The organism is Deltaproteobacteria bacterium, from assembly GCA_016874775.1.
GTDB lineage: Bacteria > Desulfobacterota > Binatia > Bin18 > Bin18 > VGTJ01.
The window spans coordinates 1-45,818 of sequence record VGTJ01000019.1 but is presented as its reverse complement, the minus strand read 5'-3'; the positions used below and the strand labels follow the sequence as shown (position 1 = coordinate 45,818).

Below are 45,818 nucleotides of genomic sequence, written 5' to 3'. Positions count from 1 at the left end.
AGCGCTCAATATCAAACCCGGTAAGTTTCATGGCGATTGGAACTATACGCTTCTTCCTCGCTCTTAATCGGTAACTTAATTCTTGCCCATGCCTAACCAATGGCGCTAGTTTGAGTGGACCTTGAAAAAGGTCATGCGATGACTCCAAGCTGCAGGTTGCGACACCTTTGCAGGGAAGGGAGTACAGCGCATGACCACGGAAGATTTTATCAGCGAGTTGTTCTATCGGGGAGATGAAATGATGAGCGACGTCCCCAAGCATCCCTTGTCCCACTTGTGGCCGAGTGAACTTGTCACCGTAGGGATGCTGTTTGCGCTTAAAGGAGTGGGCACGCGGGCGTTTTATCGGTGGTTGACCCGAGATTGGCGCCGATTGTTTCCGGCTTTGCCCGAGCGAACCCGCTTGTTTCGCCTCTTGGCTGGGCACCGGAACTGGACCGACGAGTTTCTGGCGATGCCGTCGGTGTTGGGGGTGGTAGATAGCTATGGCGTCGAGTTGCTCCATCCGATGCGCGAAGGACGCAGTCACAAGCAAATCGGGCGGAAAGGGAAATCCAACCATCGCTGGATTGTCGGCGGCAATCTCTGTCTGTTGCTCAATCAATGGGGGGTGGTGGTCGGCTGGGATTGTGCGGGCGCGAATGCCGCCGATACCGCATTCCATCCATTGATTGCTACGTATGAAGAGGAGATGATCGTGCTCAGCGACTCGGCCTTCCATGCTAAAGAAGGAGATCCCCTTAATCTTAAACTATGTGATAGGGGCTTGTGGAATACGCGGATGCTGGTAGAAACCGTGCTCTCGATGCTTCATGGCGTCTGTCATCTGAAGAAAGTGGCCCATCGCACCTGGGCGGCGTTCCAAATGCGGCTGGCTTTTACCCTGGCCACCTTTAATCTTCCCGTCCAATGGCATGGTTTTCACCCCGATCAACACGGCTTTATCCATCTCTCGTTAGCTGAGTTTAGTTTGTGACCAACTAGCACCAATCGTTAGTAGAACGGCGCACACCGCCAAATACCGTGAACGTGGAAATCTCACCTGTTTCATTGGTCCCCTCCTTTTGCCTTTCTCCTCGATGAATGGGCAAACATCAGCTCAATCGAACCATTGAAGTCAAGACCCGAACGACCTCGCTGGACAAAAAAAGCCGGGCTGCCTCTGTGATCAACACGGTAATCACTTCCGGCAACCCGGCCAACTTCAGTACCTCTGTTTTCCCGCCACTACCTCTCTCCACCTCCCCTGCCGACTCCGGTGTCAGCGTAGTGGATGAAGTCCCGTCGGCTTGCCGTCCCCAAGTCACTCTGGGTTTGGCCTACTCACTGGGTGACTTTTGACACACAAAAAAAGGTGTCAAGGGTTTAGATAGAGAGAGAGCGCACAGTGTATAGCGGAAAGCAAAGAAAGGCGCATGCCTGCGAAGACCTGTACGCTCGTGGAGTGGCTGCAGATAATTCCTGCCCCGCGACGGCGGCGTGCGAATTGCAAACCGCGGCTGGTTGATGCCGTTCTACTGCGGTTTTGTGGGGTACTGGTGGGGTAAAACCGCTGATGGTAGGTGGGTCGACTGGCGTGCCAAGAGCAGGGACGGCAAACGCCGTGCTGCAGGTCGCAGACTCGCTCGGAATCGAGACACTGATCAGTCTCGTGGTCGCCCCCGTAGGGACAATCACAACAAGTCTGGCCGCCGTGGCCGAGGTTACCGTCGAAGGTCCCCGTATTCTGACTCAGCGTCGTGCTGTTGCCCGTGCCGACCAGTGTTACGCTCATTCCGACCGGGCCACCTTTTGGGTGTGACCTTCAAAATCGAAACGGCTCTGGCCGGTTGGCGGAGAATATCGAGCAGGTTGCCAACTGCCTCATACTGGTAGATTACGGTCTCACCACTCGTTTGGTCAACGACACCGATCAGCCGCCCGAGGTCATTGTAGACGTAGCGAACATCATCGGCATAAATTCACTTAGAGTGAAGAATGAATGAGGTGCGCTATGCAGGAGGACGGTCAAGAGGAAGAGCAAAGTTAGGTGCCGCAGCCAGCTTGCTGCTTGTACAGTCCTCCCAGTGGCACCCTAACTCCATGATTACCGATATTTCTTAGCAGATTTCATAAGTAACGAAGCAATCTAGGATCTCGCCGATTTTCCGTGAAGATTGCTTCGTCGCGGAACGTGTCCTAAGCGTCACGTAGTGCAGTCAAACGGCTCCTCGCAATGACTGCCATTCCCTAGTGTAACGCCATTGCCAACAAAGGATATATATGAAGAACAATTAGTTAGATCTTCTTCTTCGAAAAGTACCAATCTGTCTGATTGACTTCGCCCTTTTTGCCCATCTCTAATCGCTCACGCAACGCGGTCTCGTTGGCTGGTGGCGGAACGATGACTTCCTCACCGGGTTTCCAATTCACCGGCGTGGCGATACCGTGCTTGTCCGCAGCTTGCGCAGCGTCGATCGCACGTAACAGTTCTTGTGAGTTGCGGCCCATGCTCAGCGGATAGTAAATCAGGAATCGCACTTTCCCATTCGGATCAATCAAAAAGACCGCACGAATGGTTGCGGTATCGCTTGCCCCTGGATGGATCAAACCAAACAGCGCCGCGACCGCCATGTTCCGATCCGCAATCACGGGAAAAGGAATTTTCTGGCCAAAGTTCTTTTCAATATTCTGCTCCCAACCAAGGTGAGCGAAAATGCTGTCAACCGAGAGACCGATCAGTTGCACGTTGCGTTTCTCAAATTCCGGAGTCAGACGCGCAAATTCAATGAATTCAGTTGTACATACTGGGGTAAAATCGGCTGGATGCGAAAACAACATCACCCATTTCCCGGCTTTGGTATATTGCGACAGGGTAATTTCTCCGTGGGTGCTCACTGCCTTGAAGTCCGGCGCTGGGTCGCCGATACGCGGAATTGGTTGTCTCTCCTGTGTCTCCATACAGGGCTCTCCTTTCCTGAAACTCTGCAATTTTCTTTTAAATTGTCAGTACGGGTAAGATGTAAATCGCCTCTTATATAACCACTTGCCCTGAGTAGGGAAAGTAGGGTTTCTCCACTACCCGTCCACGACAGATCCGTTAAGGTATGGTACGTCTTGGCCGATCTTTTGGGACAGGTGGGATCAGTTCTCGACCAGGAGGATGTTGTTCATGGAGTTGACTATGTCATCGCTCCCCGTCCGTATTCAGCGTTTATACGAACTTGCCCATAACTTATGGTGGAGTTGGCATAAGGAAGCCGATGCCCTTTTTGCTACTATCGACCCGACGCTCTGGGCGATCACGCAACATAATCCGGTAAAATTATTGCGTGAAGTGAAACCTGAGCGGCTGACAGTCCTCGCCCAGGATCCAGCGTTCTTGCGTCGTTATGATGCAGTGATGGTCGCGTTTGATGCCGACATCACTAATCGTGACATCTGGGTCGCACGCTCCGCGACCCCGTTACTCAACACGACGGTCGCCTACTTCTCGGCTGAATTTGGGATCCATAATTCATTGCCTATCTATGGCGGCGGGCTTGGCATCTTGGCAGGAGATCATTGTAAAGAAGCCAGTGACCTCGGCCTTCCCTTTGTCGGGGTCGGGTTCATGTACCCATTGGGCTATTTTCATCAGCGCCTTTCCGTTGATGGACGTCAAGAAGCGGTGTACGAACATCTCGATCGGGCGGAAGCACCTCTCGTTGAAGCACGTACTCCTGACGGGCAGCGCTGTTTAGTCGCGGTCCCGATCGGTGACCGACAGATTTACGTCACCGTCTGGCACGTCAAAGTCGGACGCTCAGTATTGTATTTGATGGATACGGATGTTGAAGAGAACGCCCCATGGGATCGCGAACTCTCCGCACGTTTGTATGGTGGTGACCAAGAAACCCGTGTACTCCAAGAAATCGTCTTAGGCATGGGTGGCATCCGGGTCCTTCGTGCCCTCGGCATCACCCCCAGCGTCTGGCATCTCAACGAAGGCCATGCCGCTTTCGTGACGATCGAACGCGTGAGAGAACTCGTCGCCAGTGGCAAAACTTTTGACGAGGCAGTGGCCGAAGTCCGACGTACCACAGTTTTTACCACTCATACCCCGGTCCCTGCCGGCCACGATGCCTTTCCGTTCCACCTGGTCGAGAAATATTTGTCCAATTATTGGGATCAGATCGGTTTGGATCGAGACCGCTTTCTCGCCCTCGGTGCGCATCGTGAACCATGGGGGGAAGTCTTTCATATGACCGTGTTGGCATTAGGCATGGCCGGCAAGTGCAACGGCGTGAGTAAAACTCATGGTGAGGTATCACGCCGGATGTGGCAGCGACTGTGGCCAGACACGCCAGTCGAGCGCGTTCCGATCTCATCCATTACCAACGGTGTCCATACACCCACATGGCTCGCCCCCGAACTTGATCGTTTGTATGATAAATATCTGGGGCCCGACTGGATCAAGCGTCACGATTCACCTGCCCTGTGGTTGCGGGTTCACGAGATTCCAGATGGAGAGTTATGGTGGACACGGCTGCGGTTGAAATACAAACTCATGCATTTCGTGCGTGAACAAGCCCGCGCGTTATGGCGTGAAGAACATCGAGACCCTGTACAGGTCCTGGCCAGTGGAGCACTCCTCGACCCAGAAGCGTTGACGATTGGCTTTGCGCGTCGTTTTGCGACCTACAAACGAGCGACCCTCCTGTTGCAAGATTTGGCGCGATTACAAACGATTCTTCAAGATCGTTGGAAGCCTGTGCAGATTGTCTTCGCCGGGAAAGCACATCCTGCTGATGAGCCAGGAAAACACTTGATCCATCAAGTCTACGCACTCGCCAAAGAGTACGGTCTCGGTGGGCAGATTGCTTTTGTTGAAGACTATGACATTCGCGTAGCGAAGTTTCTTGTGCAAGGCGTCGATGTCTGGCTCAACAACCCAGTTCCGCCATTGGAAGCGAGTGGCACGAGCGGACAAAAAGCGTCCCTCAACGGAGTTCCCAATCTGAGCATTGCTGATGGGTGGTGGTGTGAAGCGTATAACGGCGGTAACGGCTGGACGATTGGGCCGACAAACCCTCTGGCTGAGATTGAGAACCGAGACACTCATGATGCAAGCGCATTGTATCAGTTGCTTGAAAGCGAAATCGTGCCGTTGTTCTATCAGCGCGACTCAGACGGAGTGCCGCGGGGTTGGGTACGTGTGGTCAAGGAAGCGATCGCTTCCGTTGCACCGCTATTTTCTGCGCGGCGTATGGTGAAAGAATATATTGAGCGATTTTATCTCCCCGCCGCAGGTGACCCTCCGAAGATTGCGATGACGGTCAACGGGAACGAACATTCAGCTGCACATGAAATTGATTGATCTGAGCTACGATTTTTTCTTGAATAACGCTTCAAGTCGTGCACGCGCATCCGCAGCCGGCGTTGGGCGTTGTCCTTGGTGGTCGCTGGGGGCAAAGAAGTCACAAAAATTGCCGGCTTCTTTGTCTACAACCGGCTCAGCTTGCGGCTCACGACAGGCGCTGGCGTAACTTGTGTCATAGAACATGCAGTTCCGGCAGCAACGGAGATTCGCACCGCACTTGATGCATGTTTCACCGCGCCCAATGCGGTCCTTGGTGTTCACCTCTTGTTGACAGTGATAGCAGTGCATCATGCGCCTCCTGACGTATCGCATGTCATCGTGGTAGCGGCATGTTGCCATACAACCCGACAGCACACACACGTCGGTTGTGAAGAGGCTGGCAGGAGCATCGCTTTTCCTTTTGCGATGGCTTTTCTTGCCTGAGTCCTCTTGGTATCATGCCGAGACGGTTACCCAATCATGACTACCACAGAGTTGCACCTTTTGCTTGATCGCTTTGCCACATTCTTGCGAGTGGAAAAAAGCATGTCGCCTCATACCTTACGAAATTACATGAGCGACTTAGCCCAATTCTTCGCTTTTGTCGAACAACCGCACGAACGAGCCGAGCGACGACAGGTGGTCGTCTCCCAGATCGATCACCATTTGATTCATGCGTATCTCTCTCTCCTCCACCGCCGGAATAAGAAGAGTTCAATCGCCCGTAAACTCTCAACCTTAAAAAGTTTCTTTCGCCTCCTGTTACGCGAAGGAGAAATTGAGCGGGACCCGACCGTCCTCATCTCCTCACCTAAGCAAGATCAACCGCTGCCGACCCATCTTGTTGTCGATGACATGTTTCGCCTTCTTGAAACACCGGCGCATGACACGCCAGCCGGGCTGCGTGATCGCGCGATGCTGGAAGTGCTCTACTCATGCGGCTTGCGTGTGAGCGAACTGATCGGGCTGAACTGGGGCGATATCGATGGGAACGTCGAAGTCGTCCGTGTGAAAGGAAAAGGCAATAAAGAGCGGATCGTGCCTATTGGTCGGAAAGCACTTGATGCGCTTGAGCAGTATCGCATACAAATCCCCGAATTAGTTGCACCGAAGCGGCGAAATCGCTTACCCTCGGCAACTTCACTGGCAACATCACCGGTATTTTTGAATACCAGAGGAAGTCGACTGACAACGCGCAGTGTTGGCCGCTTTGTCAACGCCTACGCGCGAGCGTGTGGGATCGCTCTCAAAACTAGTCCACATGCGTTGCGCCATACCTTTGCCACGCATCTGCTTGATGCCGGCGCAGATCTCCGAGCGATTCAGGAACTTTTGGGCCATTCGAGCTTATCAACGACACAGAAATACACGCATGTGAATCTTGATCATTTGATGCATGTGTACGATAAAGCTCACCCACGCGCGTGACGAATGCAAAAAATTAAAAATTCAAAATTAGGAATGATGAACAAAATACATCTCACAGCTGAAGATTATTGGAGTCCACCATTTTGCATTTTGCATTTTGCATTCAGGGTCGGAGGTTCTCATGGAAGGGCTAGTCATGCACGGCACGACCATCCTCTGTCTACGCCATAAAGGGAAAGTCGTTATGGCAGGTGACGGACAGGTGAGCCTGGGCAATACTGTCGTTAAACATACAGCCAAGAAATTACGCCGTTTGGCCCAAGGACGTGTCCTTGCCGGCTTTGCCGGGAGTACCGCTGACGGACTGACCCTCTGTGAGAAGCTTGAGAAAAAACTCGATGAGTACAATAACAACCTTCGTCGTGCTGCAGTTGAACTGGCACGTGACTGGCGGGCGGACCGGGTGCTGCGTCGACTCGAAGCACTGATGGCGGTCGCGGATCGAGACTCGCTCCTGTTGCTTTCCGGTAATGGCGATGTCATAGAGCCTGACGATGGTCTTGTCGCAATTGGCTCAGGAGGAAATTTCGCCCTGGCTGCTGCTCGCGTTTTGATGAAACATTCAGATTTGGACGCGCGCACGATCGCACAAGAAGCATTACGTACGGCAGCAGACATTTGCGTATTTACCAACGACCAAATTGTGATCGAGGAGATCTAACGTGCCCAACACTGCAGAACGGGAACTTGTCCTGACTGAAGAAACGCGCTTGCATGTGATGACGCCAAGAGAGATCGTCTCCGAACTCGACCGCTACATTATTGGCCAGCAGAAAGCCAAACGTGCCGTTGCCATTGCCCTCCGCAATCGCTGGCGGCGTCAACAAGTTCCTGAAGATCTGCGTGACGACATCGTTCCGAAAAACATTCTGATGATTGGTCCAACCGGCGTTGGAAAAACAGAGATTGCTCGGCGCCTGGCTCGTCTCGCCCAGGCCCCGTTTATCAAAGTGGAAGCCTCTAAATTTACTGAGGTTGGTTACGTTGGTCGCGATGTCGAGTCGATGATTCGTGACCTCACCGAACTCTCGGTCAACATGGTGCGGCAGGAAGCGAAGGAGCGGATCCAAGTCAAGGCGAGGGACCTCGCCGAAGAACGGTTACTCGATTTACTGCTCCCGCCCACCACGCGAACTGGGTTCAGTGCTGAGAGTGAACTCGCCACTGGCCAAGGGACACGAGAGAAGATGCGCCGCATGCTCAATGCTGGCAAACTCGATGATCGAGAAGTCGAAATCGAAATCACACGACCTGCAGCACCATTCGTTGAAGTGATGGCGCCACAAGGCATGGAAGAAATGGAGCAACACCTAAAAGAGATGTTCTCCAACATGATGCCGAAGAAGAGCAAAAAGCAGCGCATGAAAGTGCCCGAGGCGCTAGAGATTCTCACCCAAGAAGAAGCCGATAAACTCGTCGATGCCGATGCGGTTGTCCGTGAGGCAGTAGGTCGGGTTGAACAGAGTGGGATTGTGTTTATCGACGAGATTGACAAGATCGCGAGCCGTGATGGGGCACACGGTCCAGATGTATCTCGACAAGGGGTGCAACGCGACCTCTTGCCGCTAGTAGAAGGGTCCACGGTCAACACCAAATATGGGATGATACGAACAGATCACATTCTGTTTATTGCTTCCGGAGCCTTTCACATTGCCAAACCATCGGATCTGATTCCCGAGTTTCAGGGACGTTTTCCCATTCGTGTTGAGTTGTCACCACTCACGCAAGAGGATTTTGTCCGCATCCTCAAGGAACCCAAGAATGCGTTGCTTGCCCAATATGAAGCCCTCTTGGCAACAGAAAAGGTGAAGCTGGCGTTTCTGCCAGAAGCGGCGGAAGAAATTGCGCGGATCGCTGCCACCGTCAACGAGCGGACGGAAAATATCGGCGCCCGACGGCTACATACCGTTGTCGAACGCTTACTGGAAGAGCTTTCTTTTGACGGTCCGGAACTCGGCGGACGGAAAGTGACAATCGACGCACAGTATGTGAAAGACAAACTTGACGCGATTGTCAAAGATGAAGATCTCGCGCGCTATATTCTCTAGAAGCTCCAATCTCGGAGAATTCGTTCACGCAAACGTTCGATCTCGCCTTTCTTCTGTGTATCGAGTTGAGATTGCGAGTCGAGGACTTGCTCGTTGGTACGAAGGAGGCGCCCCGCCAAGAGCTTGAGGAGCGCGGTGGTAAACTTGTACGCCCCTGTCGAGTTTTGCTGAACTTGCAGAGTCAAGGCTCTACCATCAAGCCGAATCACAGCAGTGTCTTGTTTCGCTTGGACAGTCGCAGTGTATGAAGCTCCGGTAATCCACGACAGTTCACCAAGGAGCGTGCCATCACCGAGCAGAGTAATGACACGGGGAGTGCCCTCTTTGTCTTTCTTGCTCACTTCTACTTGGCCACGCACGACAAAATAGAGTGCGCCTCCAGGTTCGCCTTCTCGACAAATGAAGGCTCCGGCGGCAAGCTCTTGTTCTCTGGCCGTCGCCAATAGGTCGCGCAACTCAGCGTTGGTAAAATCCTGAAGAAGCGGAAATTGTTGTAGTCCCTGAAAGTCCATGACCCTTGTCTCCCCTCCATTGATACCGTTCAGGCTTCGATCCTTCGCCCTGGCTCAGGACTCAGCGCGAACGACAGTCGAGCTGCGTGCGAAATTTTTACTGTTGCCCTGAGCGTGCCGACGGGCTCGCTACTGAATGCCACGCATGACCGTCGCCTTGGCTACGCGTCCTAAGGCTAATACATAGGCAGCAGTTCGTTGTGGCACGTTGTGATTCTTCGCGAGTTGACTCACATCTTGATAGGCTCTGGTCATCAACGAGCGCAGTTCACCGTTGATACGTTCAATATCCCAGTGAAACTGTTGGATATTTTGCACCCATTCAAAATAGGACACAGTCACACCACCGGCATTGGCAAGGATGTCTGGCACCACTGGAATCTGGCGACGAGCAAGAATGGCATCCCCTTCCGGTGTGGTAGGCGCATTCGCCGCCTCAATAACGACACCAGCGGGAAGTGCGGCTGCACGGTCGGCCGTCAGAACCCCACCGAGTGCTGCTGGTATGAAGACATCACAAGGGGTGGTAAATACTGCATCTCCACTGATCGCTTCTGCTCCCGGAAATCCCGTAATACTTCCCTTGTTCGATTTGGCGTAATCAAACAACGCTGGAATCGGTAGTCCTTCAGTACGCCGCAAACCGCCAGAGACATCACTCACCGCAATCACTTTAGCCCCAGCCTGATGAAGAAGAAGCGCAGCAAACGACCCCACATTGCCAAATCCCTGAATAACAACCCGTGCACCTTGCAGCGGACGTCCAAGCTCTGCCATGAGATCAGCCGTAACAAACGCGACCCCTCGTCCGGTCGCTTCCTCACGCCCCACTGATCCATGCAAATCGATCGGTTTCCCTGTGACAACAGCTGGCGAGAATCCGTAGAAGCGCGAGTATTCATCCATCACCCACGCCATCGTTTGCGCGTTCGTATTCACATCCGGTGCGGGAATATCGACGTTAGGACCAATAATCTCGCGAATGTTGGCGATAAATTTTCGTGTTACCCGTTCGAGCTCACGTTGAGTCAGCTTTGCTGGATCACAGTTAATTCCGCCTTTCGCTCCACCATAGGGGATGTTCACGACTGCGGTCTTCCACGTCATCAGAGACGCAAGTGCAGTCACATCCTCAGCGTCGACAGTCGGATGATAGCGCAGCCCACCCTTCATTGGTCCGCGCGCATCGTTGTGTTGAATGCGATATCCAGAGAATGTCGCCACCTGGCCGTTGTCGAGTTCGATCGCGATCTCAACCTTGACCTCACGATTCGGATTGAGCAACAGTTGTTCAATCCGTTCGCCGAGATCTAGTATTTTCGCAGCGCGGCGGATGTTTTCATTGACCATTGCCAGCTGGCTCATAGGTCTTCATTCCTTCTCATCTTGACTCTCCTGGACAATGCGTTGTAGTCCGTATGTCTCCAACAGTTTATTCATGTTGGTGGTCTTAATGTCCATCCCCGCCCCCGACAAAGGCAGGAGAAGAATCTTTTTCCCAGCCAGGGCTTCCGCGATCTTCAGCTTTACCATCACCTCACCACCACTGCCAGCCAAGGCTTTATTCATTTCCGTGATACCTTTCGCCTGGGCAATCCCTTCTGCTTCGATCGCTTCAGCGATCCGTTGTTGTTGTTGATAATAGGCATCAGCTTCGATCTGCGCCTGGCGGAAGCGACCATCTGCTTCAGCCACCATCTTGTTTACTTCGCCCTTCGCTTCTTCCAACTTCTTTAGGTATTCTTCCTCAGCGGCTTTGGCGGCAGACTTATTCTGCTCAGCGACTTGGTCAGCAACCTCCCGGGCTTCAACCGCATCCTGATAGGCTTCGTTAAAGCGATAATCCTTAGTAGATATGCGCTCAACAATCACTCCATAGGGTTGCAGGATTTCGTTGAGCATCGCTTTCACCTGCTCACTCTTTTCGTTGCGTTTTTCAGCAACATAGAATTGTTCGGTGGTTAACTCACCAAAGATGTCCCGTGTCCGACTTCGCGCCACAGTACGAATCACGTTATCCTTTAATTCAGCATCGCTGCCAGCGACAAACTGCAAGATATGTGGCGCCTTCTGCGGATCGATACGATAAGAAATAATCGCATCCAAACTAATGTCGTTGCCATCGATCGTCTTGAACAGCAGATCATCTCGACGGGCACGGTCACCCCGGCTCCCAGACATTGTCATCTCAATGTTCTGTAGTCGCGTATCGAAGGTATGCCAGTCATTGAGGATGGGGGAAAAGAAGTACGTTCCTCCAGGTTCACGTGGCTCTTCCATAACCCCACGTTTGTAGACGGGGTGCCATTTGATCGTACGGACTCCGACTTCGGTCGGGCCCGTTGTATGGGGATAGGGAAAGAAAACAATCAGCGAGAGGAGCACAACAAAGACGACGAGAATTTTGCTGAGGGTATTCATGGTCTGGCTCCTCTCATTTCTTCACTTCAAGCAGCTTGAGCGTCTGGTCGAGGTTCAATGGGTTCACACCATTCGCACCATCACTCGGCAGTATCACGACATCCAACCCTTTATAGACTTCCGCCATCTTGAGGCCGACCATACGGTCGGACCCTGCCCCCTGAAGGGCGTCATTACGGAGTTGTGTTTTTTTCGCTTCTGCAATCTGCACTAGCAAGTCAGCTTCAGCCTTTTTCTTGCGCACGTAAAGGTCGCGTTCAGCTTCTTTCGCCGTAATGTACGCGCGTCCTTCTTGTAGTTTAATATCTACAGTCGCTTGTCCTTCTTGGGTCACCTTTTTCAAGTTTGCGGCTTCAGTGGCAGCACGCCCTTCGGCTTGGTTCTTGAACACCAATTGATCTTTGAGCTTTCTCTCTTCGATATTTTTCTGGATTTCTTTTGTGTAACGAAAATAGCGAACCAGCACATGTTCGACCTGGAGTCCGTAATCGGCTAACTCTCTATTGAGCATGCCTTTCGCTAACTCTGCCTTGGCAACTCGTAACGGGCTGTTATAGAATTCTTCGGTCGCCAGCTCACCAAAAGTTTGTTTCAAGACAGGCTCCGCCTTTGGTACGATACCACCTGTTTCAAACGCCAGGCCTGGACCGAGCTTGGTAAATACTCTGTAAGGGTCGATAATTTTGTAGAGGATACTGGCGTCAACATCGACAAAGAACCCATCAGAGGTTTGAATACGTGCGGCTTGGGTGACACTCGCCTCTCGGGCCGCTTCCTCGCGGGCTCCTGTTAAATCGAAGACACGCAGGTCTTTCGGAAAGAGATACATCGCCTCACAACCGAACGGCTTGATCACCAAATGAAAGCCACTGTCGTAGACTTTCTCGTGCACGCCCTTCTTGATCAGTCCTGGAATAATTGGAATGCGAACGACCTTGATCCCATATTCATTCGGTCCGACGTAGGTAAAACACAAGAACCCGAGAATTTTCAGGCCAATCATGACGGCAAGAAATGGGCCGAGGATCTTGCGGAAAAGTCCACCTTGCAGGAACTGCCCTACTGCAGAGTCCCGCCCCAGTTGGTTGCGGAATTGTTCTAGATCAATGACGCGATCCGAGTCGTCATCAGAAGAGCCCCGTCGAGCCATAGCAATCCCCCTTTCTCAAGCAAACGAGCGCTTATCTTATCACAAAAAGACAAGTGTCTTGAAAATAAAGATAACGTGCAGTGACGAATCTCTGACACCTCCCCACAGTCACAGTGAAAATAGCCATTACCCCCACTCCCATCAGCACGACAACGTGTCTTGGGGCGTCACTCCGAGTCCTGCCAGGCGCGACTCGAAGCTCGGCTAGCAACTCCAGCGAGAGCATGTTGTCTACTTCTGTCCGGCTGGGGGTCGCTGTCGCAGGCCTAAAGCCTCTCTCAACCGTCAGATACTGGTGCTCTGCGGTTCTCCATTTTCCAGCCGTGTCAGAAAAATATCACAAAAAGCTTCTTCTCTGTGCCGTTTTGCCTCGATTCTTATTTTTTATGACAGATCGTTAAAATTTTAACGGCAAAGCTGACAATTGTTATCGAAACTTGACAGCTTCGTGCAGGCCTCAGTTTTCACAAATCGATCATTTTCCTTAATAATCAAATAGTTACGAAAGATTCGTTATTGACGCCAATTTTGGCATCACAATTGCTTCGTATCTTTAGCAATTGTGGAGGCGTTCAACATGAAACAGACACAGACCAAGACACAGAAACAAGTTACCCTTTTTGATCTTATTCAAAGCGTCAGCCAATGCACTGAGAAAGACGACGAAGTCGTAGCAACAGTGGCGCATCTTATCAATAGTGGTAAGGTACGGCTTCCTAGCAACGCGTCACGAGTGAAGGTCTCCTGGGCATCGCCCTTGGATGTCTTCCCCACCTGGGCACGACCGAAGCTTCCGCCAAGCCCACCTCAGCCAGCATTAGCAGCGTAAACTCAAGAATAACAACGTGTTTCCCTGGCTATGACCAGGTGGATGTTCCTCCTCCTTTCACCCACCTGGCCATAGCCCCTCCCTCGGTTAAGGTTCCAGGCAGCAGGTATTCAGCCTGCATTTCTATCGACACGCTTTTCGTCTCGCGTCCGTTAGTGCTTCTCTGCTCTTCGGAGTGTAAGCTCAACGCACTCTGGTCGCGCCCCTAAGCGCACCCGCCAGGTATAGCCAATCCCTCGACTGACAAAGACCCACCCATTGCCGCGCGCCGTGAGTCCTCCCCAGTAGCGTCGATCAGTCGTCATTGTCAGCAGTGGACGAAACGGTGGAATCCGCACTTGCCCGCCGTGCGTATGTCCGCACAACACCAGGTCAGTATTCGGCTCGGGAAAAAACTGCACAGCATCTGGGTTGTGACATAAAACGATCCGGGGAGTTCTTACGGAATCTTCGTGTAGTAACGAAACCGACGCATCTCCACTCCACAACTCATCGACCCCATATATCCCCAAACGACTCCGACCAGCGACGATTTCGACTTCGTCATTCCGCAGGACCGTAATACCTGCGCGCTCCAGAGCAGCAATGACAACCTCCTCGACTCCAGGAACACCGGCATCTCCGGGATAATTCACCGCGTAATCGTGGTTACCCAGAACGGCGAACACTCCATGTGGAGCGTGCAAGTTTTGCAAAATGTGGGGAAGTTCCGCAGCCTCCTCTGGTCGGCTATGAACGAAATCGCCGGTGAGAACAATCATATCCGGAGCAAGCTGCTGCACGGTCGAGACCACCTTCCGAAAAAACCACATGGGCACTTCAGATCCCACGTGTAAGTCGCTGAGATGAACGATCCGGAAACCATCGAGTCCAAGAGGCAGGGTTGGCAACGGCACCGGCAGTCGTTTCACTCGAAGCCAGGTTGGCTCAACAAATTGTGCATAAGCGCCAACTCCTGGAAGTCCGACAAGCAAGAGAGCTGAGAGCATTCGATGGACAAGAGGGGATCGGGCAGCGGCAGCAGAAATTTCATGAATACGAGAACGTAGCGGTGACGCCGGTGGCACATTCACGATCCGAAGTGGCTCTGTCAAGGCATTATATCTGTGTTGCTGTGCGGTGTTTTTCATGAGTGGTATTTTTTGCGTAGGCTCTCAAGTCTAGATCGGTCGCGGAGGAGGATTCTTTGCTTTCTGGCTGGGTAGCGATCAACAAGAACAGGGGAACCCGCTTCGAGTACGTAATAGCGAATCTTTTTTGATGATAGCGTTTCCGAATCTGAGCGCCATATCATTCTGAGCCGCGGAGCGGCGAAGAATCTCTCTGAGAGACCCTTCGCTCCGCTCAGGGTGACACACAAACGCTCCTATCTTTCGAAAGCTGGTATAACATATTGCACCAATCCACGCTTCTTTTTTCTTTGTGTCATCTTTCCTTGCTCTTCTGGTGTCTCCCTCTGGCAAGGTACGCTGCCGTACCATATGGTAACGGTCTATCTGCGTAAGCTGAAAAATTGTAAGGAGCGCGCTCATGGCTATCGTTACTGGAGAAATATCACGGCTCGTCTCAGTTGCTGTTGCCCCTGAATCATACGCCGCCCGTCGTGACACGGTTGTTAAACAGATGAGCCCATTAAGTGTGGCAATTTTTCCAGCAGCCCTCTCCTCTATTCGGTCCCATGATACCGAGTACCGTTATCGTCAGGATAATGATTTCTTTTATCTGACTGGCTTCCCTGAGCCCGAAGCTCTGTGTTTACTCTCTCCGCAACACGAAACCGAGCGCTTCATCCTCTTCGTTCGTCCGCGCGATCAAGAGAAAGAGACCTGGACGGGGAAACGCTTTGGGGTCGAAGGCGCGAAAGAGCACTTTGGCGTCGACGCAGCCTATACGATCGATAAGATTGACGAGATCTTGCCGCAACACCTGCTGCAAGCCGAGAATGTGTATTATGCCTTTGGGCGTGACGATCAGCTCAATGACAAGATTGTCACGTTGATGAATCAAAGCCGTATGCAGCGTCAGCGCAGTGGCCGTGGTCCTGTTTCAGTGATTGACCCAGGAACCATTCTCCATGAAATGCGGCTGTTCAAATCGCCAAGTGAATTGACACTGATGCAACAAGCAGTATCGGTCTCTACTTCTGCTCACCACGCTGCCCTTACGCAGACTCGCCCTGGAATGTACGAATATGAAATCGAAGCGCTCCTAGAGTTTCAATTCCGCCGCTTAGGCGCAGTTGGTCCTGCCTACTCGTCAATCGTTGCTTCAGGAGCGAATGCTACGATTTTGCACTACATCACCAACGAAAAGCAGATGCGGGATGGAGAGCTGTTATTGATTGATGCTGCGGCTGAGTATGCCAATTACTGCTCAGACGTCACTCGTACCTTTCCAGTCGGCAGGCAGTTCACTGCTCCACAACGTGACATCTACGACCTTGTCCTGACTGCTCAGAAAGAAGCGATTGCCATGATCAAACCAGGAGTGAAGTTTGACGACGTGCACGCACGGGCAACGGAAATTTTAGTCGATGGGTTACGGAAGTTTGGCCTTTTGAGTGGTGACACCAAGGAGATCATTGAAAAAGGCGACCACCGCAAGTTCTATATGCATCGCACCAGTCACTGGCTTGGCATGGACGTGCATGATGTTGGCAAGTATAAGATTGGCGAAGATTCTCGCATTCTTCAGCCAGGAATGGTTCTCACTGTTGAGCCAGGAATCTACATTGCCGAAGATGCCGAAGGAATTGACGACCGTTATCGTGGGATTGGCGTCCGTATTGAAGATGACATCCTGGTAACCACCTCCGACCATGACATCTTGACGAAGGACATCCCAAAAGAAGTCAGCGATCTCGAAGCCTTGCGAAAGGGAGCACAATGAAAAGGAGCTACCGTTGGAGTGGTGGGATACTAGGTGTTGTTCTTCTGGTAAGTGGCGGCTGTACAGTGCAACAACAGCAGGAAGTTCTTGCTGGTGTGGGTACCATGATTCCTGGCAGTAAAAACTCGTTGGTATATCCAGAGTCTCCCAACACTCCACCGCAAAGCAGCGGCTCCCCCTCAGCTACACCGACGTCTGCGAGTTCGACACAAACGGCAGCAGCCTCTCCCCCTCCAGCTCCTCCGCCAGCGCCACGGAATGACCTTGGGCAAACCGACGCACAGTTAGTGTTGCAAACTATGCAACGCGCAATGAAAGACAATCCAACGCCGTTCATCGAATGTTTGGACAACACACCGTGCCGAAGTGCATTCACCACCCATCTTATTCGCTTACAAAAGCTCGCTGGCGGTACGCTTGAATTACCTCCAGTGTATGATCGCTATGATCTACAACGGGGGAAAGAATGAAAAGGGATCTGAGCTTTGGGCTCTCGGCTCTAGAAAGGAAAGAGTGAGGATTTTTATGTGTGTCTCAGGGCCTAACGATCCTTTTTCTCTAGAGCCCAAATTCTAAAGCCTAGAGCCGTGTTCTTCCTTTCAGCCTTATGAAGGCTTATTCGCATGTTTCTGCAAATACTCCAAGATTGTCTGTTTCTCTTCTGCCTTGAGCGGCGGTACCCGACCACGGAGCATTTCCTGCTCCATCCTGGGAATCATATACCCCCACATCTCGGCAGTGAGCAGTTGGGGAGAATAGAGTCGGTGGCATGCTGAGCACCGTTGCCGATAAAGTTGCGCAGCTGGAGATTCAGGTTCCGGTAATGAAGCCTCGCACCCGCTGAGCAGGACTATCGTCAGCACCCCGACCATCCACCACGCCCTCCGCATCTCCTCCCCCTTCTCTCAATCTTCTCACTTCATGTTAGCGAACGAAGAAATCTTCCCGACACACCGCTTCCTGTCCGGGGATGTCTTCGATCATAACCTCAATCGTTTGAATGCTGGAACCTCGCACGTCCCGGAGTCGCTCTCGTATACGAGCAAGCAAATACTGGGCAATTTCTTCCGAAGAAGAGTGCACGACCGGCAGAAAGTACACATCACCACGAGGGAAGACGAAATAGGCCCCATCTTCACAATGGACAGCAACCTGCGCAGCGCTTTCTTCGATGACAAGGCAGTCGCTTTGTTGTGGAAGCAACGTACGAAAATGCAGTCGTGCGACCTCCTCTTCTGCGATCTTCTTGAGCGCGAGAAAGTCCACAACGTATCCATCGGGGCCAACTGGACCACTCACCGTCACTCGCGCTTGATATGTATGTCCATGTAAAGGTTCGCGAAAACCACGAAATGCGATAAAATGAGCTGCCGTAAAGCGCAAATGCTCCTGGCCAATCGCAACCGAGAAAAATGCCATAGCTCCCCCTTGGTGAGACGAGTGAGACTCTTTATCTGCCATAGCTATCGCCCGACACCTCTCAAGTTTTAGTCCTGCTCTTCTGTCACCCCAGACTCCAGAAAAGCGTGAAGTCCACTACGTGTGAATCGTTCCTCGGGATCTCCAAACAGCTGTTGGTATTCTATCTGAGATAAATTTGTCACTGCAACAAATCGTTCACATTCTTCCAGTATCTCCACAGCTAAACGTTCGCGCAGTAGTAACGCTAGAGACGGCTCTTCATCTACGGCCACAAGCAGATCCCGCACGTTGACTCCATGCACGCCACCCAGCAAGCACGACAAAAAGTAGGACAACTGATCATCGTTCGGCTTTTTCTTCCAGGTCTGAAGAAGATTCATCACTCCTTGCATACCGGTCTGTTGTCGGATGGAAATAACATCGGCAGAACCCGTCCCTTCACTTCCTGGGGCAAGAAAGATGAGTCCATACCTTCCGTTAGCAAGACGAACCGGATGAGGAATGTAATGTGGGGATGTGTAATTGGTGAGCGCAAAGAGCTTGCGACGATACAGCACTGGGTCGTGCCCAGCGTCGGCTTGTAATTCCCACAACCACTCCGCTACTGACCGTTGTCGCGTTGCTGCTATCTCGGCTAATTGTTGCATCGCTTCGGGACGGTATCCTTCTCGTTTCACCAGTCGTAAGAAATCTTCAAGAGCAACAGTCAGTGCCAACGTTTCGACTTCACCGTTTGGTGGGATCGTTAGAGGTACCCGCCAACCTGCCAGTGGAAATTGCTGCGTTTCAATGTCAGTAGCAAACCGATCACCATAGCGCGACAGCTTCGCAAAGCCGCGCCGACAGTGTCTCAGTGCAACGATACAAGCGTCTTTCACTTGCAGTGCACCTGAAAACGCGAGGCCACGCCCACTCATGAGTGAGCCGTGGCCAAGCACGGTAACGTCGCTTTTAGTTTCTCGTTCCAACTTTTCAGTGTCTAGTTTGCGGAAAAGTGGGGAAGAATGGATTTCCCATAGAGTTCGATCTGCGGAAGAATATCTTCTTGTGGACAGGAGGGTCGCAGCACGAACTTCACACATCCAGCTTCAACAAAGCGATGCAGTTTTTCCACACATTCTTGCGCGGGGCCGACGATGCAGCGTTCGGCCACCGCCTCAGGCTCCATATTTAAGCCACGAAGGAACGGGGCAACTTTTTGCCATGCCCGCTCACGGTTTTCGTCGATATGAGTCAGTAACAACACGCCAGCTTCGCGCGGATTGACTTTACGACCAGCCTCTTCACCAAAGGCGATAAGCTTATCCATATCGGCTTTGAATTCTGCGGGTGTCGTCAAAGCCGGGAACCAGCCATCACCAAGTCGCACGACGCGTTTGAGGATGGCGTCGCTTTTGCCACCGATCCAAATATCGAGCGAGCCTTTACGCGGCTTGGGTTCAATGTTGACGTTCTCAAACTGATAAAACTTGCCGTGATGGGTCACATTCTGTTCAGTCCACAATTTGCGAAGGATCTCGATCCCCTCATCTAAACGTTTTCCGCGATCTTGCGTGGGAACCCCACAGGCTTCCAGATCACGAAGATCGCTGCCTGACCCAACTGCCATCACCATACGGCCATTCGACAGATAATCAAGCGTTGCATAAGTCTTCGCTACCTGCACGGGATTACGCGCTGGCAGGGTTAGCACACTCGGTCCCATTTTCACGCGTTTCGTACGTGCAGCGATCATGGCAAAGAGGCAGGTGATATCAAGCGTCGGGTTACGTGTCACAATGTGATCAGACAACCAAAGCGAATCGAGACCAACTGCCTCGGCCTGTTCTGCACTCCGACAGATCAGTTCGGGTTCAGGCAACCCGTATTTCCATTGACCGAAACCAATACCGATTTTGACGCCGCTCATTGCTACCTCCTCTTTCTGCTGTGGCCCAAGACGTACTGCCTTTCCCTTTGGGGCTAGAGACTAGGGGCTTGGGACTGGTAAGACAAAGAAACAAATCATCGACCTATCCTACTTTGGACCAGAAACGAGAACCTTCTTCTTCAAGCCCCAAATCCCAAGCCCCTAGCCCCCTATTGCATCGGCGAACACGTCGCTGGAAGCAGAATCTTGTTACTCATCTTTACCAGAAACTCCGCGGTCGGCGGTGGCCACGATGGCAGTTTCATCGACTCAGCGCGAATGCGATCGCGCTCGCCAAAACTCGGATATGCCCACAGATGCACGAACTTGTTGAGTTCACCTAGCTCACTGTGCCAACAGGCAGCCAGCGGCGAAAGTTTGGTGCGGTCGCCAATCGACTTCTCCCACCGTTTTAACACTTCTGGCATTGCGCCTGCCTTATAGATATAGGAACGCATTTCGTAGATCGGGCCGAGCTTGCGGTTGCCAAGCGGCTCCATGAATGCGGTCGGCAGGAAAATCTCGGATTCCATCTCCTCAATAAACTCACCGATTTTCGGTGGCCAATTGGGATCTTTCATCGCCTGTCCGCGCAGTTCCATGCGCTGATCGAGCGATTCGTATGGCCATACATGCACAATCTGATTGAGCGGACCTAACTCTGTGTGCCACAACGCGCCGAGCTTCGAATACTTTTCTCGATGCGGCAAGACCTCGGCAAAGCGTTTTTCGACTTCAGGAATTGATCCCGGTTTCAGTCTATAGGTGCGTACTTCGTAGATCATAAGGACCTCCGTGTTACGTGTTACGTGTTACGTGTTAGGTAACGAGTACAGAGGGCGGGATGAAGCTCTCTGCCTCCTGCCCCCTCTCTTGTATTCTAGTTCGTTACTCATCACTCGTTACTCATTACTCATTACTGTTTCGTCTTCTCCCGGAAGACTAACGACAGTCGTGTCACGACTCAACGAACCCACAGTTTCCACAATACAACTTGTTACGAATACGTCGACCAGCAAATACATTGCAAAGTGGGCAGAACAAACCCATTTCTCTATCTCTTTTTCTCTCCCTCTCTGCCTCTGTCTCTGCCTGCCTTTCCTCTTGCACGACTTCCATGCCACACCTCCCCGCTGTTACACCGTTTCGCTAACGGCCACGAAAAACTGGCTGCCGTTTCTCCATAAACGCTCGAACACCCTCTCTGTGATCTTCTGTCTCTCCACAACGCACGTGGGTCTCAGCTTCACGGTCCAACATCGTACGGAAATCAACATTCATCGACGCGTTGATATTCGCCTTCATGTAGCGATAGCTCATCAGTGGTCCAGAGGCGATACGCTCAGCAATCACTATCGCTTCCTCCCATAATTTCTCGTGCGGAAAGACACGATTGACGAGATTCAATTGCTGCGCTTCGGTTGCAGTGATCATATCCGGTAAGAAGAACAACTCTTTCGCCTTGGCTTGCCCGACTAAGCGTGTCAATTGCCACGTTGCACCGTAGTCACCACCATAGCCGACGCGTGCGTACGCAGTACCAAACCGTGCTTGGTCTGAAGCGATACGTAAGTCACACGACATCGCGAGGCCAAGCCCTGCGCCAGCGGCTGGTCCATTGACTACGGCAATCGTCACCTTAGGAATCGAATACAACAACCACGGCCAGGATTGTCGCTCACGCAGAGAATCGACCTTCTGTTCAAGCGTCGCGCCTTTGACGCCCATCTCTGTACCACGATCCATTGCGGAAACATCACCGCCAGCGCAGAAGCCACGCCCTGCACCGGTCACAATCACCGCACCAACATCTGGACTCTCAGCCCACTCTTTCAGAGTGACGACCGCAGAGTCACCCATCGTTCGAGTTAATGCGTTCAGCTTATCCGGGCGGTTCAACGTGAGAATCCCAACGCGGTTTCTCACTTCAACTTTCAGTTCGTCCATAGGTACTCCCTTCGGCGTTGTCATTCTGAGTGAAGCGAAGAATCTTTCCTCCTAATGTTGAAGAGGGATGTTTCGCTACGCTCAACATGACATGTTACCCACCGCTATTCGGGTAGGCTCGTGACCGGTTGCACTCTAGCGTGTTTCAGAGATAAAGGAAAAGGCTCGGAGGAAGATTGCATGCAAACAGGAGAGTTCCGCGGCTTTGAAGTCAAAGTGCACGATCCAGGAATTGCGGTCGTCACGTTTAATCAACCAGAGCGCCTGAATGGCATGACGCATCATCTGAAACGTGACTTAGTCGAAACACTACTGCAAGCGCAAATGGACGATGCGATACGCGTGGTTGTATTCACCGGCTCTGGCCGCGCGTTTTCTGCTGGAGATGACATCTCTGGGCATCCGACCAACACCGACCACAATACGGCTCTCGTCCCCGATATTCCGCCCGGACACCACAACGCCACCGGCACCTACAATGGGCTGCGTTCGCTCTCGCAACCGGTGAACCAGGCAGTCCGTAATCTCGATAAGATCACTATCGCTGCCATTAACGGAGTGGCGATTCAGACAGGATTCTCGCTGGCGCTGGCCTGTGATTTTCGCATCGCCTCCGAAGAAGCACGTATGGGCAGTGCGACCTTACGATTTGGCCTTTTACCTGATGAAGGTGGACAATATCTCTTAGTGCAGCTTATGGGCGTCGCCAAGACGATGGATTTCCTCATGCGCAAACGTATCGTGCCTGCTGCTGAAGCGCACGCGCTGGGATTGTTACATGAAGTCGTTCCAGCCAAAGAGTTACTGCCACGCACGATGGAGCTCGCCCAAGAACTGGCCAATGGCCCACAAGTCGCCATGCGCATGCTCAAGCGTTCGATCTACAACGCGGCCGAGATGACTTGGTCACAGTCACTAGATGAGATTGCCTCGAAAACCGCTGTAACCGACCATCATCCTGATGCCACCGAAGGGATGAAAGCCTTTCAACAAAAGCGTGTGCCGCGGTTTAATCAATGGCTGGAGAAAAAATAGGGGTTGGGGGTTAGGGACTAGGGGTTGGGTAAAAACAAGTAACTGGGTAAAGAAGCTGGGCTTTTTATCACTGGGTAGTGCAAGATTAATAGAGACGGTGCATGAAATTTTCGGACGTAGTGGACCAAGCCCGGACGCTGCTGCAACGCACAGGAAAGATAACGTATCGTGCGCTCAAGCGGGAGTTTGATCTTGATGATGAAGCGTTGGCAGACCTGAAAGACGAATTGCTCTTTTCTGATCTACGCGTGAAGGAGGAGTCCGGTCGAGGACTCGTGTGGGTCGGGGCTGCGCTTGTGTCAAGTTCTCACTCTCAAGTTCCAAGCTCTCTCCAACCCCTAACCCCTAACCCCCAGCCCCCAGCCTCCTACACGCCCCCGCATCTCGCCGAGCGCATTCGTGCAGCAGAAATCACCGACGGCGAGCGCAAGACGATTACCGCGCTGTTTGCCGATCTCAAAGGTTCGACGGCATTGATTGAAGGATTGGATCCCGAAGAAGCGCGAGCGATTATTGATCCCGCACTGCAAGTGATGATGGAGGCTGTGCACCAATATGATGGCTATGTCGCCCAAGCGCTAGGCGATGGCATCTTCGCCTTATTCGGTGCACCTATTGCTCAAGAAGATCACCCCCAGCGCGCCGTCTATGCCGCTTTGCGCATGCAAGAAACCATGCGCCGCTATGGTGACCAAACCCGGCTTAAACACGGGGTCCCGTTGGCGATGCGCGTCGGCATCAACACCGGTGAGGTCGTCGTCCGCTCGATTCGGAAAGATGACCTGCATGCTGATTACGTCCCTATCGGCCATTCCACCAACCTCGCTGCCCGCATGGAACAACTGGCAACACCGGGCTCGATCCTTGTGACAGCGCACACGCAGAAACTCACAGATGGATATTTTTCTTTCAAAGCCCTGGGGCAGACGCAGATTAAAGGCCTCGAAGAACCGTTACATCTATATGAAGTTCTTGGAGTCGGACCGGCCCGAACCCGACTGCAAGTCTCGGCCACCCGTCGTGGCCTCACACGTTTTGTCGGACGGCAGAATGAACTGGCGCAGTTACAACACGCTCTTGTCCAAGCCACAGCAGGCCAGGGACAGATCGTCGGCGTCATGGGAGAACCTGGCTTAGGGAAGTCACGACTCTTTTATGAATTCAAACTCCTCAGCCATTCAAGTGGCCTGATATTGGAAACGTCTTCGGTCTCGCACGGGAAAGCGTCGCCATATCTGCCTGTTATTGAACTGCTCAAGAACTACTTTCGTCTTGAACCGCACGACGATGAACGCAGCCGCCGCGAAAAAGTCACCGGCAAAGTGCTCAACTTAGATCGTGGCTTAGAAGACACGTTGCCATACCTGTTTGCCCTGCTGAGCATTGAAGAGTACCCCTTACCGTTGCAACAGATGGACTCTCAGATTCGGCGGAGACGCACCTTTGAAGCCCTCAAGAAGCTGTTCCTACGCGAGAGCCTCAACCGACCACTGATCTTGATTTTTGAAGACCTCCACTGGATCGACAATGAGACGCAAGGCTTCTTAGACACATTGAGTGAAGGACTGGCGTCGGTCAAGGTGCTGTTACTCGTAAACTATCGTCCCGAATATCGGCATGAATGGGGACAGAAGACTTATTACTCGCGGCTGCGCTTGGCACCCTTTGGTAGAGTCGAAGCCGAAGAATTCCTGAACGAGTTGCTCGGTGAATCTCCGAGCGAGACAGGTCGGTCGCCCCTTTACGACCTGAAGCAACTGATCTTAGAGAAAGCCGAAGGTGCGCCGTTCTTCATGGAAGAAATCGTACAGGAATTCGTCGAACAGGGAGTGTTGGTTCGCGATGCTGTTGGGACAGGTTTCAAACCTGCTGCCACTATACCCTCTCGTCTCGATCTCCATCTTCCTTCCACTGTGCAAGCTATCCTCGCTGCTCGTATCGATCGCCTCACGCCCGAAGAGAAAGCGCTGCTGCAGCAGCTCTCGGTTATTGGCCGTCAGTTTCCGCTAGGATTAGTCCGCCAGGTCATTGCCCAGTCAGAAGAGGCACTCTATCGTCTGCTCTCTTCGCTCCAACACAAAGAGTTTCTCTACGAACAGCCAGCGTTCCCAGAAGTGGAATACATCTTTAAGCATGCCCTCACCCAGGAAGTGGCCTATAACTCCGTGCTCATCGACCAACGCAAGGCGCTACATGAACAGAGTGGACAAGCGATTGAGCAACTCTACCAGGAGCGGTTAGAAGAGCATTACGACGAGTTAGCGCACCATTATCAACGCAGTGGCAACACTGAGAAGGCCGTGACCTATCTTGGGCTCGCTGGGCGACAAGCCGTACAACGTTCGGCATACGTGGAAGCCGTCAATGATCTGATCGTGGCGTTGGAGTTTCTCGAAACGCTGCCAGATACCCCGAAGCGCGATCGGCAGGAACTCGCGTTACAACTCAGCTTGGGAGAGGCGTTAATCGCCACCAAAGGATACGCAGCCCCAGAGGTGGGGCAGACCTATATGCGCGCGCGCGAGTTGTGTCAGCAAACTGAGGACACAACCCAACTCTTTCCGGTGCTGGGAGGCCTCTGTCAATTTCGTATTGTCCGCGCAGAATATCAGAGAGCTTGCGATCTCGGGGAACTGATCCTCTCGCTTGCTCAGAACACACGAGACCCAGCTTTTCTGGTTGAAGCGCACGATCTCCTGGGGCAGACGTTCTTTTGCATGGGAGAACTGAGTCGAGCCCAAGTCCACCTCGAACAGAGTATCCGCCTCTACGATCCGCAACATCATCGTACCCTAACGCTGTTGTGTGGAGGGGAAGATCCTGGGGTGGCCAGCCGCGACTTTGCCGCCTTGGCCTTATGGTTGCGAGGCTATCCAGACCAAGCTCTGCACATGAGTCAGGCTGGACTCAGCTTGGCCCAAGAGATTGCCCACCCTTTTAGTCTCGCCCATTCCTGCACCTACGCGGCAGAAGTCCACCTGTTTCGTCGCAACACACTAGCAGTGCAGAAGCAAGCCGCCGCAGCCATCACGCTCTCAAGCGAACACGGGTTTACCTACCACTTGATGCACGGAACGATCCTGCGGGGCTGGGCACTCGTCGAGCAGGGACAGGAAGAGGAAGCGGTCGCCATGATGCGCCAAGGACTAGAGACCTGGCAGGCGACACGGACAGAAGTCGCGCGGCCCTGGGTTCTCTCCCTCCTAGCCTATGCATACGGAAAAAGAGGACAGCAAGAGGAAGGGCTGACTATCCTGGCTGAGGCACTAGCACTCATAGATAAAACCGGTGAACGAGTCTACGAAGCGGAGCTACATCGGATTAAAGGCGAGCTAACGCTGCAACTAGGAACTAGGGACTGGGGACTAGGGGCTGGGTCCTCCTCCTCACAAGTCCCAAATCCCAAGCCCCAAGCCTCAACTGAGATAGAGCGAGAGGCGGAAGAATGCTTCCTCACAGCCATTGCGATCGCGCAAAAGCAGGAAGCCAAATCCTGGGAACTCCGTGCCGCGATGAGCCTCGCACGGTTGTGGCAGGCGCAGGGTAAAAGGGCTGAATCTCACCACATGTTATCCGAGATTTACAATTGGTTCACCGAAGGGTTTGATACGAGGGATTTACAAGAGGCGAAGGCATTGTTGGAGCTACTCCATGCCTAAAATGATCGACAAGAAACAGCGATGAACGTTCGTCGCCTTCGTCAACAGATGGCTGCGGGTCGGGTCCGCATTGAGTTTGCGCTTCCTCACGCGCTCACCGAAGCTTTCAAGGATGGACTTACTGTTGCCGAGCTTCGTACTGCGGTATTGACTGGAGACGTTGTCGAAGACTATGGAACTCGCGTCTTATTGCTCGCATTCACAGTGCCAGAGCGCATTCCCTATCACGTTGTGGTGGAGTATGTTCCTGGCGAAGTGGTCGCGACAGTCATCACTACCTATATTCCTGATACGCTCCATTGGGAACCGCCCGACTGGAAACGACGGAGGAAAGGACGACGAAAGAAAGTATGAAAAAAATTACTCGCACACACTGTACAGGAGACTGCCCCGGACGCCCTCAGCTGGCGCGGGTGAGTCAGGCCTTTACCCGTCGGGGCAGCAAGGTCGAAGTAATCATTAGTCGTATCCCCGCGAGTGTGTGCCCTATCTGTGGACAGTCATTTGTGGAAGAGGAAACAGCGCAGCGCGTCGAGGTCTTGTTGCGCCCCTTTCATGGAATACGAGATGCGACGCCAGCCTTACCTGCCGCGAAGGTTTATATCGATTTCGAAGAAGCAGGAAAAAAGAAGAAGGCAGCGTAATGTTGCCCGCTATCATCAAGTAGGAGCACTCTATGGACTTTGAATACACCCCCGAACAGGAAGCGTTTCGTAAAGAAGTACGACGCTGGTTGGAAGCCAACATTACGCCTGACCTGTGTGTCGACGACGCGATGGATGAACGCGTATCTGGCGATCGCGAGACGTTTGAGCGGCGGGTCACCTGGCAGAAGAAACTCAACGCCGCTGGTTGGGTAGGTCTATCCTGGCCGCAGCAGTACGGTGGACGCGGGGCGACGCTGATGGAGCAGATCATTTTTAACGATGAGTACAGCCAAGTACGTGCGCCGGTACTGCCTGGCTACATGGGTGTCAGCTTAGCCGGACCGACCATCATGCAATGGGGTACTGAAGAACAAAAGCGTTACTTCTTGCCACGCATTCTCAACGCCGACGATATCTGGTGCCAAGGTTACTCAGAACCCAATGCAGGCTCTGATCTTGCCGGATTACAAACCCGTGCAGTCGATATGGGAGACTTTTTCCTCATCAACGGCCAAAAAGTCTGGACTTCCGGAGCACAGTTTGCTCAGTACATGGTGCTGTTAGCGCGCACCGACGCAGATGCACCGAAACACCAAGGTATCAGCTACTTCTTACTCGATATGAAAACCCCTGGCGTTACCGTACGTCCGTTGGTGCTGATGAATGGGCACCGGCATTTCAACGAAGTATTCTTTGAGGACGTACGGGCACCGCGCGAAAACTTACTCGGCCCTAAGAATGGAGGATGGAAGGTCGCAATCACAACATTGATGTTCGAACGCAGCTTCGCTGGCAACGGGTGTCAGGTCTCATAACATCGCGCACTAAGAATTCGTCGAATTTCTTGGATTTTTGCACAAAAATGAGTACGCGATGTCATGAGACTCGACAACGGGAGTTACAGTGCACAAGTCCAACGGTTAGCGGCGTTAGCGAAACAGGTGCGTATTGACGGACAACTCCTGTGGGAGCAGAGCTGGGTACGACAGAAGCTCGCACAGTTTGCCATTGAGAGTGAAGCACTCAAATATACCGCGCAACGCAACTTAACCCGTCAGCTCAGAGGACAACCACCGGGGCCAGAGGGATCTATGCTCAAGCTATGTGGATCTGAACTCGGTGTACGCATCGCCAACTTCGCTACGGAAATGCTCGGCAGTTATGCGTTGCTAGAGAATCCTAGCGAGGTCGTTCCTGACGCACCACGTTGGCTCAACCGTGCGCTCAGTGCACGCCAGTACACCATCGCTGGTGGCACCAGTGAGATTCAGCACAACATTATGGGCGAGCGCGTGCTGGGGTTGCCGAAGGGGTAAGTTGATTGCGGATTGTCGATTGGGGATTGCGGATTATGGAGAAGAATTGACGGAGGCCAGGATAAGCCTGTCCTGAGCCCAGTCCAAGGGGCCACAGGCCGTTCCCGGCGCAGGTACAGCCGGAAACGCTTCGCTTATTCCGGTCTACCTTCTTTTTCCACTGACAACTGACGACTGATAACTGACTACTGTCTTCCGAGGTCTATAGTGTCAAACAAAAACTTCACATTAAGTGTTCTCGATCAATCTCCTGTTCGCCAAGGCAGCACTGCGGCTGAAGCCTTGCGCGATACTATCGCCCTAGCCGAAGCCACTGAAAAGTTTGGTTACAAACGCTTCTGGGTCGCTGAACATCACAGCCTTCCTGGCTTTGCTGGTACCAGTCCAGAAATCATGGTTGGACAAATAGCCGCGCGTACCCAAACGATTCGTGTCGGTAGTGGCGGAGTCATGTTATCGCACTACAGCGCGTTCAAGGTCGCCGAAGTCTTTCGCATGCTTGATGCGTTGTATCCTGGACGGATTGATCTCGGCATCGGTCGCGCGCCTGGAAGCGATCCGCGCACCGCAGCAGCACTTTCCTATCCGAGTCAGACGAAAGACATCAATCGTTTTCCTGAACAGATTGATGATGTCATCGCCTATCTCCACGACTCGCATGACCCAGCGCACCCGTTTGCTAGCATTCAGGCTGGACCAACACCGACTAGCACCACGCCAGAAGTATGGCTCCTCGGCTCGGGAATCGACTCTGCCTACATGGCCGCCGAACGTGGCTTACCGTTTAGCTACGCGCACTTCTTTGGCGCAGGCACGGAAAACGGCCCGCGCATTGCCGAAGCATACCGTAAGCGTTTCCAGCCCTCGCAGTTTCTCTCCGAGCCGTTAGTGAATGTCGCCGTGCACATTGTGTGTGCGGAAACTGCCGAAGAAGCAAAACGGCTGGCTTCGAGTCGCAATCTCGTGCGACTCAACATCGTCAGGAATCGTCGCCGTGGAGTGCCAAGCCCCGAAGAAGCACTCTCCTATCCCTACACTCCCGAAGAGCGTGCCTATTTAGAACAGTTCAGTCGCGTCAACATCGACGGCACCCCAGATCAAGTCAGAGCCCAACTCGAAGCCGTCGCCGACGCCTATCAGACCACCGACATCACTGTCGTCACAATCGTGTACGACTTCGCCGCCAAGATCCGCTCGTATGAATTGGTCGCGGAAGTCTGTGGGGGAAAATAACCATGAGCGCAACCGTTGTTGCTACGGGCTTGGAATTCCCCGAAGGTCCAGTATGGAACAAAGATGGCAGCGTATACGTCACTGAGATTCGCGCTGGACAGATACGACGAGTTGCCTCAGATGGCAAGTCGTCAGTATTCGCTCGCACTGGTGGTGGACCAAACGGTGCTGCCATTGGTCCTGATGGCGCACTCTATGTGACCAACAATGGCGGCTTCAACTGGAATAATGGTATGCCGATCGGTCCAGCACTCGACTACGAGGGCGGGCGGATCGAACGCATTGACAAGAACGGCATGATCCAGCGCCTTTACACTTCTTGTGATGGGCAACAGTTGAGTGCCCCGAACGATCTCGTCTTTGACACAGACGAGAACTTCTACTTCACCGACCCTATTCAGCGTAATCCCAACTTGCGGGAAACTCCCGGCAACCCAACCAAACGTCCAGGCAGTGTCTACTACGCGTCTCCCGACGGCAAACATATCCATCGTGTTGCGACTAACCTGCAGCATCCCAACGGCATTGGCTTAACTCCCGATGGCAAGACACTCATCGTTGCGCAGACATTTGCCGGCAATGTCATCGCATTTCCCATCCTCTCTCCCGGACGAGTCGGTGAACAACGCCTGTTCGGCACTTTGCCAACCGGATCATTCCCCGACAGTCTCTGCCTCGATGAAGCAGGCTATGTGCTCGTCGCAGGTATCCTAAGTGGCGGAACAATCGTATTCGCGCCTGATGGCAAACTCGACCGGGTCATTCCATCTGAAGATAAGATTGTCACCAACGTGGCCTTTGGTGGCCCCGCCTTTACAACGCTCTACATCACCGAGTCCGGCTTAGGGCGCTTGGTCACACAGGAATGGGTTCGACGAGGGTTGGTGTTGTTTCCGGATAGACAATAAGATGTTTCATACGGCACGCCGTGTCGTGTCCTATGAAACCTTTCGGCTCTACTCTTCACTCAACTGCTTGACAACAAGGTGTCGATCGGGCACCGTTTAGGATATGAGTATTATCTAAATCCAGTCCGTTCATGATCCGTTTAACTCGCCACATATTGCAAGTCGAGCGGTCACAACCGTTACCCGCGCTGGTGCAATGGGACTCCTTCCCCCAAATGAAGTCATCGACACGCTGGATATTCCGGTCCTTCAACGTGTGATCAAGCAAATATCACGAGCGGGTATCGGCCAGGGACTTGTCGCAGACTTCACAATGCAAAAAGATCGCAGCCCGAAACAGCTCTCAGCGGTTTTACAAAAGCTCAACGATGTCCTTGATGAATCTCCTGTGCCTCAATATGAGTGGCCGGGCCTCGTCGCTACGCTTGGCGCTGACCTTCTTGGACAACTCCTACACATCTCACCATCGAGCTTGCGCCGGTATCATACCGGTACTCGCCCGACACCAGATGATATTGCTGCGCGTTTGCATTTCCTTGCCTTGATTACCGGCGATTTAGCTGGCGCGTACAACGACATCGGCATTCGGCGTTGGTTTATACGCAAGCGAACTGCGCTGGGGAATCGTTCGCCAGCCGATGTGCTCGTCAAGGAATGGAACCCTGAGGACCCCGGTCCGTTGCAGGTACGACAACTCGCCCGTTCACTGACCTCCTTCTCTGTAACATGATCGGCTTTCGTCACACTGATCCACGATTCCCCTTCCTCTGGGAAGATGCCTCCCAACCCGCTGGCCGCTGGCACGCAGAAGGAGAAGGACCTGTTCACTATTTGTGTGATACCCCAGATGGGGCATGGGCTGAGCTTTTGCGTCATGAGGAGGTTACCGATCCTGACGATTTGCTGACCATCCGACGCTCACTCTGGGCTGTAGAACTAGATAATGATCCTGCGCATATTCCAACCCTCCCTACCGAAATCCTTACTGGAGGACCAGGAACGTACCCCGCCTGCCAAGAAGAAGCCCGTCGGCATCGACAACAAGGAATAACCAGAGTGGAAGCTCCTTCTGCTGCTTTGCTGCCCGGTGCAGCACGAGGATGGCGCGTCGATGGTGGGTTACAACCTGGATCACCACGTGACGGCAAAGTCATTGTTCTGTTTGGAAGTCGGCCCGACCTGGTTGGTTGGATAGCTACGCGAGAAGGGCGACCAGGGGAGGATCTGTTACCAAAGGTTCGACATTTTTCTCCCTCTCGCAAGAAGAAGAATACCCCTCGCTAAGGATTGTTATTGCTCCTGAAGTCAGAACAGAGTCAAAAGAGCACTCTGCAGCACGACGAAATCGACATGATAGTGCTCATCGTGCCGCATCTAACTCGGGTTTAGGGGTTGTGTTTCCTTATCCCCCTCATCCTAACCTTCTCCCCCGAGGGGAGAAGGGACTGGAACAGTTCTATCTCGTCATGCCCTACTCTATCCCTTCCATCAACGCTAATCGCACCAGTGCCATGGCGTTGAAGCTCATGCGGGTGCGGTCGGGACGACCGCGACCTGCCATTTGATACTGGCGGGTCTTGAAACCTTTCCCATCGGTGATGGAGAGGAATGTTTGCCCACGAGCGAGGTTTTGCGATTGGTCTGTGAGATCTGGGAGTGAGTACACTGCTAAGCCAAGATCGCTTCCCGCTTGTTCTCGTACTGCCCAAGCGAGTTCATCAGCTAACTTCTGTGGATCACGGAGCAGTTCATCGATGCGATTTGCTTGCCGCGAGTGCGTGAGTAAACGACGCAGTGACGTTTGCCCATTATAAATGATGCCTTCAAAGAAGCGTTCGCGGTCAGCTTCTTGCAAACGATCGGTGACCATTCCACCAGTGAGATCTTCACAGACGGCAATCGTCTTCTTTTTCTCGCGTAGAAGATTGCCAACCGTCTGCTCTATCGTTTCATCATCAACCGCGAAGATATGCTTGCCTATGATTTGGCGCATTTCGGCTTCGACCGGGGCGATCAGTTTCATCGCCTCTTCTTTCGATGGCGCTTTGGCAGCGATGCGGATGTCGACTTGTCCAGGATGAGCGAGCACGCCCACTGTGGGGTTCTTCGAGTTGGCAATGAAGTGCCCCATTAAATCATCGACACGGCTTTCGCCCAACTCGGCCACCTTGAGGACACGATACGTAATAATTTCATTGAGCGAGAATTTACGACGTAGATACGGTGCGACTTCGTTCTCGAACAACCACTTCAATTCAAATGGAACACCGGGAAGCACGAAGATTGAACCACGTGGATCTTCGACGACAAACGACGGCGCCGTGCCGTTGGGGTTGGTCACAGGAATCGCGCCTTCTGGCATGTAGGCCTGGCGTTCATTGTTCGGCGTCATGATGAAACCGCGACTGCGAAAGCGATGCTGGATCTGCTCAAGGAACGGTTGATGGAGAATGAGTTTACGACTAGTGACTTCAGCAACAACTTCGCGCGTGAGATCGTCTTGTGTGGGACCGAGACCACCACTGGTAATGACGAAATCCGCCCGTTCGAGCGCGCGGCTCAAGACTTCTCTCATCCGTTCGGGGTTATCGCCTACCACCGACTTATAATACATATTCACCCCAAGTGAGGTGAGCTGTTGCGCCATCCAGGTGGAGTTGGTGTCAACGATTTGCCCCAGTAACAGTTCAGAACCGATTGCCACAATTTCCGCCGTAGCCATACCTGTGTCCCCTTCTTATCCCTTTGCATTCAAACGCTGGAGAATAGCAACTGCCGCGTCAAGGGTCGTCTTCACGGTCGCTCACATCTCGTTATTATCATCGTGAATTTTTTGCAGGATGCGTGCCTGGATTGCAAATGAAACAGCTTGCGAAATACCCAAGGTAACTAATAAAGCAACAATAACCGTATGGGAGAAATCCATCGCAACCTCCTATCTTTTGCATGTATGCTGTATACACTTTCACAGGTCAATCAGGAAGGAAAGAAACAGAGCTATGACTCCCACTGGCATATCGATTAACAAAGAGAGTTGGATGCTGTTACGCGAAGAACCGCTCTACTCGGCTCGGTTCATTGACCGCGATGGTACTGAGGACTTGGCGTTGGTCAGTCGCGTTGAGGTGCTCGACTTTTTCTTTGAGCAACGTCCACCACTCACCTTAGATGTCACCGCTTGGCAGAGTTCGCAGGGGATATGGATCGTACTGGTCACCTATCGGCTTCCCTCTCCGGGCGGCCCGCCACAAACCGGGGTCTTTTATCTCAACCCACGTCAAGCCGCGGATAGTGAGATCCTGCGCAAACTCTCACAGCGAGACACGTTATCCGTCATCTTCTTAAGCGAAGATTGTCAGGAACATTACACAGTCAGCATTCCGTACGATCCGCAAAGGTTCGAGCGATGGCAAACGCAGCTCATCACCATCGCGCAGGAAGTATCGAAGCCGTTACTCACAGCAGAGATGGACCCCGACTTTGATGCCGCCGTCCAAGAACTCGAAACAGGTGCACCATGACCGATGCCATTCTTATTCTCGTCACCGCCGGTTCAGAAAGCGAAGCCGAAAAAATTGCACAGACCCTCGTCGAAGAATGGCTCGCCGCTTGTGTGAACATCGTTAATCCCATCCGCTCGATTTATCGCTGGGAAGGGAAAGTGCAAGATGATCATGAATGGTTGTTAGTCATTAAAACACAGCACTCACACTTTGCCGCCGTCGACGCACATGTACGCACGCTCCACTCTTATCAAGTGCCGGAGGTTATCGCGCTGCCAATAGTAGAGGGGTCGGAGAAGTATGTGGGATGGATACGAGGCGAGACCGCGAGTTGAAAAGTAGGGGCGACCGGCCAGTCGCCCCTACACATTATGTGCACAGATCTTTAGGCCTCTTCAGGCACCAGGTCAAACAACTCCGCGTTTGGCAGTACTCCACCCAGATTCGTCTTCACGGCATCAAGCACACTGCGCAGATGTCGGAAGGTCACGCGATCGCGCAATGCCACAAGCGCTTGCGCATTTTCTTCGAGAAAATTGGTGACCACTGTGGGGGAGATATGCTCAAGACCTTTGAGGTCAAGCACGATCTTTTGATGGCCAGCACGTAACGCTTGGTGAATACGTTGGAGCACTTCATTGGCACCACCGGTATCCAGGACGCCTTCAAGACAGAGGGTTAACGCTTTGAGGGGCTCGTTGCGAATCGCCCGTGTCCGTAGCAGTGCACCGCACACCTGGCGACGAGTCTCACCAACCGCATCCTTCAAGGTCGATACAAAGGAGGCTTGTTCTTGTACTGGAATCGGTTGCGAGAGTTGCCGCAGAAGCTGCATCGCTGGGGTATAGGTCCCACGTGGCGCATGAGCCAATTGCTGACGCTGCTCATAGTTCGCCAGAAGATTACGAATTGCCGCACCTTTCCAGGCGAAGGTCCGTTTCCAAATCGCCTCTCGACTATACACCTGTTGCTGCACCCAATGCAGGCCATTCTCTAATGCTTCAGGAGTCATCAATCGTGGACGAAAAACAGCATGCGCTCCATCATAATGCGAGCGACTCTTCTGTAAGAGCCTCTCCTCACATTCAAGTGTAGTAAACAGCGAAGTGCCTTCGACTGGAGTCAACAACGAAAAGTACGGCAGTCCAATCCGTGCATCGAGACAAAATCGCACAGTCCGCTCGAAAACACCTTCATCGTCACTGTCATAACCAAAGACAAAGTGAACAATCGTTGGCACGCCCTGAGAAGCTAAGGCTCGTAACGGCGAAACAAGCTGGTGTAACGATTCTGGAGTCACCGCAGATTCGGTAGTGAGGTATTGAGCTGAGAGTTTTCCTCCATCGAGCACAAGTGCACGACAACCGCTCTTCCCAGCCAGATCAACAAGAGTAGAGTTTTGCAAAAAGGCAGGCCCAACCGGCGCAACCCACCGATACTGCAGCGGCTCTAAACGACGCAAGAGGTCAATAGCGTACGCAGGAGGATCGCCAAGGTCTTCGCCTTGAAACATCACCCAAGCAGTAGTTGCAAGCGGCAAGAGGTCCTCTCTGACGATATCGGCAGGGAGTCGACGCTCACCATCTGGTCCACGCAAATTCACAGTATGAACAGGAGGATTGCCCGTCAGGGAGTGGGCACTACCCGTAAGATCGTCCTGGTCCTTCATTCCTCACCCTCCACGCTGCTGGTGTACAATTTTGTTATATTACTCTTATTTTAACGGAGCGTCGAGAAGCATTGACGACGCAACCGTATCATGTCGCAGATTGGGACACCGCCCCTCAGTTATCGTTCAACGCGAAGGTCATCCTCAGCAACGACCAAAGCCTGCACTCCATTTTTCGTCAACTCTCGGGCACGCCTCACCGCCTCTCCGCGAGAGCGGAACGGGCCAAGGCGAAGCTGATAGTATTGAAGCATTCCCGAGGAGAGCATGCTTAAGTACACATCTGGTTGCTGTTGACTCACCCGGCTCATGAAAGACGCCACTTCCTCTGAGTCGGTTGAGGACGCCAACAAAACAGCATAGGCGGAAGGAATGACGAGTTTTTCTGCTGGAAGAATCCCACCGGGATTGAGGACCTCAACCCGCACCGGTGCAGTGCCACTTGCCCACATCCCAATACGTCGAGCAGCCTCAGAAGAGAGGTCAATCACTCGACCATATTTGTACGGTCCGCGGTCATTAATACGCACCTCGACCGACTCTCCAGTAGCGACATTCGTCACGACTGCCCGAGTCCCCATAGGCAAAGTGCGATGGGCAGCCGTCAGTGCGTGCTGATTGTACACTTCGCCATTCGCGGTACGCCTCCCGTGAAATCCTGGACCGTACCAAGATGCGATGCCGGTTTGGATTGCCTTCTCATCTTGAGGAATAATCACGGGTAAACCTTCATCTTCGACTTTCACGGTTTCTCTTTTCTCACGCGAAGGAGACCGCAATGGAAGAGAAGGAAAGGACACCTTCGGTAACGAAAGCGAAGGGAAAGAATGAGAAGGAACGACATTCAGGAGAGTAGCGCGTTGCGACTGCTGCATCCCGCCACACCCTCCTAGCGAGAGGGCCACAAAGGCCCCGGCCAGCCAGTAACCTCGTACCACCATAGGGGGCGCATATATCTGCCCGTGCCCAAATGGGCAAGGGGCCCTTGTTTCTTTTTTTCATCTATTTTGAGAAAAAATAAAACACAATATACGCATAGAGAGGGGAACTGAAAGCCGTTTCTCCTCACAGGCAATGACACTCGCTGTTACCTGCACATCATCGCCCTACCAACCTCCCCCTTCTAGAGTTGACTCTTGCTCCGTGTGGAGTAGAGTGACCAAGTTGATGAGTGAACAAAGATTCAGTCTACTCGCGCCAATGTCAGCGCGCTCTCACGAAAATGGCCAACTATAGGCAGTGATCATGAGTATACCGTTTCCTTCTCTCTCTTTTTTTCAGGCGTTACAAAGTATGATGCGACAGGAGGAGGCGCGGTTCCGTCGCTTGGGATTCATAGACACGACATTCGGGATACACATCCTTGGCCCTAACGGTCAAGAATGGCGCTATCTCTTAGCCTTTGAAGTATGTGATTGCCGAGAAGTCAGTGAAGTTCACTCTTTTGATCTCACGGCAATCGATTTCGTGCTCAAAGGCGACCTCACCGCGTGGAGCGAGATGCTCGCCAATATCCACCGTAATAAAGGTGCAGACGTGATCCATTCGCTCAACACGTTGACCCACTTTGGGGAACGTTTGAAGATGGAGTACGATGATCCCGATAATCGTGACAAATTCTTCCGGTTTCAGGAGAGTATTCAGCAATTCTTTGATCTCACCCATACGCTGGACCTCGGCTTCATCCCTGGCGTAGGGCAACAACAACTGACTTCTGTATAACTCGCTCAGCATCATAGGAGCAGCATATGGCATATCTCAGCACGATCGATTTTTTTGAGGATAAGAACTTTCTTGATCGTTGGAAACGGAACCTCAAAGGTGATCTTGATCTTTCCTGGATGAATGCCAAAACCGAAAAAGTCACGGCGACCCCAGAGAACCCTCGCCGTGGACTCACGTTCCGTGATCTCGACAAAGGGTCGTACGGATTTACCAATCAGCCAGAGTTTGAACGCCTCAATCGTAGCTTTGCTCCGCGAGGCGCCGAATTGCCCACAGGACTCCCAGATTTACAACCCGCCGTTAGCCAAAAAGGCGAAGTCTGGGCGCATAACACCGAAGGGTACTACGAAGAGGCCATGACCCGGCAGTGGAACGCCACGCTCGATGTACCATGGAACGATCTCGCCAAAGCCGAATTGCCCGATGAAATCAGTCGCGCCTACGCCCAATTGCTCACCTTTCTCACTGAAGTCGAAATGATCGCTACGGATGTCCCCGCCGAGTGGATGGGCAAACTCAACAACAACTTCACCGAAGTGAAGAACTTCATGGCCACGCAGGTCATGGATGAAGCACGGCATGCAGAAGTGTTTCGCAAACGCGCCCTCACCACGGGTTACGGCCTCATGAAGGCCAGTCCGCAGAACGAAATCAGCCTTAAGCAAATTCGCGATTCCGATTCGTTCGCTGAAATGTCGCTCTCCTTACATCTCATCGGTGAAGGCTTTGTCCTCACACTCTTCCGTTTCAGCGAATACATTTCACCAACTGAAGCCGACAAAAAGATGTTCCGCCTCGTCATGCAAGATGAGGCACGGCATGTTGGTTATGGCGTACAACATCTGAAGTGGGTCATGCGCCACTTTCCAGAAAAGCGTGAAGTCATCCACAAACACCTTGATGAAGCAGAGAACATGCTCTTTGGTGGTGGTAATGCACTCGAAGTCACTGAACCGTTCATCATCCTTGCTGGCAAAGGACTGAAGAAAGAAAACATCGAACAAGGCGCACGTATCACAGCCATGTTCCAGTTAAAGCAGATGGAAGAATACTTCGAGCGGCTTGATAAATGCGGCTTAGGCGAACGGCGCAAGACCAGCAAGCTGCATCGAGCGATGGAACTGACTCGGGCGTCGTTGCAGGAGGCAGGAGTGATTGCGTAAGCGCGAATGAGAAAAACCAAAAGGCAAAAAGCAAAAATAAAGAGGGCCTAGAACTAGTAGTCAGTCACACTGAGTTTGCGCGGTCGATTTCGTCATGCCCGCGCAGGCGGGCATTCAGGATCTTCAAGCAGGGGCCACGACTTAACCTTCCTGGATTCCCGCTTCCGCGGGAATGACGCCACCAAGTCCACCCCTCAGAATCAACATGACTGACTACTAGACGGAAGGCGCTCTTATTTTTTGACCAGCCCCTAGCCCCTAACCCCCAGTCCCCTTTTGTATGGCATATTACTTAGAAAAAGACTTCTTCGAAGACGTCGACATGTTCACTATGGTCCAGAAGGTCATGCAAGGTGACCTGACGCTGCGTTGGTACAACGCCAACACTGAACATGTCCGTCTCTTTCCCAAAGATGCCAATCGTGGGTTAACCTACGAAGACTGTAATGTCGGCTCGTATGGCTATGACCGCATGCCGGAGGTCATTCGTAACAACTACAGCATGGCCCCACGTGGTTCGGAGTTATGGGGAAAGCTGCCTGACCTCGGCTACACCATCAATCGCAAAAGCAAGGTGTGGTCGGATAATGTCGTGGCGTTATACGAAGAAGCCAAGACCCGACGTTGGGCACCAGCGGTTGATATTGCATGGGATGAGCTGAGTACCACACCACTTCCTGATGCGCTCGAAGCCGCAATAGCACAGCTCTGCACGTTCTTGCAGGAATGCGCTACGGTGGCCATGAGTGTGTCTTCACGTTGGATCTATTCGATCAACCAAGAATTTCTCGAACTCAAAAGCTATCTTTGCGCCCAGATTCTTGACCAAGCCCGTCACATTGAGGCTTTCCGTAAACGCGCGTTGCATGGAGGACAAGGACTCAAACGCGCCAGTGTCGCTGCCGAACAAGCGCTAAAAGAAATTCTCAGTGCTGAGACATACCCAGAAACCTCGCTGGGCGGCAACCTCATGCTCGGCAGTTTCCTGCTCAGCGTATATCGCCAAGTCGCCGCAGTGGCACCGTCTGCAGCAGACCGCAAACTTTTCACTCTCGTCATGCAAGACGCTGCACGGCTTGTGAGCTACGGCAGTGGCCACCTCCGCTACCATATTACTCATCTCCCGCATCAAGAGGCAGCGTTACACAGTTATCTCGATACTGCAGAGCACTGCTTGTTAGGGCTTCTGGGCAGTGAGGAATATCTCGAGCCGCTCATCATCCTTACTGGCGGCGGTACTGCACCCGCTCAACTACAGCAAGGCAGCCAACAGCTTGCGCAGTTTCTGTCGCAAACCGCGCAAGAATATCTTGAGCGCTGCGAGCACGCTGGTCTCAGCGAGCGAAGACAACGAAGTCGGTTGCCACAATATCTCAAACAGTTCGGGATATTTTAGTATCGTAGAGTGGGGAATGACCCATCCTACTCCTAAGTACCCTGTCATTGCGAGAAGCCGCAAGCGACGAAGTAGTCCTTGTTTTCAAGCACCGAGGATCTCCCCTTCGCGTGGCTCAGAGGACTACGGCGCGCGCTTGCAATGCCGTTGAATTAGCAATTTCCCTGCCTAGTAATAGCAAATACCCTGACAATACATACGTAAACCTCGGACATGCCCGGACAATACTCCAGCAAAACCCTTGACTCGGGGCACTTTCGACTTTAATACCTACCTCTGTCCCCCCAAAAGAACGAAGCGTGTGAATGCAACCCTACCGCAGCCGAGCTGCGGCCAAGACTCAAGGAGATCGTCTCATGGCAGATGCCCGCGCGCCGTATCTGGTTGGTAAAATTTCTACTCCCCCTAAAAATCACTCGTTGTTATTTTTCTCTTAGCCGCTCTCTCCTCCGTGCTCACACTCTGTTTTCCTTTATTTGCTACAGCACAAACCGTGACCTGCAACGGCAAGGTGGCCACCATCATCGGCACCAGTGGCGGGACGCTGACTAGCACCAATGGCGATGATGTCATTGTCGGGACCGGAGCGTTCAATTACACCGTCAATGCTGGTAATGGGCACGACACTATCTGTACAGGCACTGGCAACGACAGCATCAATGGCGGCAACGGCAATGATCGGCTCGAAGGTGGTGAAGGCAATGATACGCTCATCGGCCAAAACGGGGAGGACACGCTGCTGGGTGGGTTTGGCAATGACATCCTGACAGCAGACAACGGCAATGACGTTCTCGATGGCGGCCCTGGGACGGATAGCCTCACGGGTGGCGCCGGGACCGACACCTGCCGCAATGGCGAGACGAACACTACTTGTGAAACGCTGCCACCTAATCAGGCACCCACCGCCAATGCCGGACCCGACCAAACCCAACCCATCGGCAGCACCGTGCACCTTGATGGCACCGGATCAAGTGACCCCGATGGCGATGCCTTAACGTTCCAGTGGACCTTAACCAACAAACCCGCTACCAGCAACGCGACCCTGAGCGGTGCGACAACAGCGCTACCGACGTTTGTCCTTGATGTCGCAGGCACCTACCAGATTCAGCTTGTCGTGTCCGATGGCAATCTCACCAGCACGGCTGATATTGTGGTTGTCTCGACGACCAATTCGGCACCGGTCGCAGAGGCAGGAGCCGACCAGAGTGGTACGGTCGGCACAGTCATGCACCTCGATGGTGGTCAGTCGAGTGATGTCGATGGCAATCCACTGACCTATCAGTGGAGCTTCAGTAGCAAACCCGCCACCAGCACCGCGACGCTGACCAATCCGACGAGTGTCACGCCCCAATTCACGATTGACAAACCCGGCACCTATGTCGTGCAGCTGATTGTCCATGATGGCACGGTGGCGAGTAGCCCAGATACCGTCGCCATCAGCACGGTCAACTCCAAACCGGTGGCGAATGCCGGAGCCGATCAGAGTGGCACAGTGGGCACGACCATCACCTTGAACGGCAGTCAATCGAGTGATGTCGATGGCGATACGTTGACTTATCAATGGGCAATTACCACCAAGCCAATGACGAGCACTGCCACTCTGAGCGATCCTACCGCAGTCACTCCCACTTTTCTTCTCGATAAACCGGGAACCTACACCGCGCAACTCATTGTCCATGATGGCACCCTGCACAGTGAGCCGGACACGGTCACCATCAGCACGCTCAACGTCAGACCCACAGCCAATGCCGGTGATGACAGGCACGGGGTTGTTGGCGCAACCGTCACATTGGATGGCACCCTCTCCAGTGATCCTGATGGCGATGCGGTTACCTATCAGTGGAGCCTGACCACCAAACCGAGCGACAGTACGACCACATTACGAAATCCCACCACGGTCACACCGAGCTTCGTGCTCGACAAACCCGGCACCTACACTGGCCAACTGATCGTCAACGATGGGCAACTTGATAGTGAGCCCGACACGGTGACCGTCACCACGCAGAATTCCAAACCCGTGGCGGATGCGGGACCAGACCAGACAGGGCAGACTGGAACCGCCGTGCAACTCAATGGCAGTGGCTCGCTGGATGTCGATAACAACCCACTGACTTACTTCTGGTCGTTCACCGCTAAGCCCGAGGGCAGCACTGCCACGCTCTCCAACGAGAGCCTTGTCAATCCGACCTTCACCCCCGACCTCGCTGGGACGTACGTCCTACAACTGATCGTTAATGACGGCCAACTGGACAGCGATCCTGATACCGTCTCGATTACTGTACCGGACACGACACCGCCACCGCCTGCTGATTTGGGCAAAATCACCGTCGGCTCGATCACCAATGGGCAAGTGACCATTACTGGTACAGCGGGCAGTGTTGAAGGCGGAGGCACGGTCACGATCAGCAATTCGCGCACGAATGAAACTGTCAGCGTGACTGCCAATGCTGATGGCAGTTTCGCAACACAGATTGGCGTGCAGGCCAATGATAGTCTATCACTCACGGTCAGTGATTCTTCAGGAAATATCAGCCCCATCCGTACCCTCCAAGTCGCGGCTGCTCTTCAGATTGCGATTACCTCGCCAGCACCAGGCGCTTCGATACCGGGTAACCGGGTCCGCGTCACCGGCACCGTGCAAGGACCGCTCAATACGGGAGTCACGGTGAACGATGTCGTCGCGTTGATCTACAACGGCCTCTTCGTTGCCGACAACGTTGCCCTCGTTTCTGGGCAAAACATCATCACCGCAATTGCCACCCCGTTCGGTGGACAAAGTGTGCAAGCGCAAGTGACGGTCAACAGCGATGCAGCCCCGAGTCTCTTGGAAGTGACGGCTTCACCGACAAGCGGCATTGCCCCACTGGCTGTAACCTTCACCTATCAGTTTGGTTCGACGATTCCCATTCAGAGCTTACAGTTAGATTTCGACGGCGATGGGATATTTGACTTTTTCACCTCCGACACTGCCTCCGCCTTACAACATACCTATACGACGCCAGGGGTAAACCTCGCGCGCCTACACCTAACCGACCACAACGGCACTATCTCCGAAGCGCAAGTGGCGATTGTCGTCCACGATACCGCCAGCATGGATGCGATGTTCAAGAATATGTGGAACGGCATGAACGCGGCGCTGATCGCGGGAGACAAAGGGACCGCGCTCACGTATCTCACGGCTGGTGCGCAAGAGAAATATGGCCCTGTTTTCGATGTGTTGCTGCCGCACATGGCAGCGATTGTGGCCTCGTATTCGCCTCCCGCGCGGAGGTCGGTGGGCAGCGACGTAGGGGAGTATGTCATCATCCATGTCATCAACGGGAAGAGCCACTTGTTCTACATCTACTTCCTCAAAGACTACGATGGCGTGTGGCGGCTTGATTCCATGTAAGAAGGAAAATCAACTATGAACAAACACGTCAGGACATTTATTCTGAGTTTTATGTGGTGTGTTGCCGCGATGCGGGTCGAAGCGGAAGAGTTCATCCCGCCTCCCACGTACTCTGCCGAAGCGATTGAAGCGTGGGTGGTCGATGAAGACACCGGTAAGCCGATCGAAGGTGCGGTTGTGGTAGCGCATTGGGAACTAATGGGCGGATTGCATCCAGACACAATCGGTCAACTCATGATCTTGGAGGCGGTGACCGATGCGCAAGGGCGCTTTCAGTTCCAGGCATGGGGGCCAGAGCCACGTCCAACAGAAGGGTTTCTTCATAATTACGATCCTGAGTTACTGCTGTTTAAGAGTGGTTATGAATACAAGAACCTGTCAAATCGAGCGACATCTAAGGTCAACGTTGCTCCGGTGCGTCGTTCGGAGTGGAACAAGAAAACGATCAAACTCAAGAAAGTTGTCAACGAGAAAGAATATTCCCTAAGAGATTTGGAAATCCGCCTCAGCTTTGCCTTTGACGAAAAAGGGATCTGCCAATGGAAAAAAATTCCTCGCATGCTGGTGGCCCTTGATCAGCATGTCTCTCGTTCACGTGAAGCAAAGGGAGCCCCGCAAGACCCTAAAAGAGAACACTCTTATCTATTATTCTTGCAAGGGTCGGGCTCGGCCGACGTGCAGCAATGTGGATCAATAGTAGAATTTCTTCGGAGTTACATGCCATGAAGTCTTTTTCTTTGTTGCTTTTCCCTTTATATCTACTCATGTCACTATCAGTTGCCTTTGCGTATGAAGTCACAAGTCATCGGCTAATGTCTGAGAAGGCAGTAAAACTGTCCATCATTGGTCAAGATGCGACCCTTCGACAGGCGCTCGGACTGCAACCCGAGTTGAATCTTGATGACAGAAAGCAAAACCAAAAGTTCCCCAACTATAGAGGTGACTGTCACATTCCAAAGGACTGTACCGATATTATTGGCTTGGTTGGTGACGGCTCTGTCTTTGAAGACGAGGGCACTCGAGCGTTAGGTCATTTCTACAGTCCGGTGACAGGAGAGGCAATTTCCCCAGCGGGATTCCCTTCTCCCGATTGGGCATTAGAAGACCATGGACCACGTACCATCTTGGGTTTTTGGGAGCAGAATGATTCCTATGCCGACACAAGAGACTTCTTCTTGAAAGCACTGACGCAATCAGACAAAGACGCACGGGAACGTATGTGGGGCCGCACGTTCCAAGGCTTAGGGCAAGTGATCCACCATCTCCAGGATATGGCACAACCCCAACATTCTCGGCTCGATAACCATCTCAAGATCTCACCACATGGAAATTTCCCCTTCGAATATCCAAGTTTGTATGAACGCTTGACGCAGTCGGTAAACATAGACGTGATTGTTGGCGACGAGTATCCACCAGTTTTTGGGGCCGAAGATCCTACCACCTTTGTTACGCCGCGCCGCTTCTGGGACACCGATAATGGACTGGGTATTGCCGAGTATGCCAACCGTGGGTTCGTCACGGCTGGTACAAACTTCGATCGCGTTCCTACCAATGCACTTCCGTCGCCGTCCTTAGTTGGAGCAAGCAGTGCGGAAGAAAATAAAAATGATGAGTGCACCACGATCAAAACAGCCTATGACATCGAATTGCCCAAGGGCACAGACGGACAACCGCTCCCGTGCGTGATGACTTTCCTACAGACCTGGGTTGAGGATTGGTACCGTCCCGAGTTGAGTCGCTTCAATCCCAAAACCTCAACCTACTCCATCTTTAATGCTGACTTAGATGCCTACAATGCAGAGCTCACTTACCGTGATCCAAACAGCGGACAGTTAATCACAACACGTCAGCTTTATACACTCAACCGCGACAATTATGACGAAGCCCGGACGTTTCTGATTCCGCGCGCGGTGGGCTACAGCGCCGGGCTAATCAACTACTTCTTTCGCGGCAAGATCCACATGGCGCAAGACCCGTTTAATCCCAGTCAATACCGCATTGAGAACCAAGGCGCGGATCTCCTGAAGGGCGTTTTCACGGTCTACTACGATGACACCGAAGGACGGCGGCATGCTGCCGCTCCACTTCCCGCTCCCCAGACTGGCCCTGGCCTGGTGCAAAGACGCCTCACGCTGCCTGTTGAAAGTGGACCTGCTTTTCTTCCGCTAGCGTGAGCTGGCGGAAGGCCTGTTGGCGTTGGGCCTGGAGCGACGGCCCCAGGTGCTGCTGGCACCACTGCCGGACTTGTGTGGTAGAAACCGTCGCCAGTGCGTCTCGAATCACTTCGGGTGTAGTGGA

44 protein-coding genes and 1 riboswitch are annotated in these 45,818 nt (G+C 52.8%); of the genes, 27 read left to right on the top strand and 17 right to left on the bottom strand.

Annotated features, from left to right (window positions below):
* Window positions 1-190: 190 nt before the first annotated feature.
* Entirely contained in the window at window positions 191-976 is a 786-nt protein-coding gene (locus tag FJ147_05315) for a transposase (protein MBM4255299.1), read from the top strand.
* Window positions 977-1,185: 209 nt separating this feature from the next.
* Window positions 1,186-1,329: riboswitch (cyclic di-GMP riboswitch) on the bottom strand.
* Between the two features lie 247 nt (window positions 1,330-1,576).
* Complete coding sequence (locus FJ147_05310; GenBank protein MBM4255298.1) at window positions 1,577-1,801, top strand: hypothetical protein; 225 nt, start codon at window positions 1,577-1,579, stop codon at window positions 1,799-1,801.
* Here FJ147_05310 and FJ147_05305 read toward each other — a convergent pair.
* Both FJ147_05305 and FJ147_05300 read right to left on the bottom strand, forming a co-directional pair.
* Window positions 1,704-1,961, bottom strand: a complete 258-nt coding sequence (locus FJ147_05305; GenBank protein ID MBM4255297.1) for a hypothetical protein — start codon at window positions 1,959-1,961, stop codon at window positions 1,704-1,706. The genes FJ147_05310 and FJ147_05305 overlap by 98 nt on opposite strands.
* Window positions 1,962-2,277: 316 nt before the next feature.
* Window positions 2,278-2,940, bottom strand: a complete 663-nt coding sequence (locus FJ147_05300) for a peroxiredoxin (protein ID MBM4255296.1) — start codon at window positions 2,938-2,940, stop codon at window positions 2,278-2,280.
* A 202-nt stretch (window positions 2,941-3,142) separates the two neighbouring features.
* Between FJ147_05300 and FJ147_05295 the strand changes: the two genes are divergently transcribed.
* Window positions 3,143-5,338 (top strand): glycosyltransferase family 1 protein, encoded by a 2,196-nt coding sequence (locus FJ147_05295; GenBank protein ID MBM4255295.1) that lies wholly within the window; start codon window positions 3,143-3,145, stop codon window positions 5,336-5,338.
* A 6-nt stretch (window positions 5,339-5,344) separates the two neighbouring features.
* On the opposite strand, the gene FJ147_05290 is transcribed toward FJ147_05295, so the two are convergent.
* Window positions 5,345-5,632, bottom strand: a complete 288-nt coding sequence (locus FJ147_05290; protein ID MBM4255294.1) for a hypothetical protein — start codon at window positions 5,630-5,632, stop codon at window positions 5,345-5,347.
* A gap of 168 nt (window positions 5,633-5,800) precedes the next feature.
* Between FJ147_05290 and FJ147_05285 the strand changes: the two genes are divergently transcribed.
* The 3 genes from FJ147_05285 to hslU all read left to right on the top strand — a co-directional run bounded on the left by FJ147_05285 (window position 5,801) and on the right by hslU (window position 8,796).
* Window positions 5,801-6,748 carry a tyrosine recombinase XerC gene (locus FJ147_05285; GenBank protein ID MBM4255293.1) on the top strand — a complete coding sequence of 316 codons (948 nt, stop codon included), beginning with the start codon at window positions 5,801-5,803 and terminating at the stop codon, window positions 6,746-6,748.
* A gap of 136 nt (window positions 6,749-6,884) precedes the next feature.
* Window positions 6,885-7,409, top strand: coding sequence for an ATP-dependent protease subunit HslV (hslV, locus tag FJ147_05280; protein MBM4255292.1), 525 nt, complete (start codon window positions 6,885-6,887; stop codon window positions 7,407-7,409).
* A gap of 49 nt (window positions 7,410-7,458) precedes the next feature.
* A complete protein-coding gene (gene hslU, locus FJ147_05275; protein ID MBM4255291.1) occupies window positions 7,459-8,796 on the top strand; it encodes an ATP-dependent protease ATPase subunit HslU in 1,338 nt (445 codons plus the stop codon).
* Here hslU and FJ147_05270 read toward each other — a convergent pair.
* From FJ147_05270 to FJ147_05255, 4 genes are all read right to left on the bottom strand, one after another.
* Window positions 8,793-9,308, bottom strand: a complete 516-nt coding sequence (locus FJ147_05270) for a cyclic nucleotide-binding domain-containing protein (GenBank protein ID MBM4255290.1) — start codon at window positions 9,306-9,308, stop codon at window positions 8,793-8,795. The genes hslU and FJ147_05270 overlap by 4 nt on opposite strands.
* Before the next feature lie 129 nt (window positions 9,309-9,437).
* Window positions 9,438-10,673, bottom strand: coding sequence for a glutamate dehydrogenase (locus tag FJ147_05265; GenBank protein MBM4255289.1), 1,236 nt, complete (start codon window positions 10,671-10,673; stop codon window positions 9,438-9,440).
* Window positions 10,674-10,679: 6 nt separating this feature from the next.
* Entirely contained in the window at window positions 10,680-11,729 is a 1,050-nt protein-coding gene (locus FJ147_05260; GenBank protein MBM4255288.1) for a prohibitin family protein, read from the bottom strand.
* A gap of 13 nt (window positions 11,730-11,742) precedes the next feature.
* Window positions 11,743-12,879 carry an SPFH domain-containing protein gene (locus tag FJ147_05255; GenBank protein ID MBM4255287.1) on the bottom strand — a complete coding sequence of 379 codons (1,137 nt, stop codon included), beginning with the start codon at window positions 12,877-12,879 and terminating at the stop codon, window positions 11,743-11,745.
* Window positions 12,880-13,456: 577 nt separating this feature from the next.
* Here FJ147_05255 and FJ147_05250 point away from each other — a divergent pair.
* The gene (locus FJ147_05250) at window positions 13,457-13,708 is read left to right on the top strand and encodes a hypothetical protein (GenBank protein MBM4255286.1); all 252 of its coding nucleotides are present in this window, start codon (window positions 13,457-13,459) and stop codon (window positions 13,706-13,708) included.
* A gap of 152 nt (window positions 13,709-13,860) precedes the next feature.
* On the opposite strand, the gene FJ147_05245 is transcribed toward FJ147_05250, so the two are convergent.
* Window positions 13,861-14,838, bottom strand: a complete 978-nt coding sequence (locus FJ147_05245; protein ID MBM4255285.1) for a metallophosphoesterase — start codon at window positions 14,836-14,838, stop codon at window positions 13,861-13,863.
* Between the two features lie 400 nt (window positions 14,839-15,238).
* Between FJ147_05245 and pepP the strand changes: the two genes are divergently transcribed.
* The gene (pepP, locus tag FJ147_05240; protein MBM4255284.1) at window positions 15,239-16,597 is read left to right on the top strand and encodes a Xaa-Pro aminopeptidase; all 1,359 of its coding nucleotides are present in this window, start codon (window positions 15,239-15,241) and stop codon (window positions 16,595-16,597) included.
* Window positions 16,594-17,067, top strand: coding sequence for a hypothetical protein (locus FJ147_05235; protein ID MBM4255283.1), 474 nt, complete (start codon window positions 16,594-16,596; stop codon window positions 17,065-17,067). The genes pepP and FJ147_05235 overlap by 4 nt, the downstream gene beginning before the upstream one ends.
* 135 nt (window positions 17,068-17,202) lie before the next feature.
* On the opposite strand, the gene FJ147_05230 is transcribed toward FJ147_05235, so the two are convergent.
* The 6 genes from FJ147_05230 to FJ147_05205 all read right to left on the bottom strand — a co-directional run bounded on the left by FJ147_05230 (window position 17,203) and on the right by FJ147_05205 (window position 21,875).
* Complete coding sequence (locus FJ147_05230) at window positions 17,203-17,487, bottom strand: hypothetical protein (protein ID MBM4255282.1); 285 nt, start codon at window positions 17,485-17,487, stop codon at window positions 17,203-17,205.
* Window positions 17,488-17,521: 34 nt separating this feature from the next.
* Window positions 17,522-18,058, bottom strand: a complete 537-nt coding sequence (locus FJ147_05225) for a hypothetical protein (protein ID MBM4255281.1) — start codon at window positions 18,056-18,058, stop codon at window positions 17,522-17,524.
* A 26-nt stretch (window positions 18,059-18,084) separates the two neighbouring features.
* Window positions 18,085-18,987 carry a hypothetical protein gene (locus FJ147_05220; protein ID MBM4255280.1) on the bottom strand — a complete coding sequence of 301 codons (903 nt, stop codon included), beginning with the start codon at window positions 18,985-18,987 and terminating at the stop codon, window positions 18,085-18,087.
* Between the two features lie 11 nt (window positions 18,988-18,998).
* Window positions 18,999-19,928: an LLM class flavin-dependent oxidoreductase gene (locus FJ147_05215; GenBank protein ID MBM4255279.1), complete on the bottom strand. Its 930-nt coding sequence runs from the start codon at window positions 19,926-19,928 to the stop codon at window positions 18,999-19,001.
* 170 nt (window positions 19,929-20,098) lie between these two features.
* Window positions 20,099-20,713: an NIPSNAP family protein gene (locus tag FJ147_05210; protein ID MBM4255278.1), complete on the bottom strand. Its 615-nt coding sequence runs from the start codon at window positions 20,711-20,713 to the stop codon at window positions 20,099-20,101.
* A 364-nt stretch (window positions 20,714-21,077) separates the two neighbouring features.
* On the bottom strand, window positions 21,078-21,875 hold the full coding sequence (locus FJ147_05205; GenBank protein MBM4255277.1) for an enoyl-CoA hydratase: 798 nt from the start codon (window positions 21,873-21,875) through the stop codon (window positions 21,078-21,080).
* A 180-nt stretch (window positions 21,876-22,055) separates the two neighbouring features.
* Here FJ147_05205 and FJ147_05200 point away from each other — a divergent pair, with 180 nt between their 5' ends.
* The 10 genes from FJ147_05200 to FJ147_05155 all read left to right on the top strand — a co-directional run bounded on the left by FJ147_05200 (window position 22,056) and on the right by FJ147_05155 (window position 31,957).
* The gene (locus FJ147_05200; GenBank protein MBM4255276.1) at window positions 22,056-22,910 is read left to right on the top strand and encodes an enoyl-CoA hydratase/isomerase family protein; all 855 of its coding nucleotides are present in this window, start codon (window positions 22,056-22,058) and stop codon (window positions 22,908-22,910) included.
* 101 nt (window positions 22,911-23,011) lie between these two features.
* Window positions 23,012-26,569 (top strand): hypothetical protein, encoded by a 3,558-nt coding sequence (locus tag FJ147_05195; protein MBM4255275.1) that lies wholly within the window; start codon window positions 23,012-23,014, stop codon window positions 26,567-26,569.
* A 21-nt stretch (window positions 26,570-26,590) separates the two neighbouring features.
* Window positions 26,591-26,923 (top strand): DUF4258 domain-containing protein, encoded by a 333-nt coding sequence (locus FJ147_05190; protein ID MBM4255274.1) that lies wholly within the window; start codon window positions 26,591-26,593, stop codon window positions 26,921-26,923.
* Window positions 26,920-27,213 (top strand): hypothetical protein, encoded by a 294-nt coding sequence (locus FJ147_05185; GenBank protein MBM4255273.1) that lies wholly within the window; start codon window positions 26,920-26,922, stop codon window positions 27,211-27,213. The genes FJ147_05190 and FJ147_05185 overlap by 4 nt, the downstream gene beginning before the upstream one ends.
* Window positions 27,214-27,245: 32 nt before the next feature.
* A complete protein-coding gene (locus FJ147_05180) occupies window positions 27,246-28,031 on the top strand; it encodes a hypothetical protein (protein MBM4255272.1) in 786 nt (261 codons plus the stop codon).
* Window positions 28,032-28,094: 63 nt separating this feature from the next.
* Entirely contained in the window at window positions 28,095-28,532 is a 438-nt protein-coding gene (locus tag FJ147_05175) for a hypothetical protein (protein MBM4255271.1), read from the top strand.
* A 207-nt stretch (window positions 28,533-28,739) separates the two neighbouring features.
* On the top strand, window positions 28,740-29,765 hold the full coding sequence (locus FJ147_05170; GenBank protein ID MBM4255270.1) for an LLM class flavin-dependent oxidoreductase: 1,026 nt from the start codon (window positions 28,740-28,742) through the stop codon (window positions 29,763-29,765).
* Between the two features lie 2 nt (window positions 29,766-29,767).
* Window positions 29,768-30,673 carry an SMP-30/gluconolactonase/LRE family protein gene (locus FJ147_05165; GenBank protein ID MBM4255269.1) on the top strand — a complete coding sequence of 302 codons (906 nt, stop codon included), beginning with the start codon at window positions 29,768-29,770 and terminating at the stop codon, window positions 30,671-30,673.
* A gap of 196 nt (window positions 30,674-30,869) precedes the next feature.
* A complete protein-coding gene (locus tag FJ147_05160) occupies window positions 30,870-31,403 on the top strand; it encodes a hypothetical protein (GenBank protein ID MBM4255268.1) in 534 nt (177 codons plus the stop codon).
* Complete coding sequence (locus FJ147_05155; protein MBM4255267.1) at window positions 31,400-31,957, top strand: RES domain-containing protein; 558 nt, start codon at window positions 31,400-31,402, stop codon at window positions 31,955-31,957. The genes FJ147_05160 and FJ147_05155 overlap by 4 nt, the downstream gene beginning before the upstream one ends.
* 187 nt (window positions 31,958-32,144) lie before the next feature.
* On the opposite strand, the gene FJ147_05150 is transcribed toward FJ147_05155, so the two are convergent.
* The gene (locus tag FJ147_05150; GenBank protein MBM4255266.1) at window positions 32,145-33,395 is read right to left on the bottom strand and encodes a CinA family nicotinamide mononucleotide deamidase-related protein; all 1,251 of its coding nucleotides are present in this window, start codon (window positions 33,393-33,395) and stop codon (window positions 32,145-32,147) included.
* Window positions 33,396-33,672: 277 nt separating this feature from the next.
* Here FJ147_05150 and FJ147_05145 point away from each other — a divergent pair, with 277 nt between their 5' ends.
* Entirely contained in the window at window positions 33,673-34,194 is a 522-nt protein-coding gene (locus FJ147_05145) for a hypothetical protein (GenBank protein ID MBM4255265.1), read from the top strand.
* On the top strand, window positions 34,191-34,511 hold the full coding sequence (locus tag FJ147_05140) for a divalent-cation tolerance protein CutA (GenBank protein ID MBM4255264.1): 321 nt from the start codon (window positions 34,191-34,193) through the stop codon (window positions 34,509-34,511). Before FJ147_05145 ends, FJ147_05140 begins: the two co-directional genes overlap by 4 nt.
* Window positions 34,512-34,561: 50 nt before the next feature.
* On the opposite strand, the gene FJ147_05135 is transcribed toward FJ147_05140, so the two are convergent.
* Window positions 34,562-35,845 (bottom strand): hypothetical protein, encoded by a 1,284-nt coding sequence (locus FJ147_05135; protein ID MBM4255263.1) that lies wholly within the window; start codon window positions 35,843-35,845, stop codon window positions 34,562-34,564.
* Window positions 35,846-35,964: 119 nt separating this feature from the next.
* Window positions 35,965-36,786 (bottom strand): septal ring lytic transglycosylase RlpA family protein, encoded by an 822-nt coding sequence (locus FJ147_05130; GenBank protein ID MBM4255262.1) that lies wholly within the window; start codon window positions 36,784-36,786, stop codon window positions 35,965-35,967.
* A 304-nt stretch (window positions 36,787-37,090) separates the two neighbouring features.
* Here FJ147_05130 and FJ147_05125 point away from each other — a divergent pair, with 304 nt between their 5' ends.
* From FJ147_05125 to FJ147_05100, 6 genes are all read left to right on the top strand, one after another.
* Window positions 37,091-37,567: a hypothetical protein gene (locus FJ147_05125; GenBank protein ID MBM4255261.1), complete on the top strand. Its 477-nt coding sequence runs from the start codon at window positions 37,091-37,093 to the stop codon at window positions 37,565-37,567.
* Between the two features lie 26 nt (window positions 37,568-37,593).
* On the top strand, window positions 37,594-38,733 hold the full coding sequence (locus FJ147_05120) for a hypothetical protein (GenBank protein ID MBM4255260.1): 1,140 nt from the start codon (window positions 37,594-37,596) through the stop codon (window positions 38,731-38,733).
* A 322-nt stretch (window positions 38,734-39,055) separates the two neighbouring features.
* Entirely contained in the window at window positions 39,056-40,129 is a 1,074-nt protein-coding gene (locus FJ147_05115) for a hypothetical protein (protein MBM4255259.1), read from the top strand.
* 493 nt (window positions 40,130-40,622) lie between these two features.
* Entirely contained in the window at window positions 40,623-43,520 is a 2,898-nt protein-coding gene (locus tag FJ147_05110) for a hypothetical protein (protein ID MBM4255258.1), read from the top strand.
* 15 nt (window positions 43,521-43,535) lie between these two features.
* Window positions 43,536-44,246 (top strand): hypothetical protein, encoded by a 711-nt coding sequence (locus FJ147_05105; GenBank protein ID MBM4255257.1) that lies wholly within the window; start codon window positions 43,536-43,538, stop codon window positions 44,244-44,246.
* On the top strand, window positions 44,243-45,694 hold the full coding sequence (locus tag FJ147_05100; protein MBM4255256.1) for a hypothetical protein: 1,452 nt from the start codon (window positions 44,243-44,245) through the stop codon (window positions 45,692-45,694). Before FJ147_05105 ends, FJ147_05100 begins: the two co-directional genes overlap by 4 nt.
* Window positions 45,695-45,818 lie beyond the last annotated feature (124 nt).

Coding starts and splice junctions, on each gene's coding strand:
- FJ147_05100 (MBM4255256.1), top strand. CDS start 44,243: ATGAAGTCTTTTTCTTTGTTGCTTTTCCCTTTATATCTACTCATGTCA.
- FJ147_05145 (MBM4255265.1), top strand. CDS start 33,673: ATGACTCCCACTGGCATATCGATTAACAAAGAGAGTTGGATGCTGTTA.
- FJ147_05210 (MBM4255278.1), bottom strand. CDS start 20,713: ATGATCTACGAAGTACGCACCTATAGACTGAAACCGGGATCAATTCCT.
- FJ147_05235 (MBM4255283.1), top strand. CDS start 16,594: ATGAAAAGGAGCTACCGTTGGAGTGGTGGGATACTAGGTGTTGTTCTT.
- FJ147_05215 (MBM4255279.1), bottom strand. CDS start 19,928: ATGAGCGGCGTCAAAATCGGTATTGGTTTCGGTCAATGGAAATACGGG.
- FJ147_05125 (MBM4255261.1), top strand. CDS start 37,091: ATGAGTATACCGTTTCCTTCTCTCTCTTTTTTTCAGGCGTTACAAAGT.
- FJ147_05290 (MBM4255294.1), bottom strand. CDS start 5,632: ATGATGCACTGCTATCACTGTCAACAAGAGGTGAACACCAAGGACCGC.
- FJ147_05250 (MBM4255286.1), top strand. CDS start 13,457: ATGAAACAGACACAGACCAAGACACAGAAACAAGTTACCCTTTTTGAT.
- FJ147_05200 (MBM4255276.1), top strand. CDS start 22,056: ATGCAAACAGGAGAGTTCCGCGGCTTTGAAGTCAAAGTGCACGATCCA.
- FJ147_05260 (MBM4255288.1), bottom strand. CDS start 11,729: ATGAATACCCTCAGCAAAATTCTCGTCGTCTTTGTTGTGCTCCTCTCG.
- FJ147_05180 (MBM4255272.1), top strand. CDS start 27,246: ATGGACTTTGAATACACCCCCGAACAGGAAGCGTTTCGTAAAGAAGTA.
- FJ147_05270 (MBM4255290.1), bottom strand. CDS start 9,308: ATGGACTTTCAGGGACTACAACAATTTCCGCTTCTTCAGGATTTTACC.
- FJ147_05130 (MBM4255262.1), bottom strand. CDS start 36,786: ATGGTGGTACGAGGTTACTGGCTGGCCGGGGCCTTTGTGGCCCTCTCG.
- FJ147_05265 (MBM4255289.1), bottom strand. CDS start 10,673: ATGAGCCAGCTGGCAATGGTCAATGAAAACATCCGCCGCGCTGCGAAA.
- FJ147_05315 (MBM4255299.1), top strand. CDS start 191: ATGACCACGGAAGATTTTATCAGCGAGTTGTTCTATCGGGGAGATGAA.
- hslV (MBM4255292.1), top strand. CDS start 6,885: ATGCACGGCACGACCATCCTCTGTCTACGCCATAAAGGGAAAGTCGTT.
- FJ147_05135 (MBM4255263.1), bottom strand. CDS start 35,845: ATGAAGGACCAGGACGATCTTACGGGTAGTGCCCACTCCCTGACGGGC.
- FJ147_05160 (MBM4255268.1), top strand. CDS start 30,870: ATGGGACTCCTTCCCCCAAATGAAGTCATCGACACGCTGGATATTCCG.
- FJ147_05115 (MBM4255259.1), top strand. CDS start 39,056: ATGTTCACTATGGTCCAGAAGGTCATGCAAGGTGACCTGACGCTGCGT.
- FJ147_05165 (MBM4255269.1), top strand. CDS start 29,768: ATGAGCGCAACCGTTGTTGCTACGGGCTTGGAATTCCCCGAAGGTCCA.
- FJ147_05230 (MBM4255282.1), bottom strand. CDS start 17,487: ATGCGGAGGGCGTGGTGGATGGTCGGGGTGCTGACGATAGTCCTGCTC.
- FJ147_05175 (MBM4255271.1), top strand. CDS start 28,095: ATGAGACTCGACAACGGGAGTTACAGTGCACAAGTCCAACGGTTAGCG.
- FJ147_05155 (MBM4255267.1), top strand. CDS start 31,400: ATGATCGGCTTTCGTCACACTGATCCACGATTCCCCTTCCTCTGGGAA.
- FJ147_05140 (MBM4255264.1), top strand. CDS start 34,191: ATGACCGATGCCATTCTTATTCTCGTCACCGCCGGTTCAGAAAGCGAA.
- FJ147_05205 (MBM4255277.1), bottom strand. CDS start 21,875: ATGGACGAACTGAAAGTTGAAGTGAGAAACCGCGTTGGGATTCTCACG.
- FJ147_05150 (MBM4255266.1), bottom strand. CDS start 33,395: ATGGCTACGGCGGAAATTGTGGCAATCGGTTCTGAACTGTTACTGGGG.
- FJ147_05285 (MBM4255293.1), top strand. CDS start 5,801: ATGACTACCACAGAGTTGCACCTTTTGCTTGATCGCTTTGCCACATTC.
- FJ147_05105 (MBM4255257.1), top strand. CDS start 43,536: ATGAACAAACACGTCAGGACATTTATTCTGAGTTTTATGTGGTGTGTT.
- FJ147_05195 (MBM4255275.1), top strand. CDS start 23,012: ATGAAATTTTCGGACGTAGTGGACCAAGCCCGGACGCTGCTGCAACGC.
- FJ147_05185 (MBM4255273.1), top strand. CDS start 26,920: ATGAAAAAAATTACTCGCACACACTGTACAGGAGACTGCCCCGGACGC.
- pepP (MBM4255284.1), top strand. CDS start 15,239: ATGGCTATCGTTACTGGAGAAATATCACGGCTCGTCTCAGTTGCTGTT.
- FJ147_05245 (MBM4255285.1), bottom strand. CDS start 14,838: ATGAAAAACACCGCACAGCAACACAGATATAATGCCTTGACAGAGCCA.
- FJ147_05190 (MBM4255274.1), top strand. CDS start 26,591: ATGAACGTTCGTCGCCTTCGTCAACAGATGGCTGCGGGTCGGGTCCGC.
- FJ147_05225 (MBM4255281.1), bottom strand. CDS start 18,058: ATGGCAGATAAAGAGTCTCACTCGTCTCACCAAGGGGGAGCTATGGCA.
- FJ147_05300 (MBM4255296.1), bottom strand. CDS start 2,940: ATGGAGACACAGGAGAGACAACCAATTCCGCGTATCGGCGACCCAGCG.
- FJ147_05295 (MBM4255295.1), top strand. CDS start 3,143: ATGTTGTTCATGGAGTTGACTATGTCATCGCTCCCCGTCCGTATTCAG.
- FJ147_05120 (MBM4255260.1), top strand. CDS start 37,594: ATGGCATATCTCAGCACGATCGATTTTTTTGAGGATAAGAACTTTCTT.
- FJ147_05255 (MBM4255287.1), bottom strand. CDS start 12,879: ATGGCTCGACGGGGCTCTTCTGATGACGACTCGGATCGCGTCATTGAT.